Source organism: Hydrogenispora ethanolica (genome assembly GCF_004340685.1).
In the GTDB taxonomy this organism is placed as follows: domain Bacteria; phylum Bacillota; class UBA4882; order UBA8346; family UBA8346; genus Hydrogenispora; species Hydrogenispora ethanolica.
In genome coordinates this window covers 1-57671 of record NZ_SLUN01000011.1, presented here as the reverse complement: position 1 = coordinate 57671, position 57671 = coordinate 1, and the positions used below count along the sequence as shown (strand labels likewise).

Below are 57671 nucleotides of genomic sequence, written 5' to 3'. Positions count from 1 at the left end.
TGATTGCCAGGTTCGGGCCGATATCTGTGAGCGGCTGGCCCATCTGGGAGTCGATTTTGATTTCAAAAAGAACGAAGGGCTGCGCGGCAAAGAAGCTATTCTGAGCAAAGCGCGTTCCAAGGTCACGGTGATGCTGGTCCCCACCAACGAGGAACTCTTGATTGCTCAAGACTCTTACGAGCTTGTCAATTTATAATCAAAGCCATCGATAACACTTTTCAACGGAGATTCTCCAAAGACTACCATTTTGGTAGTCTTTTTTTATCGGCGTTCGAGGATAAACGACTCCCGTGCGCTGCTTCCGGAATGAAAATGCCGACTTTCCAATGAATAATCGCCGGATTCGAAAGGAAGAAAAAAAACGTCGTCGAAGTCATTCATAATCGACATGAATTGGTTACGGAAATGATCCATTTCCGTAATGATCGGACCCATTCGCCGGGTGATTGCAATTGAATGAAGGTAAGCGAGGCTCCCCAAGTGATAGTGATGTTTGTTTCCCGAATATGGGATAACCTGAGGCTCTCATACAGAGACTTGAAGATCAAGCACAAGTTCTTTGTGGTCCATTGTCTGATTGTCTTTATTGTCTGCTCCGTCAGCCTGGTTGCGCTGCAGGCGGCATTGCATATTTATGATGGGCTGCTGTATGACGAATCCGCCAAAGTGCTGAATCTATCGACGATCAATATTGAGAACGAATTGAAGCGGATCGAAAAACTATCCTACACGCTCGTATCCAACCGGGATATCCAAAATTATCTGGTGAACCTGAAATCTAGGCTCAGCAGTACCAAAATGGCGGAGATCGACTGGGACTTGACGGATATCTTATGGGAGTATGTTTTCGAAAGAAATGTGGCGTCGGTGAATCTCATTGACTCCCAGGGCACCCAATATTCCGGAGGTCCGCCCATTGACGAAGCAATGGTCCGTAAATTGGTACCTCTGGCTGCCGGGAAAGAGGGGGTTTTCTCGTTCGTTCCCGATCCCACGGGCGCCTTTCTGATCGGTTGCCGCCAAATCCGCCGGATTCATAATCTGAGTTTGGAACCTCTGGGGACGCTGATCATCCGCATCAAGATTGCCGAGTTGGTGAGTCAGAGTACGACCGGTGAGAACAATAAAGAGGTCATTCTATTGATTTTGGACGGGAAGAAGGAGATTTATCACTCCAACCGTCTGCCGGAACTGCTCGGCAAGAATTTTGTTTTCGCCAAAAATACCGCCTACAGTCTGCAAAAGGTCAATGGACGGCGTTTTTTTGAGTCCCATACGCGGTCGGACTTTACCGGTTGGACTTATTTCAACATCTTGCCCTATGAAACGGTTTTCAAACAGATCATCCTGATGCGCACCATTATCCTGCTCATTTTCGGCATTCTCTTTCTATGCACCATCTTCATCAGTTTGAGGCTGGCGCGCAATTTGACCCGACCCATCGAAAGTCTCACCCAGAAAATGAAAAAGGTCGAAAAAGGCGATTTCGCGCTCGAAAGCTTTAGCCCGGAAGAGGCGGCGCGCGCCGATGAAATCGGTGATCTGCAGCGGGACTTCGCAATCATGATCCGCCGCATCGACGCGTTGATCAAAGAGGATTACACCAAACAAATCGTGATCAAGGAAGCCCAGTTCCGGGCGCTCCAGGCGCAGATCAATCCCCATTTTCTCTATAATACGCTCGAATCCATCAATTGGCTGGCCAAAGTGAATCAGCAAAAAGAAATATCCCGAATGGTCGAATCCCTGGGCCATTTGTTCCGCAGCGCGATCAGCAGTAAGGAAGCAGTCATCTCGCTGGGCGAAGAATTACAATTGCTCGATGATTATATCACAATCCAGAAGATCCGCTTTGGCGAGCGCCTCGATTATCAGCCGCAGATCAACCCGGGCTGGCGCGAGCTTCGGATTCCCAAACTGACATTGCAGCCCCTTGTCGAGAACGCCATTCATTACGGGCTCGAAAAAATGCTGGGAGTGTGCAGAATCGCTGTCCAGACCCTGGAGCATGAAGATTGTCTGGAGATTTTGATTGCGGACGACGGGCCGGGCATTGACGAGGATATTCTAGAAAAGCTCAAGACGGGAGTGGTCAAACCGCAAGGGTTGGGAATCGGTCTGAATAATATCGATGATCGGATCAAAACGATTTTCGGCGAACGATTCGGCCTAACGGTCGTCAGTCGGCTGGAACAGGGGACCACGGTTTCCGTCCGAATTCCAAAGGCGGAGGGTGCAACGGATGTATAAAGTTTTGATCGTCGATGATGAGGCGATTATCCGGGACGGAATCGCCGCGGTCATCGATTGGGAACAATATGGCTTTACGCTCATCGGGGCTGCTCCAAACGGAGTGGAAGCCCTGGAGATGATTCAGGTGGAACCGCCCCATATTGTCATTACGGATCTGCGGATGCCCGTGCTCGACGGGTTGGAACTCATCGCCAGGGTAAAACAGACCTACCCGGGAATCGCCTTCGTAGTACTGTCCGGTTATGGGGAGTTTGAATCAGCCAAGACGGCGATGCATTATGGAGTCCGGCATTACCTGCTCAAACCCTGTAATGAAAATCAGATTATTCAGGTGTTGCTGGAACTCAAAGAGGAACTCCAAAGCAACGAGCAGAAAGAAGAGTTCATTCGAAAAAACCGCGAAAATCTGGAGAAAGTATTGCCGCTGGTGAAGGAGCAGTTTCTGCGGGATTTTATCGCCAACCGCAATTATGTTAAGGATGAATACCCCTATTACCGCCATTTGTTCGGGCTGGAAGACCTCTCTGTGCGGCTGGTATTGTACGAACCTGAGGCGGAAGCCGGTTTTGAGGAACTTTTCGGCCTGGTCCAGATCATTGAGGATTGTTTTGCAGAAACCAGCTTTTTGAACACGGTGATTAAAAACCAGGTTTTATCATTGGTGCAAATCGAGCAGGAAACCGCATTGGCCTCCGCGATCAACCGCGTTAAAAATACTTTCAAATACTATCATAACCTGGAGGTTACCGTAGCCTACAGCGAAGAGCGAACCTTCGAAGCCGCCCCGCTGTTATACAATGAGATGCGGGAGTGTTTGAAACATTCGATCTATGTCGGGGTCGGCAGCATCATCACCAAACGGGACATTGAATTGAGCGGCGCCGCCAAAGGCCCTCCCGAACTCTTCTTTGACTTTGATTCGGTCGCCGTGGCGGTGAAGAGCGGCAATCTCGAAACCGTTCACCGGACGATCGCCGATTTTTTCAAACAATTGCGGCAGCATAAATTTCCGGTGGAAGTGGTCAAAACCTATGCCACGCAATTATTGACGGTGTTGATTCGCCAATGCCGGACCGAAGAATTGAAAGACCAGCTCGATAAGGTGGTGGAACTGCAGCGGATCGAGACCGTGGAAGGGATCGAGTCCTTCATTCAAATTACCGGTTGGGAACGGACCAAAGATTTTCATTCCCGCATTCTCTCCAAACATAGCCGGCTCATTCAAACTTTGCTCCAATACGTCCAGGAGCACCTCGGCGATGAGAATCTTTCGTTGAAGCAGCTCGCCGCGGAAGTGGTCTTTATGAACGAGGATTATCTGAGCAAACTGTTTGTGAAGGAGACCGGCGAAAAATTCTCCAATTTTCTGATGAAACAGCGCATGGAGCGGGCGAAAGAATTGATCGGCCAGGCGAGCGCCGACCGGATTTATGAAATCGCCCAAAGCGTCGGGCTGGGAAATAACCCGCAATATTTCAGTCAGCTGTTTAAGAAATACACGGGGATGGCGCCCTCGGAGTACAAAAAAGCCAACTGAGAGTCGCTCTCTGACTGGGTATGGACTCGGCCACCAGGGGTGAATGCTCTGTGGATAAGGGGGAAAGACGTGTAACAACGGAAGGACACCCATGGAGGACGGGACCGGACTGTTGAGTTTATGACAGGATTTTAAACAAAAAAGACGGTTTTATGGATTAACAATTCGGACACAAAATTGTAACATCTTAATAGAAGTAGTTTTAGAAAAAAGAAAGGGAGTGTCGGAGTTTGAGAAAAGTTTTACTGGTGCTGTTCGTGTTGGTAATCGCCCTGTCGCTTACTGTAAGCGCCTTGGCGGCCCCGAAGGTTACCTTGCGGGTCGCCTGGTGGGGCAATCCGACCCGCGATGCCCGTACCCAGAAAGTCATTGAAATGTATATGGCCAAGAACCCCAACGTCACCATCGAGACCGAAACGACAGGCTGGGCCGGTTACTGGGACAAATTGGCCACGCAAGCCGCAGCCAACAATCTCCCGGACGTGATCCAGCAAGATTACGCCTATATCACGCAATATGCGCAGAAGAATCTGCTGTTGGATCTGACGCCCGCCATCAAATCGAAGAAGATTGATTTGACCGGGGTCTCCGAGAACTACCTCTCCGGCGGCAAGGTCAAGAGAAAATACTATGGCATCAACCTCGGTACCAACGCCTGGTGCATCGTTTACGACCCGGCGGTCCTCAAGAAAGCCGGCGTGGCTCCGCCCAGCCCCGATTGGACCTGGGCCGACTTTGAAGCCTTAGCCACCGAGATTTATAAGAAGACCGGCGTGCAGACCATGCCCTATTCGACGGTGGAGCCCAGAGTCTTGTTCCAAAACATGCTTCGCCAGACCGGTAAGCCGTTCTTCGGCGCCGACGTCACCAAACTCGGCTTTAACGACACCAAGGTGCTGATCCAGTTCTATGAATCCCAATTACGGCTCCTGAAATCCGGAGTCCTGATCAAGCCGGAGACGGCCTTCGTAACCACGACTCCGCAAGAATCGCCGTTCGCCAAAGGCCAATCCTGGTTGGAATTCGTCTGGAGCAACCAAGTGGTGGCGTTCCAGGCCGCGGCCAACCGTCCGGTCGCCTTGGCCCTGTGCCCCAAGATCGCCAATTCCAAACGGCCCGGGACCTTCTTCAAGCCGTCCATGTTCTTCTCGGTGACCCGTTCGTCCGCGAACAAAGAAGAAGCGATCAAATTCATCAACTACTTTATGAACGACATTGAGGCCAACAAAGTGTTACTAGCCGAACGGGGCATCCCGGTCGTTCCCAAAGTGCGCGAGGTTCTTCAAGACATGGTCGATCCCGTGAACAAACAGGTCTTTGAATACATCAGCATGGTCGGCAAAGGTCATGTGAGCCCGATCGACCCGCCCGATCCTCCGGGAGCCGGCGAGGTGCTCAAGGCTTTCCGCAACATCGACCAGGAAGTCCTGTATGGCACCATCTCCCCCAAAGATGCGGCCAAAAAGTTCCTGAAACAGGGGAATGAAATTTTAGCGAAAAATAAGAACGCTAAATAAAACATCCACCCGGTAAGTTGCATAAGCCAGCTATTCAGATTACTTTTCGAAATTACACCACGAATAGCTGGCTTATCATTAATCAAAACAGTTTGTGCCCCGGGAAAACCGGGGGTCCCCCGCATGATTGGGAGTTACCGATTCCATTCTTTTTACAACCCAATGTCTGAATGATAATATGGCGCAATATATTTCAATATCACCGATGGATGATTGCGGCATATCGAAGGAGGTTTGCCTACCTTGAACGCACCGAAACGCATTTTTAATCCGCTGGGTTTTCTCCAAAACAACCGATTCCGGGCGCTCCTGGCTTCGGATAACGTGACCGGTTATCTTTTTATCGGCCCGTTCGTCCTGGGTTTTCTGGCTTTTACTTTGATTCCGGTCCTGGCTTCGATCTATTTTTCATTCTCCAGATATGATTTGTTGTCGCCGCCCGTTTTTGACGGTCTGAGGAACTTCATTGCGATGTTCAGCGATGAAAACTTTTGGAAATCCCTGACGGTCACCCTGCATTATGCTTTTGTATCGGTGCCGTTACGGCTGGTCTTCGCACTTTTCGTGGCGATGTTGTTTAACCGCAAATCGAAGCTGGTCGGTTGCTATCGGACCATCTATTACCTGCCGTCCATCATCGGGGGCAGCATCGCGGTTTCGGTGATGTGGCGCCGCCTGTTCATGGCGGATGGCGCCGTCAATTCAGCGTTGGCGCTCATCGGCATCAAGTCGGATACCTCGTGGATCGGGAATCCGAAGACCGCCATCTGGACCTTGATTATCTTAGCGGCCTGGCAATTCGGCTCCTCCATGCTGATCTTCCTGGCGGGCTTGAAACAGATCCCGGGGAGTTTATATGAAGCGGCGGAGATCGACGGCGCCAACGCTTTTCAGAAGTTTTTCAAGATTACCATTCCGCATCTGACTCCGGTCATCTTTTTCAACCTGGTCATGCAGTTAATCAATGGTTTTACCGTCTTTACGCAAGCCTTTGTCATCTCGGGCGGCTCCGGAGACCCGATGAACAGTACGCTGGTGTACGCGCTGTATTTGTATCGTAAAGCGTTCGAATTCTACGACATGGGTTACGGTTGTGCCATGGCCTGGGTGTTAGTGCTCATTTTGGCGGTATTTACGGCGCTCATCTTCAAATCTTCGTCATTATGGGTTTACTACGAGACGAAGGAGGATTAATCATGAGAAGAACCCAACGTTGGCTGAACCTTGGAATTTATCATGTGTTTATCATCCTATTCGGAGTATTGATGGTTTATCCGGTTTTATGGATGGTGTTCAGTTCATTCAAGGAGAATACCGAGATCTTCGGCACGGCCTCATTGATACCCCGCCATTTCAAGCTGGATGCTTATGTCCGGGGCTGGCAGGGGGTTGGCGGAGTGCCGTTCGGCTTCTTTTTCCGGAATTCATTTTACTATGTGATCCTGGCCACGATCGGAACCGTCTTTTCATCGGCAGTGGTAGCCTACGGGTTTGCCCGAATTAAGTTTTTCGCCAAAAACTTCTGGTTCGTCTGCATGTTGCTGACAATGATGCTGCCTTATCAGGTAGTGATGATCCCCCAGTTTATTCTCTTTTTCAAGCTGGGCTGGGTAAACTCCTTTTTGCCGCTCATCGTGCCGATGTTCTGCGGTCAACCGTTTTTCGTCTTTTTAATGATCCAGTTTATTCGCGGGTTGCCGGTCGAATTGGATGAATCGGCGAAGATCGATGGCTGCGGTCGTTTCCGGATCTTTTCCAAGATCATCTTCCCGCTGATCTCTCCGGCGATCATTACGACGACGATCTTTCAGTTCTATTGGCGGTGGGATGATTTTCTCGGGCCGTTGCTTTACTTGAATAAGCCCAGGCTGTATACTGTATCGCTGGCGTTGCGGATGTTTGCCGATCCGGCCACCGCGACGGACTGGGGCGGCATGTTCGCCATGGGGACACTGTCGCTGGTGCCGATCTTCATTATTTTCATCAGCTTCCAGCGCTATCTGGTGGAAGGGATCAGCACGACCGGCTTGAAGGGTTGATTGCTCAAACTTTGAACGAAAGATGAGGGTTGTCAATTGAACGGTCCAATTATACAATATGATGAGCAGGAGTTGAAACAGGTGCTGGATCGCATCGTCAAACGGACGATGCAGATCGATTTTACTTGGGATTGGCCGTGCGGGGTCGCTTTTTACGGCATCTGCAAGGCCTGGGAGGTCACAGGGAACCAGGAGTATCTGGATTTCCTGGTACAATGGGTGGATGAATACCTGACGATCGGCTTGCCGCCACTGACGGTCAATGCGGTCTCCATGGGGCACACCTTGATCACGCTGCATGAGGCCACCGGCGACTCGATGTATCTGGATCTGGCCGTGCAAAAGGCCGAGTACCTGCGCCATCAAGCGGTGCGGTTCGGGGAGGGCGTATTTCAGCACACCGTCTCCCAAAACAATGACTTTCCGGAGCAGGCCTGGGCCGATACGCTGTTTATGGCCGCTTACTTTTTGCTACGGATGGGAGTCAAGTTGCAAAACGAGGAATATATCGCCGACGGCTTGAATCAGTATTACTGGCACGAGGAGTTCTTGCAGGACGAAACCACCAACCTTTATTACCATGGTTGGAACAACCTGCAGCAGAACCACATGTCCGGAGTGTTTTGGGCCAGGGCGAACGCTTGGGCGGCCTTGACCATGGCGGAGGCCTTGAAACTCATCAATTACCTGTATCCGATGTTCATGCGGATCGACGGTTCGCTCCGGGATCAGCTGAGCGCGTTGGTGAGGTTGCAATCCCCCGAAGGCATGTGGCATACAATTTTAACCGACGATTCCTCCTATCTTGAGACCTCGGCTTCGGCGGGCATCGCCGCCAGCCTGGCGATTTACGGGCATCCCTTGCATCAGAAGTACATCCAAAAAGCGTTACAAGGGATCATGGGTCAGATTGCGCCCGATGGCACCGTCAAAAATGTTTCTGCCGGAACCGCGGTTATGAAGGACCCGGAAGACTACAAGCAAGTGCCGCGCAAGCGGATTCAAGGCTGGGGGCAGGGATTGACCCTGGCGTTCCTGGCCGCCTTGCTTCAGTATAATCCACATTCTAACCGTTAAGGAGTGAAGCCGATGAACGGAACAACTGGTTCTAAAGTTTGGTACATCCCGGATGGCTATTATCCCAGCTTCAGTTCGGGGAAATTCCCCAGTCACGAGGCGATCTGTGTCTTAAACCCGGCTGCCGAAGATGCCAGCATATCGATTACGCTTTACTTTGAGGATCGCGACAAAATGGCCGGATTTAGCGTGGTTTGTCCGGCGGAGCGTACCCGGCATATCCGGATGGATCAATTAAAAAACGCCGCGGGGGAAGGAGTCCCGCAAGGAGTGGCGTATGCGATGATGGTCGAAAGCGACCGGCCGGTCATCGTTCAATACAGCCGGATGGATACCACCCAAGCGGAGATGGCTCTGATGACGACGATGGCTTACCCGGTCTAAGACGTCCAGGTGATTGCGGGTCTTCTTTCCGGCTGGATTCGCCCCGGTCTATAGACGATGCCGGCCTGGGAATTTGCTGCCGCGAGAGTTGACAATAATTTGTTTCGTGTTATAATTATTGAGCAATCATCTGTGAGGGGATTCATGTGGCGGAGAAAGAACGGAAAAACATCGCGGTGAACCGGAGCGCCCGGCATAACTACTTTATCGAAGAGACGTACGAGGCGGGGATCGCTTTGACCGGAACCGAGGTCAAGTCGTTGCGGCTGGGCAAAGGAAATCTGCAAGACAGTTTCGCCCGGATCGCCAATGGCGAGATCATGCTGGAAAACTGCCATATCAGCCCCTACGATTTCGGGAACCGTTTTAACCATGAACCGACCCGGCCGCGCAAGTTATTGATGCACCGGAAAGAGATTATCCGGTTGTTCAGTAAAGTCCGGGAGCAAGGCTTGACCCTGGTGCCATTGCAGATGTACTTCAACGAACAGGGCCGGGTCAAGGTGGAACTGGCCTTGGCTCGTGGCAAAAAACTCCACGACAAGCGGGACGATATCGCCAAGAAGGATGCCGCCCGCGAAGTGGACCGGGCCTTGCGGGATCGGCAACGCCGTTAAATAAGGAACCCGGAATGATTTGCGAAAATATGCTATAATATAAGTATCGAAGGAGATCGGTTGATCTCCGGCATGCCACGGGGGCGACCGGTTTCGACGGGGAGCGCGGTGGCAAAGGTAGCGGGTCGAGGTGCTGTGGCCTCGTTAAACTGCAGCAAGCACATTAAGTGCCAATAACAATTACGCTTTAGCTGCTTAATTTAAGTAGCCGTCCAAACCGAGCTTAACCTGGGAGGTCGGGGCGGGCGTCAAATAAACCAGGACGCTCTTCAGCCAATTCTCGGAGGCTGAGGCTAAGATCATCGAGATAGCCAAGGCTTAGTTCGTCCGTAGACGGAGCGGCGGCGAAATCTAAAATGCGGTCTGCACCCGGAGAAGCTTTTGTGATTGCCTTTTCGGACGGGGGTTCAACTCCCCCCGCCTCCACCAAACAAGTATTGTCCGGACACTCCGTACTTCAAAGGAAGCTTTGCGGTGACCGTGTTACGATAATTACCAAAAACGAGTCTTCAATCGCTCGTTTTTTCTTATTTATGGCTAGGTGAGAAAAGGATGTTTACAATGATGTCTTGTGGGCAGTGGGGCGAAATCTTTCGGTTTGGCTGTTCGCAGCACTTGCCGACAATTTGCCGCTTCCGTTCCTAACGGCCAATATGACTGCCATTAGGCGGACGAAAGTACCTGCCAAATGCAAGACAGGGTTTTTTCGACCCGGGACACGCTCCAATTCTTCACGTTACCCCCCGGACTTATAAATCATTCATCCCTGAGTTTTTCCGCCCTTAACGATCGATGTTAAGGGTTGTTTTTTCGAACGCAAGGAGTTTCCCCGGGACTCAGTACTGTTGCCTCGAGGCCGGTTCTACTTCCCCAACCCTTGGGGAAACTTCCCGAATCTTTGGGAAAGCTTCCCGAAGCTTCGTGGATGCTTCCCCAAGGATTGGTCCTCTTTCCCGAAGGATTCGTCCTGCATCCCCGAGCCTTGGTCCTTTATCCCGGAACCTTGGGAATGGTTCCCGAAGGCTTCGGGAAGGAAGGATGACCTTTGGGGAAGAAAGGATCAGAGGATCCTATGAAAGGATCATGGGATCCCTTACAAGGATGAAGACCATCCCTAACACGGATGGCGGCATACCTTACAAGGATCAAAGGATCCTTTGAAAGGATCGAAGCATCCCTTACAAGGATGGCTTTCATCCTAACAAGGATGAAGAATATCCTAGTTGGACGGAAGCTCATACCTTACATGAGAAGCGATCGAGTAATATATTAGGGGCCGGGATGGAACGGACGAAACACCATGAATTGATCTGGATCACGAATGGTGAGATAATATAAATAATTGCTTACAAGACTTTAGCTGAGTTTTCATTGGAGAGAATTGCTTTTCGTTCCACTTCAATTTCGTTTTCAAAATTCCGATGAGTCCACTGGAAATGGACCGGACGACGATAGGGAGATTATGATGATCAAAGTGCTCATTGCGGATGATGAGGAAAAGGTTTGTACGCTAATTTACAAATTGGTTAATTGGCAAGATTTTGATATGGAAGTCGTGGCAACGGTATACAACGGCATCGAGGCACTGGAGTGCATTAAAGCGCTGGAGTTGGATCTGGTGATCACCGATATCCGGATGCCGGGTTATGACGGGATCGAGCTCATCGCGAAGGCCAAGGAGATCAACGACCGTCTCGAGTTCATCATTATCAGCGGATACCGGCATTTCGAATATGCGCAAAGCGCCATTAAATACGGTGTCAGTGATTATCTGTTAAAGCCCATCAAAAAAGAGGAATTGATCGATACCCTGAAAAAGATTCGTTTGCACTGTCTTGAGCGGGCGGAACAGCTATCCGCGCAGGAACAGCTGCGTTTGCGCCTGCAGGACGATACCAGCAAACACCGGGAACAGCTGTTTGCGGATTTTTTATTCAGTTCTACCAAACTCATTGACAGGCTGGAGGAGCTGAATAAAACCTATTGTTTTCAGTTTGTCCCCGGAGTTTTTCAACTTACGGCCATTAAAATCGATTGCCCGTATGAGGATTTTAACGCAGACAGCATGAAAGTGTTATCGGAAAAAGTAAGTAAGATTTTGGACTCCGTTTTACGCGACAACTGCTACGAAATGGAGATGTATTACAGGGACAGCATCGTTTATACGCTGCTTAATTATTCGTTGGAAGATTCCCCGTCCGTGCGCCGCCAGTTGAAGGCGGTCATGGCGGAACTTTTGGTTCAGCAGACGGTGTTCGACAAGGTTTTTTTCACCCTCGGCGTGGGCAAGCCAACCGAGGACGTAGCCAAGCTCCCCCAATGTTTTAGCTCGGCCCAGAACGCCGTGTTCCAAAGGCTGGTGGACGGAACCGGAAAAATGATCGATGACGCGCCGGTTGCCGGATATGCGCCCATAAAACAGGACTTTCTGTTGGGAGATTTCAGGCGGATGATGTCGCAAGCCGTTGAGCTGCTGGATTTGCAGGCGGCGCAGGCGGCGGTCGGCGTTCTGGCGGATGCCGCGCCAATCAACGAAAAAACGGCGGGCAGTCAGGTTTATAAATTGGTTGTGGCGGCCGGCGAAATGTTCATGCTCATCATTAAAAACACGCAATACAATGTGGAAATCCCTCCGGAAATCTATGAAGAGTTTAAAACCCGGTTGTCGCTTTGCGGGAATGTGGAACAGCTGTTTGAAACGCTCAATTTATTGGTAAGAACCCAGATCGACTTCATTGTGCAAGAGAACCGGCAGGCCGACAACCGGCCGATCCGGATGGCCAAGGAGTATATCCAAAAAAATTACATGAATCCGATCGGGCTGGAAGAAATCAGCGAAATGTTAGGGTTTAACCTCTCTTATTTCAGCGCGCTTTTCAAAAAGGAAACCGGCAAAAACTTTTTGGAATATCTCACTGAGGTGCGCATTGCCAACGCCAAGGAGCTGCTGCGGGAAACCAACCTGAGCATCGCCGAAATTTGCAACCGCGTCGGCTATCTGGACCAAAAGCATTTTATCGCAACCTTTAAAAAATATGCCGGAATCAAACCCGGAGAATTCCGGAAACTTTATTCATAGGAGAAGCAGAGATTGGAACGAAAATACGGCCGTTATTTGTTTTACCGTTCTTTTCTAGCCAGCGCCGTCCTGGGTGTAACGGTAATCCTGTTGCTGGTCTTTTTGTTTATGGCAGCGGGCGAGGACACCTTTTTTCTTTGGGTTGCCTTGGGCGGAACCATAGCCTTCGCGGCGATACTTTATGGCATGTACTATACGATTCTTAAACCTTATGCCGAAACCAAAAAAATGCTGGATCTTTTTATCACCGGCTATACGGTTGAAGGTTTGTATAATATGCGATTTTCGTTTACCCCCGAAATGGAACAGGCGCTTTTAAAGCTGAAGGGTTTTATCAATACCAATGAGATTTTGCGGGTGAGCAAGCGCCAGGCCCAGTTTCTGGCATTGCAAAACCAGATTAACCCTCATTTTTTATATAACACCCTGGAAGGGATTCGCGGCGAAGCGCTCGGCGCGGGACTGGATAATGTGGCGGAAATGACCGAGGCTTTGGCCAGGTTCTTTCGCTACACCATTTCCAATCTGGATAATTTCGTTTTACTGGAAGATGAACTTGCCAATATTGAAAATTATTTTTTCATCCAGCAATACCGCTTCGGTTCACGCTTGAAACTGGTGATTGAGTATGACGACCCCCAGGACAGCAGCTCCATTTTAAGATACAAGCTGCCCAAGCTGACTTTGCAGCCGATCGTGGAAAACGCAATCATCCACGGAATTGAGCGCAAGGTGGGTGCCGGTACTGTGCGTATAAAACTGGAAAGGACGCAAACCCGGCTGTTAATCACCATATCCGACGACGGCGTGGGTATGGACGAGTTTCGCCTGCAGGAACTGAATGAAAAATTAAATAACTCATCCTTCGATTATATCAAGCCGGATTCGGAGCAAAAGGGCGGCATTGCCGTCGTCAATGTGAATCGAAGGATCCAACTGTTGTTCGGAGAGGAATACGGGATCTGCATTTATAGCACTCAAGGCGTGGGAACCGATGTGGAAATTACGCTTCCACTGTTGACTAACATACAGGAGCAGGCAATCCTTAAGGGATAAAGGTCTGGCGAAAAGATGCGGCAGGAAATTTTGCGCTTGGAGAAAATTGTAACGGCTGAAAACGGCGTAATGCTTTTGAACCATTTTAATCTCCATATTTTTCGCGGGGAGATTATGGGTTTGATCGCCATTAGCCGGCATGGACTGGAAAGCCTGATCGAATTAATTTGTCGTAATGTACCCTTATATTACGGCTCGGTTTATTTCGACGAAAAGCTGGTAAACAGCTATGCGTTAAGCCCGTTGACGCGCAACAAGGTCGCAGTGATCGAAAAGCAGTTCAGCCTCATTGAAAATCTAACGGTGGCGGACAATATCTATGTCATGCGCCGCGGTTTCAAAAAGTATATTATTCATTCCAAAACGTTGAATTCACAGTTTAAGATGTTCGCCATGGATGCCGGAGTTGATTTGCATGGCGAACAGCAGGTGCAAGGTTTAACCTATTATGAGAAATGTGTTGTGGAGCTTCTGAAAGCCATCATCGGCGGAGTGAAGTTGGTTATCATCCGGGATATCAGCAACTTTATCAGTACCACGGACCTTATCAAGTTTCATCAGCTTATGCAAACCTATACCGGGTCAGGCGTTTCGTTTTTGTACATCTGTAACCATCATCAAGAGGCCTATTCGATTTGTGACAAAATTTGTTTAATGGAAAACGGCAAGGCGCTTAAGGTTTTGGGAAAGGACGAATTTAAGGAAGAAAAAATCCTGCCTTTTACCAATGAATTCTATAAAAACTACCATGAACGGCAGGCCCTGCCGCAATGGATGAACGATTTTCCCTGGGTCTACCGGGGCAAAAAAGGCGAAGGTTTTGACAATGAAAAGCCGCAAACGCCCTTGAAAAACGGGCAGCGGGTGCTGGAGTTTTGTAATGTTTCCAGCGGGAACATCAATAAGCTCACCTTCGATGTCAAAGCGGGAGAATGCGTGGTGCTGTTGGACAAGAACAATACCGTGTACATCGATATCCTGGCGCTGATGAATTTTGAAAGGAAACCGCAACAGGGGCAGATTTTATTAAATGGGGAAGTACTCGCCAAAAAAGCCTTCCAAACCTTAGGCTTTATCCCGGAAAAACCGATCCGGAATTTGTTATTCAAAGAAATGAGCTACTTTGACAATATGTGTTTCACAGCGGATAAAAAGCTTAGGCCCTTCTGGATGCGCAGCGCAATCAGAAAGAGTATTGTCAAGGAGTATGAACCGATTATCGGTCCGGATATCCATGCGCGGGACATTACAAAGCTCTCGATACAATCCCTGTATAGTCTGGTGTATTATCGAATCCACTTGCAAAATCCAAAGGTTGTCATTTGTGTCAACCCGTTTTTCGAAGGGGATATGGCGATGCGCCTTCAAATCCGCAACTTAATCAAAATGCTATTGGACAAAAAAATGGCAGTGCTCATTCTGGCGGTAAATCTTTCCGACTCGCTTTTGATAGCAGACCGTCTGTTGGTCTTGGAAAAAGGAACGCTAATCAATGAACTTTACAGCGGCGAGTATCACAAGCTTACCGAAAATCCCCAGTGATCACCGGTTATACTGACTCCTATAAAATCCACCCTCATTTCTAAAAACTCCCCCATACCTCAAACATTTACGTCTTTGTTATAATTTAATTATCGATTTGAAAACGAATCAATTGATTAAGGACTAGGTGACTTAAGTGGCGGACTATATTGTTACAATGGAGCATATTTGCAAGTCATTTTCCGGAGTGAAAGCCTTAGACGATGTTTCGTTTTATTTACGCTCAGGCGAGGTGATGGCCCTTTTGGGGGAAAATGGCGCCGGCAAATCCACCTTGATGAAAATTTTATCCGGCGTATACACTCGTGACAGCGGAGAAATCACCATTTTCGGTAAAAAGGTGGGAGACATGACGCCCCATAAAGCGCAGGCCTTAGGCGTCGCCATCATCCACCAGGAACTCAACATGTGTTCCCATCTTACGGTCGCCGAGAACATTTTCCTCGGCAGAGAAAAGTGCCGCGGCGGAATTTTGACCGACAAAGAGATGAACGAGGAAGCGCGGAGACTGTTAAACCGGTTGAAAATCGATATCGATCCGCAGACCGTGGTAGGGGATTTATCCGTATCCAAGCAGCAGATGGTGGAGATTGCCAAGGCGCTTTCCACGGATGCCCGAGTGCTGATCATGGATGAGCCCACCAGTGCGCTGACCAGTAAAGAGATCGACGAACTTTTCGCCATCATCAGGGATTTGAAGAAGAACGGTTGCGGGATTGTTTATATTTCGCACCGCCTGGAAGAGCTGCAATATATCGTCGATAGAGTAACCATCATGCGCGACGGCAAGTTTATTACCAGTGCCGCTTTCAAAGAAATAACCATGCCCGAAATCATCACCAACATGGTGGGCCGGGAAATCAAAGAAAAATTCCCGCGCGTCAAAACGAAACGCGGCCAAAAGGTCTTCGAGGTAAAAAACATTAATGCCGGCAAAATGGTCAGAGACATCAGCTTTGAATTGTATGAGGGAGAGATTGTCGGAATCGCCGGTTTGATGGGCGCGGGACGGACCGAAACCACCCGGGCGATTTTTGGGGTTGATCCCAAGGATTCCGGAGAGATTTTCATCAATGGCGAACCGGTGACCATCAACTGTCCGATGGATGCCATTAAAGCCGGACTGGTGCTCGCGCCGGAGGATCGTAAGAAAGACGGGCTTTGCACCGGCTTGAGCATCAAGGAAAATATCGCGTTGCCAAACCTGGATATCCTCTGTAACGGCTTGGGCGTTGTCAACCAGAAAAAAGAGACGGAAATGATCGAAAAAGCTGTTACCAGCCTGAACATTAAATTATCGAATCCCGAAAATGATGCCGCCAGCCTGTCGGGCGGTAACCAGCAAAAGGTGGTTGTGGCCAAGTGGCTGGCCAGGAATTCCAAGGTGGTCATTTTTGATGAGCCGACCCGGGGGATCGACGTTGCCGCCAAGGTTGAAATATATAATATCATGAATGAGCTTAAGCAAGAAGGGATCGGCGTATTGTTCGTTTCGTCGGAAATGCCGGAGATTATGGGAATCAGTGACCGGATATTGGTGATGTGCGACGGAAGGATCACCGGAGAACTGGACCAGGAAAATGTAACACAAAATGCTATTTTAGAATATGCCACTCGCTTTGAAAGCAAAGTTGTGTAATTCGATAATTTGAAATCATTTTCTTAAAACTTATTTGATCCAAATCGAAACGGATATAAAAATGTAGGGGTAAAAATGATGGAAAATAACTTACTGAAGAAACTACTAAGCATTCGGGGAATGGGTCAGGTCATCACAGTAGGCATCGGTCTCATTATTATGTGTTTGGTTTTTGGAATCATTAACCCGCTGTTCTTCTCGCCTGTCAATATCGCCAATCTTTTGAGGCAAATTGCGCCGATTCTTTTGATAGGCATCGCCCAGTCCTTTGTACTGATTACCGGAAACATCGACCTTTCCATCGGTTCGGTGGTCGGCATGAGCTGTATGGTGTCCGCGACCTTGATGACCCGTGGCGTCGACCCATGGGTGGCAGCGGGAATTACCATGGTTATTTGTTTGTTTACCGGTGTTCTGAATGGTTTTTTGGTTTCCGGCTGCAAGCTTCCTTCGTTTATTGCGACCTTGGGCACGATGACCATCGCCCGTGGCGTGGCCCAAATTGTGAATAACAATTACAATACCAATCTGATCGGTGATGGCCCCGTTGCCAATGCCTTCCGTGACTTTTTTTACTATGGAAAAACTTTTGGGATTTTTAACGGAATCATTATCGCGGTGGTTTTATGGTTCATTTTTAACTTCTTGCTCAGCAAAACCCGCACGGGACGGCATATTTACGCGACCGGCAGCAATTTGGAAGCGGCACGCCTTTCCGGAGTCAACACTTTGCATACGGTAATCAAGGCCTATGTGGTAAGTGCATTTTGTTCGGGGATTGTCGGACTTATCACGTGTGCGACCACGGGGATGGGTACCATGGATGCGGGTAACTCTTACGAATTATATGCTGTTGCGGCGGCCGTTATCGGTGGAGTGAGTACTCTCGGAGGACAGGGGATCCTGCTGGGTACCGTTGTCGGCGCATGTATCTGGGGCGCTTTGGCAAACGGTCTGCAATTTGCAGGCGCGCCTGTGGCGATCCGCAATATCGTTATCGGCATCATTGTGGTATTATCCGTATTCATGGACGTCATTGTACGAACCAGGAGAACCGATAAAACCAAGTCCAAGACAACGATGAAGCCGACGATGGTAAAAGCCAGTTAATAAAAGCCAAAAAGGCTTTTATATAAAAGGGAGGAGAAAGATTAATGAAAAAACTGTTCCGATGCACGCTTTTGGTACTGGTCCTCGCGTTATGTTTTTCGGCGGTATCTATCAATGCCGCGCCCCAATCATTTAAAATTTTCCTGATTACCATGGATCAAATGGACCAGTATTGGGCGGGAATTGATCAAGGTTGTAAAAAGGCAGCTGCCGAGCTCGGTAATGTTGATTACAAATGGACTGCTCCGGACGTAAAAGACGATGCCAAGCAAATCGAGATGATCAATAACGCCGTAGCCAACGGCGCCAACGCGATTTTGCTTGCCGCGAACGGCCCGGATGCTGTAACTTCCGCATTGAAAGAAGCACAAGCGAAAAAGGTCCAAATTATTTACGTTGACTCTCCCGCCAAATTCCCGGCAGTTGCCACGTATGCAACCAATAACGAAGGCGCAGGCAAAACAGCCGGTAATGAAATGCTCAAGAACCTGGCCAAAGCGGGCATTAAAAAAGGGAAAATCGGTATTATCAGTGTTAACGCGGCAACGGCCTCGACCGTCGCTCGTGAAAAGGGCTTCCGCGCGGCTTTACGCGGCAAGGGCTATACATTGCTGGCGACCCAATACTGCGACGGTGATGCCGCAAAAGCAAAAGATATCGCCACCAACTATATTACCCAGGGCTGCGTCGGCATCTTTGGCGCTAATGAGGGTTCCGCGGTTGGTACCGGCAATGCCATCAAAGAGTCAGGCCAATCGGTTATCGGTATTGGCTTCGATTCGTCCGACGCAATTAAAAGTTTGATTAAAAACGGATTTTTAAAGGCGACCATGGTCCAAAATCCGTCGGTGATGGGTTATGAAGGCTTAAAAACGGCGGTTAGCGTTTTAACCGGCAAAGTTAAGGCCGATGGTAAAGTCGTCGATACAGGTGTGTCGGTAGTTACCAAGTAATCTGGTACTCCACTAAACCTTAAGCGTAATAATCCCTAAACTGGCGTTTAATTGATAGCCAGAGTCGTAAAACCCCGGATATTCAAAGTATCCGGGGGTTTTAGTATGCGCCCGGCATCGGAATCCTTCAAGGGAAGCTGACTTCAGCCATGGCCCAATTTCCTCCGAATCGCCAAAGAGGTTCCTTCTTCAGACTTTGCAGCGGGCGTAGCAGGTAGGGCTGCCCTCGGGCGGCCTTCCGTTCCAGTCATGCAAGTTTTGGGCGGAGATTTTCTTGAGTCAGAAAATCCCCGCCAGGTTAAGAATGAGAAGAGGTACTGTCAAAAGTTGCTCAGGAGTCCGAAATGGATGCCTCCGGCGTTCATAATGAGTTACGAAAGAAACCGGAATCGTGGTTTTGGGCTGATTTTGATCCCATCAGTATTTACCGAACTCCGCTGAACTCTGAGGAGCGAACGGCTGGACGGCCGCTGCCACTTGCCGCAAGCTGCAATCCAAGCCGTTGACTTCCAGGGCCGGTTTGGTGAAGGAATTGGCATCGCCGGGCATTCGTTGGGCGTTCCGTTGTTTTCTCAGCTTAAATCTCTGAACCATGCTCTTTAAAAGATCGGCCTGACTGGACAGCTCTTCACTGGCTGAGGCGCACTGTTCGGCCGTGGCGGTATTGGTCTGAGTAACTTGGGCTACTTGGGAGATGCCTTGATCAACTTGGGTGATGCCCGAAGCCTGTTCGTTGGAGGAGGTAGCGATATTTCCGATTAGCGAAGCAGCCTCGGTAATACCGTCCACGATTCGGTTTAGAGCTTCTGCGGTATGATTGGCAATTAGAGTGCCGGATTCCACCTTTTGAATGGAGCCTTCGATCAAAGCAGTGGTTTCTTTGGCTGCGTCAGCGCTGCGTGCCGCCAGGTTTCGGACTTCCTCGGCCACCACGGCGAAACCCCGGCCGTGTTGCCCAGCCCGGGCCGCCTCGACGGCGGCATTCAGAGCCAGAATATTGGTCTGAAAAGCAATCTCGTCGATTACCTTGATAATCTTGGAGATGTTCCCCGAGGCCTCGTTAATGGACTCCATCGAATTGAGCATGACCCCCATCTGTTGATCGCCTTCGATCGCATACCCCTTGGCGGCGACTGCCAGTTCGCTGGCCTGGTTGGCATTGACGGCATTCTGCTTGGTTTGGGCGGCAATCTCGGTCATGGACGCGGTAATCTCCTGAACCGTACTCGCTTGTTCCGTGGCGGCCTGGGATAATATCTGGCTGGAATCGGAGACATGCTTGGCTCCTGAGGCTACCTGATCGGCAGCATGATAAAACTCGCCTAAGATCTCGTTGAACGAATCGATGATGCGGTTTAAAGAGTCTTTGATCTGAACGAAATCGCCCCGATAATCACTTTGGATCGCCACATTCAGATCTCCGCCGGCCATCGCGGTCAAAACCGCGGAGATTTCTGCGATATAATTCCGGATCGAGAGGATGGTATGGTTCAGAGCATCTTTGATGACTGCATGATCGCCTTGATAGTCTCCATTCATGGCGGTTTGCAGATTTCCCTGGGCCATCTCCTGCAACACCTGAGAGGCTTCTTGGACCGGCTGAACCATGGCATCCAGTGTATGATTGAATCCTTCAATGATCTTACGGAAATCTCCCTGGTGTTTGACGGCGTCGGCCCGGGTGCTTAGCATTCCTTGTTTGGCGGCTTCGACCAATTCAGTGGCATCCTTCAGCATATTCCGGATGCTTTCCGTCATGGTTTTCATCGCGACGAGGACCAATCCGGGTTCATCTTTTCGTTGAACTTCAATGGTGAAGGAGATATCACCCTGGGCAACCTTCTCCGCCACATCGACGCATTCTTTCAGCGGCCCGGTGATACTGCGGGTCATCAGCAGAGTGATACCGCAGGCCAGAATCAAACAGATCACCGAGATAAGAATCAGGAAAAAGGTAGTGCGCTGGATGAGCTGGTATGCTTGTTGACCGCTCTCGGACATTAGGGCGGTTTGGAAAGTGACGAGATCGCTTAATGTTTGGAGATAAGCGTTCTGTTTTTGGCGCATTTCGGTAAAGAGCAAGGCGATAGCCTCGGCTTTTTTGCCTTCATGGATCCGTTGGCGGAGATGGGCCAATGCCGGATTATATTCATTGTAGGCAGCCAATACCTTTTGAAGCACTTTTTTCCCTTCGTCGGAATGGATGGTTTGCTCCAATTTTTTCAATTGGCGTTCGATTTTCGCTGTGGAGTCCACGATTCTTTTTTCTTCTTCCGTCACTTTGGACGGGTCATTCCACAGCAACATATTACGGAGGGCCCGGGCGACTACATTGGTGTTCTCGCTAATCTCATTGGCCCAAATGGTTTTGGGCATCCGATCCTCCACTACTTTTTTGATGCCTTGATCGATCTGAACCAGACCGAAGATTGAATAAACCGCCATCATAATGATGAGTAACCCTACGATTCCGAACCCTAGTGCCAATTTTTTGCCGACTTCCATGTCTTTAAGCATTATTATCACCCTTCTTTTAATCCTCTAATTTTCATTCGTGACATTGCGAAGGAAATTGTTAAATCTTGACGGCTTTAATTTTTTATCTTTTTTTCATTATCCTACACCACCTTTGGTAAAAAACTAGCAATTGAAATTGAAAAAAACGCCATGGATGAGGTTTCTTTATTTTCTTTACTAAATGGTCAGTCATAATATATTTTCGTACACATATAAAAAAACTAAAGCACTTTCTGGTTGAAATTTTTAGAAATATTAATAATTATAGACTTGAGCCTTATAATCGACAAAACTGGAAAAATTCATATTATAACTAATCATATTTAAATACTGGACAATTTTTGTAAAAAAATCTCCGAAAACCGTACCGGGTTTAGTGATTTTTATCCGCATTTCGGTGATACCGTTTTTTTAAGCCATGCATGACGGCTATTTTTCGGCTTGTAATGAACGGAAAACATATCCAGGCAATCAATGAAATGGGCTTTTCCTTTAAGTGGGCATATTTTACAATGGACTATAAGTTCTACTGGAGCGTATAAAATGGAAAAGGAGGCAAAAAGGTGAGTTATCGAGTGGCTATAGCGAGTAGCGATGGGAAATATGTCAATCAGCATTTCGGGCGGGCGACCCAGTTTCTTATCTTTGACCGGAACGAGCAAAATGAATTTGAATTTATTGGGTTGCGCGCCAATTGTCCTTCCTGCAACTGGGAAAAAGCGGATGAATCCAGACATCAACGCACCATTGAGACTTTGGCTGATTGCCAGGCGGTGATCGTCAGCCGGATTGGACCCGGTGCTGTCGAGAAATTGGCGGCCTGTGGAATAAGAGCCTTGGAGATTCCAGACTTCATTGACGAGGCCTTACGTCAATTGTCCGACGCCACCGAGGTCCTTTAGATTAGTCAGTACTTACGCGTATGAGATTGAGATTCTTTTCCGTTTGCTTATTGACAATTTTGAAATGAAGGGTTATTATGGAATTAAACATAGTAAATCACTAGGAATAAAAGGAATTATTTTGGAGGGATGAAAGTGTCGACCAAAATCGTCAAAAGTTTAGTGGATTTAATCGGGAATACGCCGCTGCTGGAATTATCCAATTATAACAAGGCGCAAGGCTTGGAAGCGCGGCTCATTGCAAAGCTGGAGTATTTTAACCCTGCCGGCAGCGTGAAAGACCGGATCGGCTATGCGATGATTAAAGACGCTGAGGAAAAGGGTCTGCTCACCAAAGATTCCGTGATCATCGAACCGACCAGCGGCAATACCGGTATCGCGCTGGCTTTCGTGGCGGCCGCGCGTGGTTACAGATTAATTTTAACGATGCCTGAGACTTTCAGCATCGAGCGACGGAATCTTTTAAAAGCGCTGGGGGCGGAATTGGTACTGACGCCGGGCGCCGAAGGCATGAAAGGCGCGATTCGCAGGGCGGAGGAGTTGGCCGCGGCGACACCGAACTCCTTCATTCCGCAACAATTCAAGAACCCGGCCAATCCGGCGATTCACCGGCAGACGACCGCCGAGGAGATCTGGCGGGATACCGACGGTCAGGTCGACATCTTTGTGGGCGGCGCGGGAACCGGCGGAACCATCACCGGAGTGGGCGAGGTGTTGAAACAACGGAAACCTTCCGTTCAAATCGTCGTGGTTGAGCCGTTTGATTCCCCGGTCATTTCGGGCGGCAATCCGGGCCCGCACAAAATTCAAGGGATCGGCCCCGGCTTTGTGCCCGATATCTTAAACCGCGCGGTTCTCGACGAAATCTTTAAGGTGAAGAATGAGGAAGCTTTTGAAACCACCCGCAAACTGGCCAAGTCCGAAGGTCTGCTGGTCGGGATCTCCTCCGGGGCAGCTGCCTTTGCCGCCACTCAAATCGCGAAGCGGCCTGAAAACAAAGGAAAGACAATTGTCGTATTGCTGCCGGATACCGGAGAACGCTATTTGTCCACACCGGTATTTCAGGAAGCTTAACTCGAATTTTTTATTATTTGAATTCTGCGTAATCTGATAAGAAATGTCTGGAAGACGAAGACCAAGTTTTCGTCAGAATGAGTGCGAAAACTTGGTCTTCAAAGTATTTGTTAGCTGCTGCAACAAATGATACTGGACAAACTTAATTCCTAGCATTATTATAAGAATAATTATATAGATTTTTACTTAAAAGGAGCGTCCATCATGAAAAATTTCAGGTTCATCCTGGCCATGGCCTTAATTGGTATCATTCTGGCCGGCAGTGCCTTCGCGGCGTCCCCGTCAAAGAAGACCATTTTGGTTGGAACCGAGGGAGTTTACGCACCCTTTACATATGTCGATGATAAAGGCAATTTAACCGGTTACGATGTAGAAGTTGTCAGAGCCATCGCCAAAAAAGCGAACTTGGACGTGAAGTTCCTTCCGACTCCTTGGGACAGCATGTTCCTGGGGTTGGAGACCAAAAAGTTTGATGTGATTGCCAATCAGATCAGCAAGAATCCGGAACGGGAAAAGAAGTATATCTTCTCCGACAGCTATCTCATTTCCGGTGCCCAGATCATTGTCAGGGGCGATCGGACCGGCGCCATCAATAGCCTGGCCGATCTGAAGGGTTTCAAGGTCGGAACCGGCGTTGGCAGCAATTATACGAAAATATTGGAAGATTACAACAATGCGAAAAAAGAATTCGAGATCAAATACTATGACGGCAATCTGACCACCGTATTACAGGATATCGTCGCCGGACGGCTGGATGCGACCTTGAATGAACGGCTGACGGTCGGCTATAATGTTAAGCAGCTAGGCCTCAATGTCAAGCTGGTCGGCAAACCGCTTGCGCTGGTTCCCAGTCATTTTGTCTTCCGTAAAGACAAAGCGGGCCAGGAATTGAAGGCCAAATTCGATAAAGCGTTGGCGGAACTCAAGAAAGAAGGCGTCTTGGTAAAGCTGTCCCAGGAATGGTTCAGCGCTGATTTCACCAAATAATGGACTTGAGAAAAGGGCGCCAATTTGTGATAAGCCGGCTCTGAAGAGCAAGGAACCTACTACCCCCTCCATCCCTCTGAGGATCCAGGGGGTAGTAGATTTTGGAGACTTGGAGCGGGGTTGATGAAGGAATCCTCCCGACTATAAATTGAAAAAATTTGAGAAACGGAAGCGTGCCATGAAACCATTGTTTGATTTTCAGTTCATGATTGCAATCATTCCGGATGTCCTGCAGGTGGTGCCGGTCACCCTGAATATCACGGCGGTCTCCATGGTGTTAGCCCTGTTCGTCGGATTGACCACGGCGTTGGTCCGGATCTACCGGGTGCCGCTAGCGAAGCAATTGGCTGCTCTGTATATCTCTTTTACCCGGGGAACTCCGCTATTGGTCCAGATCTATCTGGCCTATTACGGGATCCCCAAAGTCCTCGAATATCTGCAGCTGAACTATGGCTGGAATCTCAATGTGAACGGCATCCCGGCCATCGTCTTCATCTATTTCGCATTCACCTTGAATGTCGGAGCGTATCTATCGGAGACCATCCGCGCCTCCATCGAGGCCATTGACAAAGGCCAGATGGAAGCGGCGCTATCGATTGGAATGACCCGGCTGCAGGGAATGCGGCGCATTATTCTGCCGCAAGCGGTGGCCATCGCCCTGCCGAGCTTCGGCAATACCTTCATCAGCCTCATCAAAGATACTTCGCTGGCATTTATGATCTCGGTGGTGGAGATGATGGGCCAGGCGAAGATCCTTGGGGCGCGGGGATTGCAATTTTTTGAAGTATATATCGTGGTCGCGCTGATATACTGGGGGATCTGCATCTTGGTCGAGCGGGTCGTGGCAGTATTGGAAACCCGGGCCAAACGGTTTGAGGGGGCAAAAACGGCATGATCGAGTTGCAAAATATCCATAAATCGTTCGGCCGGACCGAAGTATTGCATGGGATCGATCTGGCGGTGAAACAGGGGGAGGTCGTGGTAATCCTGGGCCCCAGCGGTTCCGGCAAGTCGACATTGCTCCGGTGCATTAACTTCCTGGAGAAGCCGGATCAGGGAACGGTGCGCATCGGCGAGATGACGGTGAGCGCCGCTCATGCCAGCCGCGCGGCCATCCTGGCCCTGCGCCAGAAGACGGCCATGGTTTTCCAGCATTATCACCTGTTCCGGAACAAAACCGCGCTGGAGAATGTGATGGAAGGCCTGGTCACCGTCAAGCGCCTGCCCAAACGGGAAGCCGAGGCCAAGAGCCTGCATTTCCTGGAGAAAGTGGGGCTTCAGGATCGCTTGCATTTTTACCCGGCCCAGCTTTCCGGAGGGCAGCAACAGCGGGTGGGGATCGCCCGGGCCTTGGCTTTGGAGCCGCAAGCCATCCTGTTCGACGAGCCGACCTCGGCACTCGATCCGGAGCTGGTGGGCGAAGTGCTGGAAGTCATGAAAGCGCTGGCCCGGGAAGGGATGACGATGCTGGTAGTGACCCACGAGATGAACTTCGCCCAGGAAGTCGCCAGCCATGTCGTATTCATGGATAACGGAGTCATCGTCGAGGAAGGCAATGCGGCCACGTTCTTTCACCAGACGCATTCGGAACGGACCAAACAGTTTTTGCAACGGGTGCGGGTTTCGTAAGAGGCCCGTTTTTTTATCAAGAAGAAGCCTGGAGAGGTGAGTGAGGATGATAACGTTATATCCGGAGTTCTTTAATGACGTATTCGGGCCGGTGATGCAGCCCGGTTCCAGCTCCCACCTGGCGGGGCCCTGCCGCTTGGGATGGCTGGCCCGTTCCCTGCTCGGCGAAGAGCTGGCCGAAGCGGAATTCGTCATGGATCCGCAGGGTTCTTTCGCGGGGACGTTTGGCCTGATGAGTGAGGATGTCGGAATGCTGGGCGGCGCTTTGGGCATGCTTCCCCACGATCCGCGGCTCTTTGAGGCGCGGCGGATTGCCGACGCTTCGGGAGTGAAATACCGCTTCCGGCAGGAGACGTTGCCGGAGAGCTCCCATCCCAATGCGCTCAAAATCATCCTGACCGGCAGGAGCGGTCTGACGGTGAGCCTGGTGGGCGATTCCATCGGCGGCGGGATGGTGATTACCCGCCGGGTGGAAGGGTTTCCCTTGGAGACGCGGGGGGACGCTCATGTGTTGCTGATATTCGACCCTGAACGGCGCATCGGCGGCGAAACGCTTCAGTCGATCTCCGACGGACTGTCCGGGAAGGTAGACCAGGGCCAACTGGCCAGTGACGAATCGGGCCTGTTATATTATTACCGGCTTTCGGCATGGCCCGACCTGCCGGCGCTGCAACGCCTGCTCCCCGGAATCCGGATCGCATGGATGCAGGCGATCCTTCCGGTGGTGACGAGCGCTGCCAAGCGGCCGCAACTTTTCGATACGATGACGGGCTGGCGGGAAGTTGCGGCGGAGCGGGGCTGGAGCCTGGCCGAAGCCGCGATCCAGTACGAGATGGCCGCGTCCGGCTGGGGACGCGAGGATGTGATCGCCTATATGAAAGAGCTGGAACGAAAGATGTACCGCCAAACCCACGCGGTTTATCAGGAACCCGAGCAGCCGGATCAATCGCCTTTCACCCGGCGGGACGACCGGATCTGGCCTCGCTATCAGGAGCGAAACACGCTGGCCGGACCGGTGCTTGCCGAAGCGGTCCGGCTGGCCCTGGGCGTCAACCGCAAGCAGCCCGGGGTGGAGATCGTGCCCGGTCCGATGGGGACCGGCGGCGGTTATCTCTATGCGGCGTTGTGCGCGGTTCGGGAAGCGCATGGCTTCGGAGACGAGGACCTGTTGCGGGGGTTGTTCGTCGCGGCCGGAGTGGGCGCGATCGCTTATACCCGTACTGCGCCGACGGGAGAAGTGATCGGATGCGCCGGAGAATGCGGCGTCTGCGGCGCGATGGCCGCCGCGGCCATCACCGAGATGGCTGGCGGGACTCCGCTCCAGGTGGAGCAGGCGGCTTCCTTGATGATCCAAGCGATGATGGGCTTGCCGTGCGATCCGATTCCGGGCGGTTTTGAACAGCCCTGTCTCAGCCGGATTTTGAGCGCGGTCTGCATGGCCATTGTCTATGCGGATCTGGCGCTGGCGGGGGGCGATGCGGTGCTGCCGTTCCACGAAGCGCTGGATGCTGCCGACCGGGTCGGCCGGTCCTTGGCGCCGGAATTACGTTGCACCTCGACCGGAGGTTGCTGCGCCACGCCCACCGGCCAAAGGCAGATCACGGCGTTTCACCGTTGGTTTAAAAGCGTTGTGATAAACCCTGTCCGAAGGCCAGGGTGAACACAAAAGCTCAGAGAAGCAAGTGATAAAGTCGTTTTGAAATCCTCTTGCCAGTCGAATCGTTTGGAAAGAGACTTTATCACATGGCTTTTAAAACGGCCCATTCGGGCCCGGACATCAAATAACCCGGGCCGATTGGGAGCCCGGGCACGGTTTCATGGTTGCGATACGCCGCGGATATGTAACGTTATCGAGATGTTTCCCACCCGGGGAACCCGAAGGTCCGGCTTTTACCGGGAGAATTTCCGTCATGCCAGAATTATAAGGAAGACCATTTGATCTGAAATTTGATCGCCCCGATAAATTTGTACTTCATGTCGTCCAGCAGCGGCTGAATATATTTGGCGTCGACCGGGAAACTGCGTTCGTAACCGCTGTTGGGGTTGGTGAAGATCTTGGCTTCGGCAACGATCCGTACGTTCCGGTTGACCTGGACGATATTGAGCGTAATCCGGCCTTCCGGCGTGCCGTTGAGCTTGGGATCGAACAGCATGGCTTTGGGAACGTTGAACAAGTCGCGTTTGAATGATATCTGGTACTCATTGACGCTGACCACGGAGAAGCCCCGGTTCACCATGTCGCTGATGGTGGCGTCGATGATCAACTTTTTGTCGGCATTGGGTATCTCAGTGCTGGCGACGGTATTCATTGCCAGGCATTGGATCTGAAATAGCAAAGCGATCAATGCAATGCAGATAAGTATGAAAAATTTCTTCATATTTACCTCCTAAAAACAGACTGAACTCATCACAATTCCCGAAGAAACGGCTGGACCCCCCGGTCATCGGAAAACAACTTCTTTTCCTTTTAAATTATATCCGTTCGGGATTTATTTTCAATAAAGAAATGATGCTTTTTCGCTTCTTTTTTCTTTAATTTAACATATTTGGCCGCTGGTTTCAATCCGGCCGGAAAATTTCGCCCCGCTCGAATCAACGTCAGCCCCGCCGGTCAGACTCGAGTGGCTGGAGGGTGCGGCAGATCCGCTACGCTTTCCGGACGCTTTTCCATGAGCTTTGGCGGGATTGGTAAAACCTGTAGCGCCACTGCCGAAGCCTTTGGAAGGTTCGCGGTTGCTTTCGGAGCTTCCTCCGAAAGCTGCGGCGGATCCGCCGTGGGCTTCGGAAGGTCTGCCGGAGGCCGGGGAAGCCCTCCCGCCGCCCCCGGGGGCAATTGCCCGTGCTCCGGACGGGATGGTTCCCCTTTAAGGGTGGGTCTGTGGGGCAGTACCGAGCTTGATGCGCTAAGGAAGCTTTTTTTGGGGATTTTGCCAAATTCTTTCGGATAGGGGAAAGGAAATCCGGGATATCTTCCGAATAATATTTTGAGATTCATGACCCCAAGATCTTCAAAAAGCAGGTCGGAACGATGCAGTAATGTCTGATTTAAAAAAATCGAGGAGGTTTAAACCATGATGAACATTCCCCAAGTGAAGCTGGGCATTGTGGCGGTGAGCCGGGACTGTTTCCCGGTGGAGCTCAGTGCCGAGCGCAGGAAAGCGGTTGTCCAAACTTGTACGGACAAGAAGCTCCGGATCACCGAAGTGCAGACGACGGTCGAAAATGAGAAGGATGTCCTCAAGGCTTTGGCGGAGTTGAAGGATGCCGGCGTGAATGCCTTGGTGGTATATCTCGGAAATTTCGGTCCCGAAGGCCCCGAGACGCTGCTGGCCCAGAAATTTGACGGCCCGGCCATGTTTGTGGCGGCGGCCGAGGAGACCGAGACCAATCTGGTCGGCGGCCGCGGCGACGCCTATTGCGGCATGCTGAACGCCTCCTACAACCTGGGGCTGCGAGGGTTGAATCCCTACATTCCCGAATATCCGGTCGGAACTCCCGATGAGATCGCGGCGCTGATCGCTGATTTTGAGGCTATCGCCCGGGTTATCCTGGGTCTCGCGAAGTTGAAGATTTTCAGCTTCGGCCCGCGGCCGCAGGACTTTTTGGCGTGCAATGCTCCGATCAAGCCCCTGTACGATCTGGGGGTCGAGATTATGGAAAATTCGGAGCTGGATCTATTTGAAGCTTACAACAACCATGCCGGGGACGAGCGGATCGCCGGGGTGATCGCCGAGATGGAGGCGGAGCTGGGGGCGGCCGGCAACGGCTATCCGGGGATTCTGCCGCGCCTGGCCCAATATGAACTGACCTTGAAAGATTGGCTGGCCGATCATCTGGGCGCCTCGGAGTATGCGGTCTTTGCCAACAAATGCTGGCCCGCCTTCCAGACGCAGTTTAAATTCGTTCCCTGCTACGTCAATTCCAGGTTTGCCTCCCGGGGGATCCCGGTATCCTGTGAGACCGATATCTACGGCGCGTTGAGCGAGTACATCATCACCTGCGCCACGGAGAAGCCGGCCACCTTGTTGGACATCAACAATACCGTGCCCCGCGACATGGTGCAGAATAATCCCGCCGCTTTTCAGGGCTACCGCAACGACGATCTTTTCATGGGCTTCCATTGCGGCAATACCCCGAGCAGCTGCATGAAGAACGCCGCCATGAAGTATCAGCTGATCATGCACCGTTTGCTGGAGTCCGGCAAGGAGCCTGACATTACCCGCGGTACGCTGGAAGGGACCATCCGGCCCGGCGCGGTGACCCTCTTTAGGCTCCAAAGCACCGCCGACTGTACCCTGCGCAGCTATGTCGCGGAAGGCGAAGTCATCGACGCCGATCCGAAGTCGTTCGGCGGCATCGGGATCTTCGCCATCAAGGAAATGGCCCGTTTTTACCGGCATGTGCTCATCGCCAAACGCTACCCGCACCATGCCGGCGTGGCTTTTGATCATGCCGGAAAGGTCCTGTTCGCCGCCATGAAGATGCTGGGCGTCGCCGATGTCGCTTTCAATCAGCCGGCGGGAATGCTATACCGGGATGAGAATCCGTTTCGCTAAAAGCCATGTGATAAAGTCTCTTTCCAAACGATTCGACTGGCAAAAGGATTTCAAAACGACTTTATCACTTGCTTTTCTGAGCTTTTGTGTTCACCCTGGCCTTCGGACAGGGTTTATCACAACGCTTCTAAAAGCCATGTGATAAAGTCTTTCGAAACGGAAATCAGCCTTTCAGTGGACTAAAAAACGACTTTATCACTTGCTTTTCCGAGCTTTTGTGTTCACCCTGGCCTTCGGGCAGGGTTTATCACAACGCTTCGAAAAAGCTTGAGTGAAAGTTTTGGTTTCGGCCATCCCCATCCCGAAGCGGGGTGGGGATGGCGGCGGATCTCGGGCGCCGTTTCGAAAACGTGATCAGGCGGCGCCTTCATCGGCTTCGCAAAATTGGATGGAAGGGAGAGTGAGTGGGTGGAAAACTTTATCTTTCAAAATCCAACCAAGATCCTTTTCGGGAAGGGCATGGAAGAACAAGCGGGGACCGAGGTCCGCGCTTATGGAGATAAGGTGCTGCTGCATTACGGCGGCGGCTCGATTCGCCGGACCGGGTTATATGATCGGATCGTCGCCTCCTTGCGGCGGGCCGGGGTGGACATCGTCGAGCTGGCCGGGGTTCAGCCGAATCCGCGGCTGAGCCTGGTCCGGCAAGGCATTCAGCTCTGCCGGGAGCGGGGGATCGGCTTTATCCTGGCGGCCGGCGGCGGCAGCGTCATCGATTCGGCCAAAGCGATCGCCATGGGCGTCCCTTATGCCGGGGATGTCTGGGATTTCTTCAGCGGCAAGGCGGAATTGAAGGAGGCGCTCCAGGTGGGGACGGTCCTGACAATTCCGGCCGCCGGCAGCGAAGCCAGCACCGCCAGTGTCATCACCAACGAGGATGGTTGGTACAAGCGGGGCTTCAATTCGGAGCTGATCTATCCCCGTTTCTCGATCCTCAATCCGGAATTGGCATTCACGCTGCCCAAATACCAGATGGCTTGCGGCGCTTCGGATATCATGGCCCATATCATGGAGCGCTATTTTACCAACACCCGGGAGGTGGACTTTACCGACCGGCTCTGCGAGGCCACGCTGAAAACCATCATTCAAAATGCGCCGTTATTGGCGGCGGAGCCGGATCATTACGCGGCCTGGGCCGAGGTGATGTGGGCCGGAACCGTGGCCCATAATAACCTCCTGAATACCGGGAGGACCGGCGATTGGGGTTCCCATGATATCGAGCATGAGCTCAGCGCAGCCTACGATGTCGCCCATGGCGCCGGCCTGGCGGTAATCTTTCCGGCCTGGATGAAGTATGTTTACCGCCACGATTTGGCTCGTTTCGCACAGTACGCGGTACGGGTCTGGAATGTCGATTGCAGTTTCGGTTCGCCGGAGCGGACGGCCCTGGAAGGAATCAAGCGCTTGGAATCCTTCTACCGCTCGTTGGGTCTGCCGACGAGACTGAATGAGCTACAGATCCCCGAGGAAAAGCTGGAAGAGATGGCCGACAAATGTACGGCCGGCGATCGCCAGACGATCGGCAACTTCGTGAAGTTGCGGCGGGCGGACGTTTTAGCTATCTACCGGCTGGCCCTGAAGTAAACGATTCGAAAATCAAAAACCAGGCTACCCGGTATGGCTCAGGGTAGCCTGGTTTCGTCTTCAGTCAGATAGGGGATTGGAATGGCGGAACGCTATTTTTCCGCGGTCTTCTGGCCATAGTAGGCATTGGGTCCGTGTTTGCGCAAGAAATGCTTGTCGAGCAGATACTGGGAGACCGGTTCGGCCGCCGGGTTCAACTGCAGCGTATGGAGGGACATCTTGGCGATCTCCTCCAGAACCACGCTGTTGTGGACCGCATCCAGCGCATTTTTGCCCCAAGTGAAGGGTCCGTGTCCGGCCGCCAGAACTCCCGGGACGAATTGATAGTTCAGATCTTGAAAACGCTCTACGATCACTTTGGCGGTATTGAGTTCATACTCGCTCTCAATCTCGGTTCGGGAGAGCGGCCGGGTACAGGGAATCGTGCCGTAAAAATAATCGGCGTGAGTCGTCCCGTAGCAAGGAATTCCCACCCGGGCCTGCGCCCAGGAAGTGGCATACGGGGAATGGGTATGGACCACGCCGCCGATGGTGGGAAAACTGCGGTACAGTTCCAGGTGGGTCGGGGTATCCGAGGAGGGGTTCAGCGTTCCCTCGACGATCCGGCCGTCCAGAGTCAATACGACCATGGCATCCGCCCGAAGTTCCTCGTAAGGGACTCCGCTCGGTTTAATGACAACGAACCCTTTTTCCCGGTCGATCCCGCTGACATTGCCCCAAGTATAGATCACCAAGTTCCTGCGGTTTAGCTCCAGATTCGCTTCAAGTACCTGCTCTTTTAGGGATTCAAGCATGATCCGACACCTCTTTGCGACGAGATTCTCATGATCCAAAACTTATAAAGCCTGTAAAGTCTTTTCCAAAGATTTGCCGACCGAGAGATAGCATTGATAGCTGCTCTGATACCGCAGGGCATTCTCGGGGATCGGCACGTACGTCTTGCTAAAACCGCCGTTCAGTTTGGCCTGGGCGTCATGGATGGTGGCAAAAAGCCCGCCGGCCACCGCTCCGAACATGCTGGCGCCGAGTGCGCAGGCTTGCTCGGATTCGGCGACTTTGATCGGCATATTCAACACGTCGGCGGTGATCTGCATTACGAAATCGCTCTTTTTGGCGATGCCGCCAATGGCGATGACTTGGTCGATTTGGACGCCCTCTTCCTGGAAGCGTTCCACGATCGCCTTGGCGCCATAGGCGGTAGCCTCAACCAAAGCCCGGAAGAGTTTCGGAGCGGTAGTTCCCAATGTTAAGCCGAGCACCGCGCCTTTCAGCGTTTGATCGGCAAAAGGCGTCCGGCGGCCGTTTAACCAATCCAGAGCCAGCAGACTGGTCTCTTCGGGGCCCAATTGTGCGGCTTCGGCGGTGAGTTTCAACAGAATTTTGGATTCGATTTCCGCGCGCAGTTTTTCAGCGGTGGCACTGTCAATTAAGGAAGTTTCCGGCAGGATCGCCTGGAGCGGCCAAGCGATCAACCGGCGGAACCAGGCATACACATCGCCGAATGCCGATTGTCCGGCTTCCAAGCCGATCATTCCGGGAATGACCGAACCGTCCACCTGGCCGCAGATTCCCGAAACTAATTTCGTGCCGATTACCTCCGGCGCGGCTATCATGACATCGCAGGTGGAAGTCCCCATGATCTTCACCAGGGTCGCCTCGGTGATCTCGGCGCCGACCGCGCCCATGTGGCAATCGAAGGCGCCCACCGCCACCGCGGTGCCCGGCTTCATTCCCAAACGCTCGGCCCATTCCGGGGTTAATCCGCCGACTTTGACATCGGAAGTGACGGTCTCAGTGAATAACCGTCCCTTCAGTCCGGCCAATAAGGGATCGAGCCGGGTCAGAAACGCCTCATCCGGCAGGCCGCCCCATTCCTGGTGCCACATTGCCTTATGCCCCGCGGCACAACGGCTCCGTTTCATGGAGAGGGGATCCACCATCCCGGTCAGCAATGCTGGAATCCAATCGCAATGTTCGACCCAGGAGAACGCCGCCTCCCGAATCGCCTTATCTTCCCGTAAAACATGCAAGATCTTCGCCCAAAACCACTCCGACGAATAAACGCCACCTTCATATTTGGTAAAATCGGTCCCGCCCCAGGACTTGGCAATTTCATTAATTTCTTGAGCTTCGCGGATGGCGGTATGATCTTTCCAGAGGATGAACATGGCGTTGGGGTTGTCAGAAAATTCGGGCCGGAGGGCCAAAGGCAGCCCCGCTTGGTCGATGGCGCAAGGAGTGGACCCTGTGGTGTCGATGCCGATGCCGACGATGGCTTCGCCGGAGCCGGCTGGCATTTTCGCCAAAGCTTCTCGAATAGCCGATTCCAAGCTCTCCACATAATCAAGAGGGTGTTGCCGGAATTGGAACTTATCCGGATCGCAATACTTTCCTTTCGCCCAACGCGGGTAGTAAGCGACTGCACTGGCTTCTTCCTTTCCGTTGGAGGCGTTGACGACTAGGGCGCGCACCGAATCGGTCCCAAAATCCAATCCCAGAACCAAGGGGTCTGTCTTCATTTTACCTACGCTCCTTTTTTTGCTTTATTTATTTTGGTAATTTGATATATCGGATGCAATACTTGTACGTACAACCATTATAATGGATTCGCCGGCCCCCGTCAAACTCCTTGGCGATGATTCTAACGGATATTCGGAAAAGGATGGATGATCGCATTTCAAAGAGTTCGACAGGAAGAACGGATGATTAACTCCGGAGGATAGGTGAGACTTGGTTTCGCGATCCGGCCATTCAGCATATCGATGACAAATCGGGCTGCCTGACGGCCCATTTCTGCTTTCGGATGCTTAAAAGTAGTCAGCTTTACCTCGGAGGCGGAGGCTAGCAGTGAATCGTCATAGCCGATTAATGAAATATCCTGAGGAACCTTGAGGCCCGCATGACGGATCGCTTCCAACACTTCCAAAGCGATCTGGTCGTTGTAACAGACGATTGCGGTAGGACGCGGATCTTGCGTAAGTAAACTCCGACTGAACTCAAAAGGGTAGGAGTGGATTTGCCCGGTTTTATAGCTGCCAATCCAGTTCGGGTTGGGTAAAAGTTGATATTCAGCGAGTGCCGCCAGAAAACCTTGGCGGCGTTGAACTCCTTGCATATCGTCGCTTTTGAAAATTCCGGCGATTCGCCGATGGCCAAGCTGCAAAAGATACTGAGTGGCCAGATAGCCGCCGCGTTCATCGTCCATGACAAGGTAGGCCGGGTCCAACTCGGGATAGCAGGCATGAATCATTACATAAGGGATGCCTCTGGTTTCAAGCTTGTGGAAATAATCAAGATTGGAACTGGGCTGCGCGCTTTGGGTCGGCTCTACAATCAGAGCGACAATGTCCTGGCTGATCAGGTTTTCCAGACATTGGGCCTCTTTCACCGGATCATTGTTGGTACTGGCCAGGATCAGATTATATCCCTCGGAACTGAATACTTCTTCGATCCCTTTGATAATCGCAGGAAAGATATAGTCCGAAATATAGGTGGTCAGTACCGCGATGTTAGGGCGGACGGTTTTCGGATTTTGCCGGCAAAACGTTCCGCGGCCTTGTTCGCGGTAGATAAAACCTTCGTTTTCGAGTTCCCCTAAAGCTTGCCGAACCGTATGACGGCTCAGTTTGAAACGCCGGGCCAGATCATTTTCGGAAGGCAGTTTTTCGCCGGGCGAAAGTTCGCCGTCGCGAATCAATTCTTTGAGATGCTCTTTTAACTGACTATATTTTGGGGACGGATTACTCGGGTCTAACATCCGCTTCACCAACTCATATATTTGGGTAAATGCCGCAGAGCTACAGTCTATAGATAGAATAAGCGTAGCATCACGTAAAGTCAACCGTTATTTCGGGGAAGGCGGCGAAACGGCCGGTTCGGGAGAAAAGATATTCTATAATAATTGAAAAATTTCTATTCAAAGCCGGGTGAGGATTTCCTATACTAATAATGTAAAAATAAAGTTACACAATGGCAAATTTTTTGTTTTATTATCTGGCTGGTCACAATATCGCTTTTGTTGGAAGGAGGGGTGTCAGGAAACATTCAGCTCGGCTTGTCTTCGGTTCGCTTGAAAAAGAAGAAGGAGGGTTTCATTGTGAAGAGAGGTAAGTTGTATTTCGCGGTTGCAACAGTATGTTGTTTGGTAATATTGTTAAGCCTGGGCGTCGTTGGCGCCGCCAAAAAGATTGTGGTCGGTTTTTCGCAGGTGGGCGCGGAGAGCGCTTGGCGGACGGCCAATACCGAATCGATTATTTCCGAGGCTAAGAAACGTGGCATAGAATTGAAGTTCTCCGACGCGCAACAAAAACAAGAGAACCAGATTAAAGCCATCCGTTCCTTCATCGCGCAAAAAGTGGATGTGATCGGTTTTTCGCCGGTTGTCGAGACTGGTTGGGAACCGGTTTTGAGAGAAGCCAAACGGGCGAAGATTCCGGTAATCCTAAGCGACCGTGCCGTAGACAGCAAAGATACTTCTTTGTGGGTAACCTTCATGGGTTCTGACTTTGTAGAAGAAGGCCGGCGCGCCGGCAAATGGCTCGCTGAAAAGATGAAAGGCAAAGCCAACATCGTTGAGCTGCAAGGCACCGTCGGTTCCGCTCCCGCCATTGATCGTAAAGAAGGTTTTGAAGAGATTATCAAAAGTTACCCGAACATGAAAGTCATCAAATCCCAGAGTGGCGATTTTACCCGTTCCAAGGGCAAGGAAGTCATGGAGGCTTTCTTAAAGGCTGAGGGCAAAAATATCGATGCTTTGTTCGCCCATAATGACGATATGGCCATCGGTGCCATCCAGGCCATTGAAGAGTACGGTTTAAAACCCGGCAAAGACATCATTATCGTTTCCATTGACGCTGTGCGCGGCGCTTTTGAGGCGATGATCGAGGGCAAATTGAATTGCACGGTTGAATGCAGCCCGTTGCTGGGACCGCAATTCTTTGATGCCGTGGAAGCGATTATGGCCAAAAAACCGCTTCCGAAACGAATCGTAACCAAAGAAGGCATCTTCCCGCAAGAAGTTGCGAAAGAGGTTTTGCCGACTCGGAAATATTAATCACTCCTCCCCATCGGTCATGAATTGCAGGAGTTTCCCACTCTCTGGGAAACTCCTGCAGAATAAAGTATGTTATTCATTTCATGTTTTTGGCGAATTATTCAATCAGAGGTGGTACTAGGATGCCTGGACTATCGAAAGACCAAAGCAGTGTCGCGGGAAATTTCGAACGTCCCGCTTCTCCGGCCTTGCTGGAAATGAGCCATATCAACATCAGTTTTCCGGGTGTGAAAGCGCTAACCAACGTCGATTTTACGGTGAGTTCGGGCGAGATCCATGCACTGATGGGGCAGAACGGCGCCGGGAAATCGACCTTAATAAAAGTACTGACCGGAGTTCACCGCCGGGAGAGTGGAAAAGTACTGTTTGAGGGGAAAGAGATTGACCCTCACTCGCCGCATGAAGCGCAATTGCTGGGAATCAGCACGGTTTATCAGGAAGTAAATCTGGTGCCTTACCTTTCTGTTGCCGAGAATATATACCTTGGGCGTCAACCGATGCGTTTCGGACAGATCGATTGGAAAGAAATAAACCGGCGCGCGGAATCGGCTTTGGCCCGGCTTAACATTCAATTGGATGTTACCGAGCCGTTATCGGCTTATTCCATTGCGATCCAACAGATGGTCGCAATTGCCCGGGCCGTCGATATCTCAGCCCGGCTTTTAATTTTGGACGAACCGACTTCCAGCCTGGATGAGAATGAAGTCAAACAACTCTTTGAAATCATGCGTAAACTAAAAAATGAAGGCATGGGGATTATCTTTATTACGCATTTTTTGAATCAGGTCTATGAAATCAGCGATCGAATCACCGTATTGCGTAACGGGAATCTGGTTGGAAGTTACGAGACTGCCAAATTCCCAAGGCTGGAATTGATTACGGCCATGGTCGGCAAGGAGCTGGCCGATTTGGAGAAAGCTTCTTCAACCAAGACTGCCCGGCATCAAAATGTTGAGGAGAAAGAGGCTTTCTTGAAAGTAAACGGCATAGGGCGGAAAGGTTCGATTCATCCCTTGGATTTGGTATTCTCATTGGGAGAGGTCGTCGGTTTAGCGGGACTGTTGGGTTCGGGCCGTACCGAGCTGGCAAAACTGATTTTTGGGATTGACCGCTCTGATAAAGGGCAGGCTCTATTGGATGGAAAACCGGTATCGTTAGATTCTCCACAACGTGCCATCAGTTGCGGATTTGGCTATTGCCCTGAAGATCGTAAAAGAGAAGGCATTATTTCCAACTTGACAGTGCGGGAAAATATTATTTTGGCGCTGCAAACCAGGCAGGGTTGGTTTCGTTTTTTATCGCGAAAAAAACAGTTGGAGATCGTAGAGAAATTTATCCGGGACTTAAATATAATTACTCCAAGCACGGAACAGCCGGTAAAAAATTTGAGCGGCGGCAACCAGCAAAAAGTAATTTTGGCCCGCTGGCTGGCTTCAAATCCCCGTTTTTTAATTTTGGATGAACCCACGCGCGGTATCGATGTGGAAGCCAAGACGGAAATTCAGAAGTTGATCATGGAACTTTGCAATGAAGGAATGTCGATTTTGTTTATCTCTTCCGAACTTGAAGAAGTGGTGCGCTGCAGTCATCGGGTCACGGTTCTGCGGGACCGGGTAAAAATTGCGGAGCTGCTTGGCGAAAATATCAATGAAGAAAAAATCATTCATACCATCGCGGAAGGAGGCTTAAAACATTAAATGAAATCACAGAATTTTTTCGCGAATCAATCGTTTCGAGCGTTATTCTGGCCGTTGATGGCTTTGATTATAATACTCCTTTTTAATATCTTTTTTACCAAAGGTTTTATCAATGTCGAAATTCGCGATGGTCATCTCTTTGGGAGCATGATCGATATTCTTAACCGTGCGGCGCCGGTTTTAATATTAGCCATTGGAATGACGCTGGTCATTGGGACCGGGGGAATCGATCTTTCGGTAGGCGCGGTAATCGCAATCTCCGGAGCAGTTGCAGCCTTGATGATCCGGCCGGAATATTTAAAGGGGGTATTAGAGTACTCTCAAGCGCCGCCATTATACATGATTGTAGGGACCGCTTTGTTTGTGTCACTGATAGCGGGGCTTTGGAATGGCTTTGTGGTCTCCTATTTGGATATTCAACCGATGGTGGGCACGTTAATTTTGATGGTTGCGGGTCGGGGAATCGCTCAATTGATTACACAAGGACAGATTTTAATCTTTGTCAATAAAGATTTCCAATTTATAGGCAGCGGTTTCTTCCTGGGGTTACCGTTTAGCCTGACGATAGTGGCGTTTTTATTGATCGTAACGTACTTATTGACACGGAAGACGGCAATAGGCCTTTATATCGAGTCGGTGGGGGATAATCCAACCGCCAGCCGCTATGCGGGAATCAATGCCAGAATGGTCAAGTTGCTGGTTTACACCTTTAGCGGTTTGTGCGCGGGAATTGCCGGATTGATTATTACGTCCGATATTAAAGGGGCCGACGCCAATAACGCGGGGCTCAACATGGAATTAGATGCCATTCTATCGGTGGTCATGGGCGGTACTTCGATGAACGGCGGCCGAATTTATTTACTGGGCTCGGTAATCGGTGCTTTATTTATTCAGACACTGACCACGACTATTCTTACCCGGGGCGTTAACCCGGAACTTACCTTGGTCGTTAAGGCGGTTGTCGTGATCATCGTTTGTTTGTTGCAATCGGATAAATTCAGGGAAATCGCTACTGTAAAGGCGAGGAGGGTTGCTGCATGAAAATCACTCTGAAGCAGAATCAAATTCCTCTGGTGGCAACAATCGCGGTCTGGATATTACTTTATATTATCGCGTCGCTCCGGTTCCCGGGCATGTTATCCGTGAATGTCCTGCTTAACTTATTTACCGACAATTCTTTCCTGGGAATTTGCGCGATTGGAATTACTTTTGTAATTCTCTCGGCTGGTATTGATTTATCAGTTGGCGCAATGGTCGGCTGTACCAGCATTATTATCGCGGTCTTGGTACGGGATCTTCATTTACATCCCGGGATGGCCATCTTGATCGTCTTGAGCTTTGGAATCATTTATGGTGGAATCGTGGGTTCGTTGATTCATTTTTTTGATCTCCCGCCTTTCATGGTGACCTTGGCGGGAATGTTTTTCGCCAGAGGCATGGGTTTTGTTATCAGTGTTAACTCAATCCCGCTGAACCATCCGTTTTATGATACCTTATCCAACTTTGGAATCCCAATCGGAGACGGTACGTTAACCTTCGTAGCCTTGACTTTTATTCTTATAACGCTGCTGGGAATTTTCTTAGCACATCGGACTCGTTTTGGGCGGAATGCCTATGCAATCGGCGGGAATGAGACTTCAGCCCGGTTAATGGGGCTTGAGGTTGGCAGTACAAAGATCGCAATTTATGCTTTCAGTGGATTATGTTCGGCATTGGCTGGTGCGGTTTACTCATTATACACGTATTCCGGGAACGCTTGGGCAGGGAATGGTATGGAGATGGATGCAATCGCCGCCGCGGTCATCGGCGGAACTTTATTAACCGGGGGAGTAGGTTATGTCTTCGGAACGTTAATCGGGGTCTTGATTCTGGGAGTCATTCAAACTTATATTACTTTTGATGGGACGCTGAGTTCTTGGTGGACGAAGATCGCCATTGGCATCTTGTTATTTATTTTCATTGCTCTGCAACGGTTTATGTCCCAAGCGTCGGTATTGCAGAAACCGAAAACTGCAACCGTCACAAAAGGGGTTAAAACCACGGCCTAATCTTTTAGGAGAACTTATCGGATTGAACAGGGACCGGATAGTAACTAGCCGGTTCTTTTAAATATTAGCAACCGCTCTCTGCCAAAGAGGACTCGTACTTTGCATTTTAGAAATCATGAATGAAAATTACGTTATGTTTATGTTACGAAATATGATAAAATAAATTATAAAAATGGGTGTTGAGCATGAATTTGCCAGAAGTGTTAATAAACGTTTTTCCTTGTGCTGAATTGGTTAAAACTTTGACCGGCAGGTACGAGGAAAGGGTGGGAAACGGTCTTGAATAGTCTTGGTTATCACTTTACAACAGGTTCAATCCGAAAAAAACTGATCGGTTTTTTTCTAGTGACTTCGTTGCTTCCGACCTTGGTTATCGGCTTGTTGTCATATGCCAGTTACCGAACGGCAATCACCCGCAAAATCGCTGATTATTCACTGGCGCAATTAACCCAGGCAGTTGCGAATATTCAGTTGAAGTTGGCCGAATTTGAAAACATTTCGGTACGTTTATTTATCAATAAAGAGTTTAACAATACTTTGACGGAGTTTGTCAACGCCAAGGATCCTATCCAAATAGCGACTGCGAAAAAAGATGTGGAAGCCCATTTTAACGAATATATGATTAGCAATCCCGATATATTTGCTTTTATGTTCTTTAACGATCGCTCGGATGAGCAATCCATCATTATTACCAAGGACTTTCCCGGAGAATTCCGTTCCTTAATCAAACATTTCAAGGGACTAAGCGCTTACCAGGGAATTCTGCGGGGAGGGGGAGGTATTGTCTGGTCGGCGGCGATCAAAGTAAAACGAAGCCATTTTGTCTTGTTGGGAAGGCAAATCAAAGAAATGGCAACCGGCAAACCTTTAGGAGTTTTGGCAATCATCATTGATGAAGAAATGATCGATCTGTTGGCCAACATGACCATTTATAACCGCCTCAATATTTCTTTCAATGAGATCGACAATTATTCTCTAGTCATCAACAATAACGGCGAGATCGTCTCCTCTCCTTTTAAAAACGATATTGGCAAGAACATAACAAAGGTAATGAAAGATACCCAGCCGTTGCAAAAGCTTTTTAGCCCCGTATCAAACCGAGATTACGGTAGTGATGTCAATCAAGGCAGCTTTTTGACTGAGATTAACCATAGGCAAAATTTGGTTACTTATAAAACAATTAGTAGCAAAATAGGGATCGGCGGCCGAAGCGGCTGGCATTTACTGAGTTTGACCCCAACGTCATATCTTTACCAAGAGGTTTCGACCATCGGTTTTCATACAATACTATTGGGTCTGGCGTTTGCAATCTGTGCTGTAGTCATTTCCTTGTATTTGTCGGCGGTCATTAGCAGCAAAAAAGAGAGTTGACTGAGGTCGGAAAAGTTCCGCCGGAGACGGAAGTAACCGTTGGGAGACGGAAATTTGATGGACTCTGGAACAAGTTTGGATAGATTCTGGAATGAATCAAGGAGTCGAAGACAAGCAAGGGGGTAGTCTCGATTGAAAAAGAGCCAGTGGCAACGGCTATTTTTTATGATAGGACTTGCAACGACCGCTCTTTTTTTAATGCTTACGTTGCCGACGATGGCAATAAAAAAGGAAACTAGGAAAATTCCGGGATTGGCCAACGGAGAGGCACGTTCGCGGCCGTTGGTTATTGCCATATCACCAAAATCGCTCGATAACCCGTTATTTGTGGAAGCCAAGGAAGCGGCTGAACTGACTGCCAGACAGTGCAATGTAGTTTTGGAATGGGTGGCGCCTTTTAAAGTGGATCCGGCGACTCAAGCCCGGATCATTGAAGGCTTAATCCGCCGCAAAGTCGATGGGATCGCCGTCAGTTGCAGCGACCCGCAATGGATACGTGGGGTGCTTGATAAAGCGGTGGCGGCTGGAATCAAGGTGGCTACTATTGATGCGGACTGCCCCGGCAGCAAGCGGTTGTTTTATTGCGGTACCAACAACTACCGTGCCGGTTGGGCTTGCGGCCAGGCTATGGTGAGGCTCGTTACCGCTAGAGGTTTGGCCGGAAAGAAATTAACGACCGCGATTCTAACCGGCGGTCTCCAAGCTTATAATCTGAACGAGCGGATCCGCGGCTTCAAAGAAGCGACTGACGGGAAGATCCAATTGGATTATACCGCTTTGCTATCCTGCGATGACGATACGGCCTTAGGTGCGAAAGTCGTTGAGGCCTATATCAAAAATCACCCGGAAACCGATGTCTTTTTCTTCGCGGGCGGTTGGGCTTTTTTCGGACCTACGGAGTCTATGCCATTCTATCAGGAATGGTGTAACCGGGGAGGCATCGCAGTATCGATGGATACCTCATATCCGGTGCTGCAGGCTGCCAAAAAAGGCTTCGCCCAGGCTCTGGTCGGACAGGATTTTCGGGAGATGGGCGAGCTGACCGTGAGTTATTTAGTATGTGCTATAAAAGGGTTGCCTATACCCTCTCAGTTCATTGAGACCCAACTGGAGTTTGCCACTCGAGCGGATTTTGACCGTTTATTAAAGATCAAAAAGCCTTTGGAGATGAAGTAACTGAGTACACCGCAACTTTTTCGTTTGCAACCGCGTTTTCCAAAGCTGGGGTCGATACGGTCCAAGTTTATTCTCTCGCTCGCTTTTTTAAGCGTGGTGCCTCTCGTCCTGTTGACTTTCGTTTCATATCGTCTCTACCTTGAGATCCTGGAGCAGAATGTCCGTTCCTATACCCGTGAAGTTATTGACCGAATCGACCGGAATCTGACGATTTACCTGAGTGATCAGGAACGGATGCTGGACTTGCGAAGCGACTACTATGTCCTACAATTTGTCAAGCTTAGCGTGGCTGGGGATATTGAAGGGAATCGTAAATATACCCTGCGTTTATGGGAGAATTTCAATAATATCAAAACCATCAAAACCGATCTGCGGGATGTGGCAATCACCACTTTAAACGGGGTACGAATCGGTTGTTATGGGACGACTCACATCGATCTAACTCAGGATCAATTATTTCAGACGCTCGCCAACCGTAGTGTCGTTGGCGATACGACCGCCTTCTGGGGGCCGCATTCCGATTGGCTAGGCGGTAGCGTTTTTTCGATCGGACGGGCAATCCGGGGCGATTATGAAAATTTTTTAGGCATGATGAGCGTGGATGTGGATGTGGAGCTTTTAGACAATATCTGCCGGGATATACGGCTTGGAAAGACCGGTTATGTAATGCTGGTGGATGAGAACGGCCAAATTATTTACCATCCAAATCCGGAATTAACCGGAAAGTCGGTCAGTTTGTTACTGGGAAATTCCGCATACGAACGGGGAAAGACGGGTTCACTATTGCCGGAATTCAGCCACGGGAATCAAGTGGTGACCATTAAAACATTTACGCCTGCCAATTGGAGAATTATCGGCATTTCCAATCAAGCGGAATTAATGCAGGAGATGCACCGGATTACAGGTGTTTCGCTCCTTTTAATCTGTGGATCCATACTGGCTGTGATCGGGGTGGCGATTTTTCTGGCGCGGCGTCTGACCCGGCCGATTATGGAGTTGCGACATACGATGCGGTTGGCGGCCGAGGATTTGAATACCAATGTCACCATCCGGACCGGTGACGAGATTGGGCAATTGGGAGAGGCTTTCAATCAGATGCTGGCCAGAATTCGCCAGTTGATGGAGCAAAGCGTTCAAGAGCAGAAAAAGCTGCGCCGGACCGAGATGATCGCTTTACAAGAGCAGATCAAACCACATTTCATTTACAATACACTGGATCTGATCATCGGTCTGCTGGAAACCAAGCAGAATGAGGACGTAATCAATATGGTCGAAGCACTGGGGGCTTTTTTTCGAATTAGCCTGAGTCACGGCCAGGAGTTTATTACGATTCGCGAAGAAACGGAGCATGTCCGGAATTACCTGTATATTCAACGGTTCCGCCACGGCGATAAGTATAATTACCGATTCGAGCTTGATGAACGAATCCTGCCTTATAAAACCATCAAGCTGATTCTTCAGCCCTTGGTTGAAAACGCGATTTATCATGGCGTCCGGGAGTTGGAGGAGCCCGGGGTAGGAATGATTATCATCCGGGGTTATTTTTTAGAGGACGCGGCGAAGATATGCCTCGAGGTGATCGATAACGGAGTGGGGATCCCGTCCCTGGAGCTTGCCGAGATCAACGAGTGCTTGCGGGAGCCCGGAACCGATGAAGATTATTTTGGATTGTGTAACGTAAAGGAGCGGTTGGTGCTGGCTTTCGGCTCCGAGTATGGGTTGGAATTATTTCCAACCCCCGGAGGAGGAGTCACCGTGCGGGTACTGCTGCCCGTGATACAAACAGTGCAAAAAGGTAGTGACGATAGTGGCCGGATTATTACTGGTTGAGGATGAAGAGGCGATCAAACAGAAGCTGTTGAATAACGTTTCCTGGGGGAAGTACGGCTTTGACCCCGTAGTAAGCGCCGGCAATGGACTGGAAGCTTTGGCTATGCTCGAACGTTATCCAATCGAAATCATGGTTACGGACGTCCAAATGCCTAAGATGAATGGGATTGAGTTGATTAAAGAGATTAAACGGCGGAATTACCGGATGAAGATCATTGTCATTTCCGGATTTGCCGAATTCGAATACGCTCAGGAATCCATCAAACTGAATGTCTCGGATTATCTGTTGAAACCTTTTGCCAGCCGCCGGCTGCTCGAAGTGGTGCTGCGCTACAAGGACGAACTTGAGAGAGAACAGGCCGACCGATCCGAGCTGAACAACCTTCGGGAACAACTGCAAAAAAACATGGCGGCATTGCAGGAAAAATTAATCCTCGATCTGCTGAATGGGAACCGTCCGGCAGGTAATATCGGCGCTCAGCTTGAGTTTCTGGGGCTGGCCACCCTGGAAAACCATCGCTTTCAAGTAGCGGTCCTGGAGATTCCCGAGCATCAACTCTCAGTGCTCACCGAGGAAGAAAAGTATCTGTTGAACATGCAATTTTTCGAACAAGTCCGACGGTTATTTGATGAAGAGGACGCGATAGCCGGCTGGCATTGGATTGTGAATTGCCGCAGGAACCGGGTGGCAATGATCGTGCTCGACCCCGATCCTGATCTGCCGAGCCGGTTGGAGGAAAAACTGGAACAGCTGCGAACCGTATTAAATCGCTCATTGGCCTGCGGCGTCGGACATCCCTATCATGAATTGGCCGATCTCTCCGTTTCGTATAAGGAGGCTTGTTCCGCGCTGCAATACCGTTACCTTTACGGGATGAACCAGGTTTTCTCCATTAACGATCTCAATTTGGATAATCCTTCTTACCACAAATTGTTCTATTATTTACACCAGAACTCGATATTTGACAACTTGAAAATTGGGGCCGATGCCGCGATTCAAAAGGATTTAAAATCTTTCATCCACGAGATGCGTCAGGCCCGATTGAGCCCCGAACTGTCAAAGATCGTGGTCAGCAATCTGCTGCTGTTGACTTCCGCTACTTTAAACGAGTTAGGGTATAATGCGATCGAAGTCTTCGGCTCTGGTATGTCGTCTTTGACGATGGTGAACCAAGCGGAAAGTCTTGAGGAATTAGAGGGGATCCTAGAGAGCCTTTTCAAACACATCCAAGAGTTTATCAATCGAAAAAGAACTTCCTACAATCATCAATTGGTTGAAGAAATTCGGCAGTATCTTGACGATCATTTTGAAACGGATATTACGCTGTCGGCGATGGCGACTCGTTACAAGATTAGCCCCAGCTACTTAAGCTTGTTGTTTTCGGAGCGTACCGGCAAGAATTTCAGTGATTATTTGACGGAGCGCCGAATAAAAAAGGCCAAAGAACTCCTGAAACATTCGGATCTCAAAATCTATGAGATCTCCAATGCAGTCGGGTATAACGACTCCTTTTACTTTAGTAACTGTTTTAAAAAGTTGATGGGCGTTTCCCCCACCGAGTATCGGGAGAATACCCGGACGCTGAAGTAGGGACGGAAAGTTTGGGACTTTCTCATAAAATACTTCTTCATTTGTGATTCTCATGATATATTATTGCTAGAGGAAGTTGTACGGACAAGTTTCGGATCGCCGATTGATACTCCAATTCTATGATAAGAGAGAGGGGATAATCATGATTCAATTAAAAGCAAAAGAAGTATGGTTTGTCACCGGCAGCCAGCATCTCTACGGCGAAGATACCCTGCAAAAAGTGGCGGAACATTCGCAGATCATGGCGAAGGCGCTGGATGAGAAAGCGGAAATTCCCGCAAAAATCGTTTTTAAACCGGTTTTGACAACGCCCGATGCCATCCTGCAGTTGTGTATCGAAGCGAATAGCGCGCCGGACTGCATTGGCTTGATCACTTGGATGCATACTTTTTCCCCGGCCAAGATGTGGATCGCCGGACTCAATATTTTGAACAAACCGCTGGCCCATCTGCATACTCAGTTCAACCGCGATATTCCATGGTCCGAGATGGACATGGATTTTATGAACCTGAACCAATCGGCGCACGGTGATCGCGAGTTCGGCTTCATCGGCGCGCGAATGAGAAAAGCCCGGAAGGTGATTGTCGGGTTTTGGCAGGATGATGAAGTCATTCAGAAGTTGGCGACCTGGATCCGGGCGGCACTGGCTTGGAGCGACATGCAAGGCGCCAAATTTGCCCGGTTCGGTGACAACATGCGCGAAGTGGCGGTGACCGAAGGAGATAAAGTGGAAGCCCAAATTCGCTTGGGCTATTCCGTGAACGGGTATGGCCTGGGAAACCTGGTTGGTGTCGTCAATGAGATCAGCGCCGGGGAAATAAAAAGCTTGATCCGGGAATACGAACAACAGTATTCGCTCCAAAAAGAGCTCCTTCAGGACGGCCCTTTCCGGGCTTCGCTGGAGGAGGCAGCCCGAATTGAGCTGGGGCTAAAGCGGTTCTTGGAAGACGGCGGGTTTAAGGGTTTTACCACCACCTTCGAGGATCTGCACGGCCTGGCGCAACTGCCGGGATTGGCGGTGCAACGGTTGATGGCGGCCGGTTACGGTTTTGGAGCGGAAGGCGACTGGAAGACTGCCGCTCTGGTCAGAGCCTTAAAGGTGATGGGGCATGGCCTCCCGGGTGGCACCTCTTTTATGGAGGACTATACGTATCATCTGGAAAATGGTAAAATGAAAGTGTTAGGTGCGCATATGCTGGAGGTCTGCGAGTCGGTCGCCGCCGCAAAGCCGTCGTTGGAGATCCACCCGCTGTCGATCGGTGGCAAGGCCGATCCGGTCCGGCTTGTCTTCAATGTTCCGGCGGGGCGGGGTTTGAATGCTTCGATTCTGGATATGGGAAACCGTTTCCGGCTTTTGGTCAATGAGGTTCAAGTGGTCACCCCTGACGAAGCATTGCCGAAACTGCCGGTCGCCCGGGCGCTCTGGATCCCCTTGCCCGATCTCAAGGTAGCGGCCGAGGCCTGGATCCTGGCGGGAGGGGCTCACCATACCGCGTTCAGCCAAGCGGTCACCGCGGAACAGCTGGAGGATTTCGCCGAAATCGCCGGGATTGAATACCTGTTGATCGGCGAAGACACCCACATCAGCGACTTCAAACGGGAGCTCCGCTGGAACGAACTCTATTACCATTTGGCGAAAGGAATTTAATTCAAAGGCAGACAGATTTGAAGGAGCTATTCGTGGAAACTTTGATTCAGACAATTGTCGAATGTGGCGCGCTGCGGAAACTCCCGGGCGTGCTGGCCGGACATACGGGCGAGATCTTATTGGTCGCCGACGACCGTACTCACGGAGTCGCGGGCGAACAAGTTTTAGCCAAATTAAAAGCGGTCGGTTTTACGGTCCGCGAATGCGTTCTGCGGCGCGAAACCAGTTTGGTCCCGGACGAGAACGCGCTGGCGGAAATTACCCAGAAGGTGGGAGCGGATACCGGGCTCTTGATTGCGCTGGGAGCGGGCACCATCACCGATCTGACCCGTTTTGTAAGTTCCAGGGCAGGGAAGCCTTTTGTGGCGATCCCCACCGCGCCGTCGATGGATGGCTATGCTTCGCCCGTCGCGGTATTGACGCTCAACGGCTTCAAGCAAACGCTGCCCGCCGCTCCCCCTATCGCCATCGTCGCCGATCCGGAGATCATGGCCACGGCGCCGGCCATCATGATTCAGGCGGGCTTCGGCGATCTGCTTGGCAAATATACCGCCCTGGCCGATTGGAAACTGGACCAGCTGGTGAATGGCGAAGCATTCTCCGATGAGATCGAGGCCATCGTCAGGACGGCGATTGATAAGGCGGTGGAAAGCTTCGAGGGGGAATCCGCGCCGCTTACCCGCATCCGGAATCTGACCGAGGCCCTGATCATATCGGGCATCGCCATGTTGAAATGGGGCGATTCCCGGCCCGCTTCTGGAGCGGAGCATCATTTGTCACACTTTTGGGAGATGCAAGACGCCTTGCAGGGAGCGGAAGGCCATCTGCACGGGACGAAGGTCGGGATCGCCACCATCTTGGTCTGCCGGTATTATCAGCAATTATTCGCCCTATCCCAGGCCGCGGTCGCCGAACGGATCGCAGCGCGTCAAAATGAACCGGAACCGGTTTACCGGCAGAGAATCGCCGCGGTCTTCGGACCGCTCGCTCCGTCGGTGCTCCATGATTTAAAGGATTTTTACCGCGATTCCGAAAAGCGCTCGGCCCGGCAGCGCCGGTTGCTAGACCATTGGCCGACGCTGCAGGATTGGGTCGGCCGGAATGTCGCTCCGCCGGAACGGATCATCAGCCTCCTGAATCAAGCGGGAGCTCCAACCGCGATCGAATTCCTCGAAGTGACTCAGGAAGGCTTGCGGACAGCGCTCGAAAATGCCAAAGAGGTGCGGTTACGGTACACCGTCTTTCGTCTGGCCGAAGATATTGGCTGGCAGATAGGCTAGATTTACCGGTTCGAAACGCTAGGAGTTTCAAGACTGATTAAGAGCTCGCTAAATTTTCAAAGAACAGCATCGCCTCGATGGCTGTTCTTTTTTATTATAAAAAGATTATCCGATGAGAACATGAAATCGAAAATTTGATAAAAAGTCGAGAATTAATTCTTTTGCACCTTTACAAATGGAAATTGGATGGTGGCAAATTCAATTTGACAGCCTGAGAATTGAAGTTTCGGGGTGACAAAAATCAATTGGACGATCCCAATGAAAGTTGCGGGGCCAATCGCCAAAGGTATGAAATTGAGGGCTGTCTTGGCCTCAGGAAGGCCCTTTTGCGCTTGACTCCCGATGAATGGAACGGATGCCGCCCGTTTTGAAACCTCAAAAAACCCGCTGCAGATTCTTGACTTTGGGGAAAGAGCGGTTTAAAGTAAAAGATAATCAAATATTGCAAAAAAAGCAGAAAAAAGAAAATGAGGGATTGACATTGTTTGCAGCCGCCCGGCAGCAGCAGATTAAGGAACTGCTTCTCAAACACAAGCAGATCGACATTGCCACCCTCGCCGCCACCCTGGGAGTTACGGAAGTGACCGCGCGGCGGGATCTGGATAAGCTTGAAAGGGAAGGGTTTGCCACCAAAACCCACGGCGGCGTCGTATTGAACGAAACCATCCTGGATCCGGCTCATGATAACCTGGCAAGCGAAGTGATCCCGCCGGAGATCAAAGAAATCGGAGAGACCGCCGCCCTTTTGGTGCGGGACCGGGAAGCGATTTTTTTGGGAGGCGGCGCAACCTGCCTCCAGGTCGCCATCAACCTGAAGAATAAACAACGACTCACCGTCATGACCAACGATCTCAAAGTGGCCCAGGAATTATCCAATACCGCCGGCGTGATCAGTGTCGTCACCGGCGGCAATGTCCTGCCCGGTTCCACGGCCGTAGCCGGCGAACTGGCCCTCCGCTCGCTGGAACGGATTCATTTCACCAAGGCTATCCTGAGCATCAGCGGCGCCAGTTTTACCCATGGTTTCACCAGTGCCACGGTGGAAGAGGCGTTGCTCTATAAACAGCTCTTCGCCATCAGCGATGAGACGATCATTGTCGCCAATGCGGCCAAGTTCGGCCAGATTGGGTTCGCCTTTTTGTGCCAGCTGACCGAGGTCCAAAAGATCGTCACCAATAAAGAACTGGATGACCCCTATAAGGAGTTCTTTTTTAACCGGAATATCAAACTCTACACTCCGTACGAGGTGGAGGAGATCACCGCCCTCCCTTGATTTTTTGGCAATCGACAATCACGGCGCATCGGCCGTTCCCGCCATTGACATTCTCCAAAGTATTCGGTAATCCAAGCAGAGAGGAATATGAGGAGCGATGCAAAACACCCTTCTCGCGATGGTCAATATCTGGAAAACCTATCCGAACGGCCCGGTTTTGAAAGGGGTCGATTTTACAGTCCGAACCGGGGAGATCCATGGATTGCTCGGTAAGAACGGCGCCGGGAAATCGATGCTGATGAAAGTATTGAGCGGGATCGTTCCCCTTGATTCCGGTTCCATCTATTGGCGCGGCGAGGCCATGGCGATCACTTCGGTCAAACAAGCCATGGATCTCGGCATCAGCGCGGTTCATCAGGAGCTCTGCTTGTTTCCCGAACTCAGCGTGGCCGAGAATATCATGGTCGAGCAATATCAGCAGCGTGGGCTGGTAAAGCACGGGATCATTGAGAGGGAGCGCGTTTATCACGAAGCGCAAAGCATTTTGGATGAATTGCATTTTGAGATCGACGCCCATGGCAGGGTGGCCGACCTGAGCTTTGCGCAACAACAGATGGTGGAGATCGCCAGAGCCTTATCGCGCAACGCGGAATTGCTGATTCTCGACGAGCCGACCACGGCCTTGAACGAGCGGGAAGTCAGCTATTTTTTCAAAGTTTTGCATAAGATCCGGCAGCGCGGCGTGGCGATCGTTTACATTACTCATCGTTTGAAAGAGATCCGTCAGATTGCCGACAGAATTACGATTCTGCGGGATGGCGTCAATGTCGGAACGCTGCCTGTAGAATCGCTCGAAGGCGCGGAGATCATCCGGCTGATGGTGGGAGAGGAAGCGCTGGGCCGCTACCCGAAGCTCGGTTTGCCCACCCGGAACGAGCTGCTCCGCGTCGAACATCTATCCATGGGGAATGTACTGAGTGACATCAGCTTTACGCTTCGTGAAGGAGAAATGCTGGGAATCGCCGGTTTGGCCGGTTCCGGAAGAACCGCTCTGGTCAATTCGATCTTTGGGATGGCTTCGATGGTGACCGGGAAAATGTTCCTGCGCGGTCGCGAGGTCCGATTGCGCTCTCCGCAGCAGGCGATCAAACTCGGCTTGGCGTACCTGGCGGAGGACCGGGTTCGCGCCGGCCTCTTTAATAACCTATCCGTGAAAGACAACATTTCCGCCACCAACCTGAAACGGGTAACCGCGAAAGGAGTCATCGACATTAAAAAAGAGACCCTGATCGCCCGCGGCCTCACCAGGAGGCTCGGAATCGGCCTGGCGGATCTGCAGCAACGGGTCGCTCATTTAAGCGGCGGGAATCAACAGAAGACGATGGTGGCCAAATGGCTTTTCAGCGGCGGTTTTATCTATTTGCTCGATGAACCCACCTGTGGCCTGGATATCGCCTCGAAAGTCGATCTGTACAATATTCTCAATAGTTTCATTTGCGGAGGCTCCGGCGTCATCATCATCTCCTCCGATCTGTCGGAGTTGATCGGAATGTGCCATCGGGTGCTTGTCATCTATCAGGGAAGAATCGCCGGTGAGCTTGAGGGGAACGAAATCTCGGAAGAAAAGATCCTCAAATTGGCTTCCGGACGGGAATAGGGATAGCGGGAAGTCCCGAGTTATCACCATGGATCGGTCCAGTACAGTTAAACCGGGTTTCGTCGATCCCGGTTTTTCATTGCGGAGTGGACTTGGACGAGAATGATCAAAATAATAAAAAAAGCAAAGGTGAATTTTTATAAAAAAATATACGACTCTCATCGCAATGTCTTTGGGGTGCGGGGAAAGCTCTCCGAAGTCGATTGTAATCGTTCGGCAATTTTTTCTCAAAATAAATAAATAACAAATATAATAAAAATTAGTTAAAATTAGTTAAAAACATGAAAGGGATTAGAAACTCCACGTTGAAAGATCTCTCCTATAAAATGTCTACGATGCCAAGGGGGATCGCTATGGAACGCGAAGTTCTGCTTTCGATTCAAGGGATAACCAAGACATTCCCCGGAGTAAAGGCTTTAGACGGCGTCGACCTGGAGGTGACCCAAGGAGAGATCCATGGCTTGGTCGGCGAAAATGGCGCGGGAAAATCGACGCTGCTGAACATCATCTCCGGCGTGTTCCGACCCGATCAGGGGGGAATGTGGCTATGCGGTCAACCCTTTGCTCCGGCCAACCCGCGCCAGGCGCAAGACCGCGGGATCGGGTTCGTGCATCAGGAGACGGCGTTATGTCCGCATCTATCCATTGCTGAAAATATATTTTTGGGGAGAGCGCCGGAGCGGTCTTTGTCATTGATTGATTTCAAACAAGCGGAGGATTTGACCGCCAAGCTCCTGCGAGAATTTCACCTGGACATCGATCCCAACCTGCGGGTCAATGAGCTGAATATCGCAGCCCAGCAAGTGGTGGAGGTCCTCAAGGCGCTTTCGTCGGAGTGCCGGCTGTTGATCCTGGATGAACCGACTTCATCGCTTACGGAGAGTGAAACCGAAACGCTTTTTATGATGCTGAAGAAGCTGAGTACCAAGGGAATCGGCGTTCTGTACATCAGCCATCGTCTGGCGGAAGTCTTCCGGATTTGCGATCGGGTCTCGGTTTTTCGGGATGGCCGTTACATTCATACCAAGAAAGTTACAGAAACCAACCCGGATGAGATGATTACGATGATGGTCGGCAGGAGCATTGATAATCTGTATCCGCCCAAGTCCGCCGTCAAAGGGGAGCCGCTCCTGAGGGTCGAATCGCTTGAACGGCAGGGAAAATTCCACGATATCTCATTCACGGTTTATCAAGGAGAAATTTTGGGTTTGGCCGGTCTGGTGGGGGCCGGCCGAACCGAAGTGGCCCGCGCGGTATGCGGAATCGACCGGTGTGACCGTGGCGAGGTTTATCTGGAGGGCGGCCAGTCAATTTCCACAGCTATGCCCAGTCCATCGCCGCCAAAGTGGTCTATGTGACCGAAGACCGGAAATCCCAAGGATTGTTTTTACAGATGCCTGTCACCCGCAACATTTCCGCCGCCATCATTGACCGGATCACCGCGCATTTTTTGGTCAATCATCAAAAAGAGGTACGGATGGCGGAGGACTTTGTTGGGCGATTACACATTAAAACGCCGGGCGTTCGGCAATTGGTGGTCAACTTGAGCGGCGGCAATCAACAAAAAGTGATGCTCGGCAAGTGGCTGGCCACCCATCCCAAGGTCGTATTCATGGATGAGCCGACCCGCGGCATCGATGTCGGAGCCAAGGCGGAGCTCCACTCCTTATTGCGGGATTTGAGCAAACAGGGCATCGGAGTGGTCCTCATCTCCTCGGAGCTGCCCGAGATCATCGGCATGTGCGACCGGGTCTTGGTAATGCGGGAAGGCAGGATAAATGGCGAGTTGACCGGGGATTCGATTACCGAAGAAAACATCATGCGCTACGCGGCGTTCCGCCATGACAGCCTCGCCGTCTGAGCGGCAAAATCCGCCTGCTGAATCCGGACTCATTTTCTCTTGAATGCTGTGCATTTTCCTTGGTCCATCGTATCCAACGAGCGCAATGGAGGTAGTTGAATGAAGACAGAAATAGAGAATAGCGTTTTCGTTTCAGGGAGAAACAGGCCGAGTAATGTTATTTTAAAACGACTTTTTGCCATCCGGGAATTCACTTTGGTGTTGATTATTGCCGGTTTTGGAGTCGTTTTATCCTTTTTGTCCCCGAACTTCTTTTCGGTCGCCAACATCAGCACGACGGCGGTCGGAATGTCTTGTGACGGCATCATCGCGGTAGGCATGACGGTTGCGTTGGTGCTGGGAGGATTCGACCTTTCCGTGGGTTCGGTAATGGCTTTGAGCGGAGTGATCGCCGGGGCTTTGTATCTGGCGGGCATCAATATTTGGCTGGCGGTTTTGATCGCCTTGGCCGCCGGGATGCTCTGCGGTTTGATCAACGGATATTTCATCGGGAAAATTGGGTTGAATCCCTTCATTACCACACTGGGCATGATGAGCATCGCCCGCGGCGGAGCCTACGTGTTGACCCAAGGGTCGCCACTCTCCCTTTCCGGTCTCGATAAATCCTTTACTTTTTGGGGAAGCGGCCGTCTCGGAGCTTTTCCAGTCATGGTGCTCGTCTTTTTATTGATTGCGTTCTTCATGGATTTTGCCTTGCGGCGGTCGGCTCCCTTGCGCCAGGTTTTCTATGTCGGCAGCAGCGAAAAGGCGGCGGCGCTTTCCGGAATTAATGTTTCCCGCGTAAAGATCGGCGTGTACTTTTTGACAAGCCTCTTAGCCACGGTGGCTGGCATTCTGACCTTAGCGCGATTTACCGTCGCCGCCCCCAATGCCGGAGGCTCTGCCGAGATGAGAGCCATTGCCGCCTGCGTTATCGGCGGCGCCAGCCTTTCGGGCGGCGAAGGGACGATTATGGGAGCGATACTCGGCGTCGCCTTGTTGGCATTATTAAATAATGCGCTTATTCTGCTCAACGTATCTGTGTATTGGCAAGATCTGATTACTGGCACTATCCTGATCGGAGCGGTATTGGTGGATTTCTTTACCCACCGGTCCAAGAAGCCGTTTGACAATCTATTCAAAAAAATAGTGAAAGAAGGATCCTCTCTACATTCCAATCATTGATGGGGCCAGACCAACACGAAAAATTGCTGCTATATAGGATGAAATAAATTTTTTCACGAAGAATTGCATTCCTAATGCCTCAACTATTTCAAAAAAGATGGAGGGGTTTTCATGAAGAAAGTGCTCTCAATCGTGTGCTTGATTCTGGTCTTGGCAACCACTGTCGTATCCGCCGCTGCGAAAAACGTATTTGCCGGCAACCCCAAGGAAGAATATTATATGGTTACCTTTGCCTCCGGTATTGAATATTGGCGAGGCTGCTTTAAAGGAATGCAGGATGCGGCCAAGCTTTTTGGAGTACGGGCGATCTACACTGGAGCGCCGCAGGCTGATGTGAATCAGGAAGTCACGGTCTTGGAGCAAGTGATTGCCAAAAAACCGGCGGGCATCGCGATCACCTGCGCCAATCCCGACGGATTGAGAGCTCCGATTAATAAGGCGATTGCCGCCGGGATTCCAGTAGTGACTTTTGATGCGGACTCGCCCAACAGTAACCGTTACTGCTACCTGGGAACCAGCAATTATAATGCGGGTGCTGCGGCCGCGCGCTATATCGCCAAATTACTCGGCGGACAAGGCGAAGTGGCGGTTTCGACTGTAACCGGACAGTTAAATCATGAAGAAAGAAAATCCGGTTTTGTGGATACCTTGGCCAAATCTTTCCCCAATATGAAGGTGGTAGCCGTGGGTAACGATAATAATGACCAAACGAAAGCCGCCACGGTCATTGCCGGTTTTCTTCAGGCCCGTCCGAATTTAAAAGGCGTCTTTTGTACGGATGCGTTGGGCGGAGTGGGTGCGGCGGCCGCAATTCGTGAGGCCAATGCCATCGGCAAGGTCAAGATCGTCAGCTTTGATACGGATAAAGGAACCTTGGATCTGATTAAAGAAGGGGTTATCAGCGCGTCGATCGCTCAAGGAACCTGGAGCATGGGTTATTGGTCGATGACTTTCCTTTATAATATTAAACATAATCTCGTCAAACCGGTCGACGGCTGGCGGAGCAAGGATATTAATCCCTTGCCCGGAGTGGTCGATACTGGAACCAACGTGGTTACCAAATCGAATGTCGATGCCTTTTATTCAAAATAAATTCCTTTCTCGAGAGATAGTTGGTCGAATACCCTCTTAACCTTATAAGGGGGTATTTTATTAGCTGTTAAATTCTGAGCTTAACTGAGTTGAGCGAATGCCCCACAACTATGACTTTCTTTCACTATGACTCGGCCGGTATGATGAACAATCGAAGAGATTCATTTTGAACGCGAAGCTCTCTCTTCAGTAACCGAAGAAGCATATTCAGTAACCGCGCAAGCCCATTCAGTAACTGAATAAGCTCATTCAGTAACTAAATATGGACATTCAGTAACAGAACATGTTCATTTACTTACTGAATATGTTCATTTAGTTACAGAACAAGCTCATTCAGTAACTAAATCAGCTCATACACTAACCGAACATCATCATTCAGTAACTAAATCAGCATATTCAGTAACCGAATAACCTAATTCACCAACCGAAACAGCAAATCGTAAAAAACACCTTGACGAAAACCCCACTCCATGATAAACTAAGCTTCCGCCCGAGAAAGCGGAACCAACCAAACCCGCAGCTCAAAGAAGAAAAAGTAGTTGTCAACCCAAAGCGGGACCATGATAAGATAAGCATCCGCGCCACGGGAAAGACCAAAGCGCGGCAAGCGAAAAAAGCGGATTGACAAAGGCCGGGAAACATGATAGGATAATTCCTGCCGTGGAAAACAAATCCGCAGGTAAACGAAAAAAAGAGGTTGACAAACCGCCCGGGACATGCTAAGATAAGAGTCCACTCGCCAAACGGCGAGCCAAAAAAAGCGGTTGACAAACCGAAGAACCAGTGCTAAAATACATATTTGTCACGGGTCACCAAGCACAAACAACCAGAAGTGGCAAATCTTATCTGAACCTTGAAAACTGAACAGTAGAAAAAGAGAAATGACTGGATGAGGTTATTTTTCGAATTAAGAGTAGGGAATGGATTAACACCATTCCGTA

44 protein-coding genes and 1 other RNA gene (1 of these 45 running past the window's edge) are annotated in these 57671 nt (G+C 50.5%); 40 read left to right on the top strand and 5 right to left on the bottom strand.

Features of this window, described 5'->3' with window-relative positions:
- The 16 genes from EDC14_RS10520 to EDC14_RS10445 form a co-directional block, all read left to right on the top strand.
- Positions 1 to 196: the 3' portion of an acetate kinase gene (locus EDC14_RS10520; protein WP_165907934.1), read on the top strand. It extends 1007 nt beyond the left edge of the window; only the last 196 of its 1203 coding nucleotides appear in the window; the start codon falls outside the window, past its left edge; it ends in the stop codon at positions 194 to 196.
- A 341-nt stretch (positions 197 to 537) separates the two neighbouring features.
- Complete coding sequence (locus tag EDC14_RS10515) at positions 538 to 2250, top strand: cache domain-containing sensor histidine kinase (RefSeq protein WP_165907933.1); 1713 nt, start codon at positions 538 to 540, stop codon at positions 2248 to 2250.
- The gene (locus tag EDC14_RS27550) at positions 2243 to 3790 is read left to right on the top strand and encodes a response regulator transcription factor (RefSeq protein ID WP_132014248.1); all 1548 of its coding nucleotides are present in this window, start codon (positions 2243 to 2245) and stop codon (positions 3788 to 3790) included. Before EDC14_RS10515 ends, EDC14_RS27550 begins: the two co-directional genes overlap by 8 nt.
- 230 nt (positions 3791 to 4020) lie before the next feature.
- Entirely contained in the window at positions 4021 to 5307 is a 1287-nt protein-coding gene (locus EDC14_RS10505; protein ID WP_243662888.1) for an ABC transporter substrate-binding protein, read from the top strand.
- 273 nt (positions 5308 to 5580) lie between these two features.
- A complete protein-coding gene (locus EDC14_RS10500; protein ID WP_132014323.1) occupies positions 5581 to 6501 on the top strand; it encodes a carbohydrate ABC transporter permease in 921 nt (306 codons plus the stop codon).
- A gap of 2 nt (positions 6502 to 6503) precedes the next feature.
- Complete coding sequence (locus EDC14_RS10495) at positions 6504 to 7346, top strand: carbohydrate ABC transporter permease (protein WP_132014247.1); 843 nt, start codon at positions 6504 to 6506, stop codon at positions 7344 to 7346.
- Between the two features lie 36 nt (positions 7347 to 7382).
- The gene (locus EDC14_RS10490) at positions 7383 to 8423 is read left to right on the top strand and encodes a glycoside hydrolase family 88/105 protein (protein ID WP_243662887.1); all 1041 of its coding nucleotides are present in this window, start codon (positions 7383 to 7385) and stop codon (positions 8421 to 8423) included.
- Positions 8424 to 8435: 12 nt separating this feature from the next.
- Complete coding sequence (locus tag EDC14_RS10485) at positions 8436 to 8807, top strand: sensory rhodopsin transducer (protein WP_132014246.1); 372 nt, start codon at positions 8436 to 8438, stop codon at positions 8805 to 8807.
- 146 nt (positions 8808 to 8953) lie between these two features.
- Complete coding sequence (smpB, locus tag EDC14_RS10480; protein WP_243662886.1) at positions 8954 to 9424, top strand: SsrA-binding protein SmpB; 471 nt, start codon at positions 8954 to 8956, stop codon at positions 9422 to 9424.
- Between the two features lie 79 nt (positions 9425 to 9503).
- Positions 9504 to 9853: a transfer-messenger RNA gene (gene ssrA, locus EDC14_RS10475) on the top strand.
- 1036 nt (positions 9854 to 10889) lie between these two features.
- Positions 10890 to 12503 carry a response regulator gene (locus EDC14_RS10470; protein WP_165907932.1) on the top strand — a complete coding sequence of 538 codons (1614 nt, stop codon included), beginning with the start codon at positions 10890 to 10892 and terminating at the stop codon, positions 12501 to 12503.
- A gap of 12 nt (positions 12504 to 12515) precedes the next feature.
- Entirely contained in the window at positions 12516 to 13559 is a 1044-nt protein-coding gene (locus EDC14_RS10465; RefSeq protein WP_132014243.1) for a sensor histidine kinase, read from the top strand.
- Positions 13560 to 13595: 36 nt separating this feature from the next.
- Complete coding sequence (locus EDC14_RS10460) at positions 13596 to 15101, top strand: ATP-binding cassette domain-containing protein (protein ID WP_132014242.1); 1506 nt, start codon at positions 13596 to 13598, stop codon at positions 15099 to 15101.
- 157 nt (positions 15102 to 15258) lie between these two features.
- A complete protein-coding gene (locus EDC14_RS10455) occupies positions 15259 to 16740 on the top strand; it encodes a sugar ABC transporter ATP-binding protein (RefSeq protein WP_207930736.1) in 1482 nt (493 codons plus the stop codon).
- Positions 16741 to 16818: 78 nt separating this feature from the next.
- Positions 16819 to 17850, top strand: coding sequence for an ABC transporter permease (locus EDC14_RS10450; protein ID WP_243662885.1), 1032 nt, complete (start codon positions 16819 to 16821; stop codon positions 17848 to 17850).
- Positions 17851 to 17894: 44 nt separating this feature from the next.
- Positions 17895 to 18803, top strand: a complete 909-nt coding sequence (locus EDC14_RS10445) for a substrate-binding domain-containing protein (protein WP_132014239.1) — start codon at positions 17895 to 17897, stop codon at positions 18801 to 18803.
- Positions 18804 to 19220: 417 nt separating this feature from the next.
- On the opposite strand, the gene EDC14_RS10440 is transcribed toward EDC14_RS10445, so the two are convergent.
- Positions 19221 to 21320 carry a methyl-accepting chemotaxis protein gene (locus EDC14_RS10440; RefSeq protein WP_132014238.1) on the bottom strand — a complete coding sequence of 700 codons (2100 nt, stop codon included), beginning with the start codon at positions 21318 to 21320 and terminating at the stop codon, positions 19221 to 19223.
- 563 nt (positions 21321 to 21883) lie between these two features.
- On the opposite strand from EDC14_RS10440, the gene EDC14_RS10435 reads away from it, so the two are divergent.
- From EDC14_RS10435 to EDC14_RS10410, 6 genes are all read left to right on the top strand, one after another.
- Positions 21884 to 22222 (top strand): NifB/NifX family molybdenum-iron cluster-binding protein, encoded by a 339-nt coding sequence (locus tag EDC14_RS10435; protein WP_132014237.1) that lies wholly within the window; start codon positions 21884 to 21886, stop codon positions 22220 to 22222.
- 135 nt (positions 22223 to 22357) lie between these two features.
- Entirely contained in the window at positions 22358 to 23296 is a 939-nt protein-coding gene (cysK, locus tag EDC14_RS10430; protein WP_279388744.1) for a cysteine synthase A, read from the top strand.
- 204 nt (positions 23297 to 23500) lie between these two features.
- Positions 23501 to 24283, top strand: coding sequence for a transporter substrate-binding domain-containing protein (locus EDC14_RS10425; protein WP_132014235.1), 783 nt, complete (start codon positions 23501 to 23503; stop codon positions 24281 to 24283).
- A gap of 178 nt (positions 24284 to 24461) precedes the next feature.
- A complete protein-coding gene (locus tag EDC14_RS10420; RefSeq protein ID WP_132014234.1) occupies positions 24462 to 25178 on the top strand; it encodes an amino acid ABC transporter permease in 717 nt (238 codons plus the stop codon).
- Positions 25175 to 25912 carry an amino acid ABC transporter ATP-binding protein gene (locus EDC14_RS10415; protein WP_132014233.1) on the top strand — a complete coding sequence of 246 codons (738 nt, stop codon included), beginning with the start codon at positions 25175 to 25177 and terminating at the stop codon, positions 25910 to 25912. Before EDC14_RS10420 ends, EDC14_RS10415 begins: the two co-directional genes overlap by 4 nt.
- Before the next feature lie 46 nt (positions 25913 to 25958).
- Positions 25959 to 27572: an L-serine ammonia-lyase, iron-sulfur-dependent, subunit alpha gene (locus tag EDC14_RS10410; RefSeq protein WP_132014232.1), complete on the top strand. Its 1614-nt coding sequence runs from the start codon at positions 25959 to 25961 to the stop codon at positions 27570 to 27572.
- Positions 27573 to 27831: 259 nt separating this feature from the next.
- Here EDC14_RS10410 and EDC14_RS10405 read toward each other — a convergent pair whose 3' ends face one another.
- The gene (locus tag EDC14_RS10405) at positions 27832 to 28290 is read right to left on the bottom strand and encodes a hypothetical protein (protein ID WP_132014231.1); all 459 of its coding nucleotides are present in this window, start codon (positions 28288 to 28290) and stop codon (positions 27832 to 27834) included.
- Positions 28291 to 28983: 693 nt separating this feature from the next.
- Between EDC14_RS10405 and EDC14_RS10400 the strand changes: the two genes are divergently transcribed.
- Entirely contained in the window at positions 28984 to 30468 is a 1485-nt protein-coding gene (locus EDC14_RS10400) for an L-fucose/L-arabinose isomerase family protein (RefSeq protein ID WP_132014230.1), read from the top strand.
- 408 nt (positions 30469 to 30876) lie between these two features.
- Positions 30877 to 32049, top strand: a complete 1173-nt coding sequence (locus EDC14_RS10395) for an iron-containing alcohol dehydrogenase (protein ID WP_132014229.1) — start codon at positions 30877 to 30879, stop codon at positions 32047 to 32049.
- Positions 32050 to 32141: 92 nt separating this feature from the next.
- On the opposite strand, the gene EDC14_RS10390 is transcribed toward EDC14_RS10395, so the two are convergent.
- The 3 genes from EDC14_RS10390 to EDC14_RS10380 all read right to left on the bottom strand — a co-directional run bounded on the left by EDC14_RS10390 (position 32142) and on the right by EDC14_RS10380 (position 35890).
- Positions 32142 to 32843, bottom strand: a complete 702-nt coding sequence (locus tag EDC14_RS10390) for an L-ribulose-5-phosphate 4-epimerase (protein WP_132014228.1) — start codon at positions 32841 to 32843, stop codon at positions 32142 to 32144.
- A 42-nt stretch (positions 32844 to 32885) separates the two neighbouring features.
- Positions 32886 to 34568, bottom strand: a complete 1683-nt coding sequence (locus EDC14_RS10385) for a ribulokinase (protein ID WP_132014227.1) — start codon at positions 34566 to 34568, stop codon at positions 32886 to 32888.
- Positions 34569 to 34726: 158 nt separating this feature from the next.
- The gene (locus EDC14_RS10380) at positions 34727 to 35890 is read right to left on the bottom strand and encodes a GntR family transcriptional regulator (RefSeq protein ID WP_243662884.1); all 1164 of its coding nucleotides are present in this window, start codon (positions 35888 to 35890) and stop codon (positions 34727 to 34729) included.
- A gap of 255 nt (positions 35891 to 36145) precedes the next feature.
- Here EDC14_RS10380 and EDC14_RS10375 point away from each other — a divergent pair, with 255 nt between their 5' ends.
- From EDC14_RS10375 to EDC14_RS10305, 16 genes are all read left to right on the top strand, one after another.
- Positions 36146 to 37102 carry an ABC transporter substrate-binding protein gene (locus EDC14_RS10375; RefSeq protein WP_132014226.1) on the top strand — a complete coding sequence of 319 codons (957 nt, stop codon included), beginning with the start codon at positions 36146 to 36148 and terminating at the stop codon, positions 37100 to 37102.
- A gap of 197 nt (positions 37103 to 37299) precedes the next feature.
- Positions 37300 to 38799: a sugar ABC transporter ATP-binding protein gene (locus EDC14_RS10370; protein ID WP_243662893.1), complete on the top strand. Its 1500-nt coding sequence runs from the start codon at positions 37300 to 37302 to the stop codon at positions 38797 to 38799.
- Positions 38800 to 39840: an ABC transporter permease gene (locus tag EDC14_RS10365; protein ID WP_132014225.1), complete on the top strand. Its 1041-nt coding sequence runs from the start codon at positions 38800 to 38802 to the stop codon at positions 39838 to 39840.
- Between the two features lie 8 nt (positions 39841 to 39848).
- On the top strand, positions 39849 to 40847 hold the full coding sequence (gene yjfF, locus EDC14_RS10360; RefSeq protein WP_424337409.1) for a galactofuranose ABC transporter, permease protein YjfF: 999 nt from the start codon (positions 39849 to 39851) through the stop codon (positions 40845 to 40847).
- 279 nt (positions 40848 to 41126) lie between these two features.
- On the top strand, positions 41127 to 42218 hold the full coding sequence (locus tag EDC14_RS10355) for a cache domain-containing protein (protein WP_132014223.1): 1092 nt from the start codon (positions 41127 to 41129) through the stop codon (positions 42216 to 42218).
- Between the two features lie 132 nt (positions 42219 to 42350).
- Positions 42351 to 43394: a substrate-binding domain-containing protein gene (locus EDC14_RS10350; RefSeq protein WP_132014222.1), complete on the top strand. Its 1044-nt coding sequence runs from the start codon at positions 42351 to 42353 to the stop codon at positions 43392 to 43394.
- 111 nt (positions 43395 to 43505) lie between these two features.
- Positions 43506 to 45224 (top strand): cache domain-containing sensor histidine kinase, encoded by a 1719-nt coding sequence (locus tag EDC14_RS10345; RefSeq protein ID WP_132014221.1) that lies wholly within the window; start codon positions 43506 to 43508, stop codon positions 45222 to 45224.
- Entirely contained in the window at positions 45202 to 46815 is a 1614-nt protein-coding gene (locus tag EDC14_RS10340; protein WP_165907931.1) for a response regulator, read from the top strand. The genes EDC14_RS10345 and EDC14_RS10340 overlap by 23 nt, the downstream gene beginning before the upstream one ends.
- Positions 46816 to 46957: 142 nt before the next feature.
- Positions 46958 to 48463 carry an L-arabinose isomerase gene (gene araA / locus EDC14_RS10335; protein ID WP_132014219.1) on the top strand — a complete coding sequence of 502 codons (1506 nt, stop codon included), beginning with the start codon at positions 46958 to 46960 and terminating at the stop codon, positions 48461 to 48463.
- 32 nt (positions 48464 to 48495) lie between these two features.
- Positions 48496 to 49743 carry a sn-glycerol-1-phosphate dehydrogenase gene (locus EDC14_RS10330; RefSeq protein WP_165907930.1) on the top strand — a complete coding sequence of 416 codons (1248 nt, stop codon included), beginning with the start codon at positions 48496 to 48498 and terminating at the stop codon, positions 49741 to 49743.
- A gap of 481 nt (positions 49744 to 50224) precedes the next feature.
- The gene (locus EDC14_RS10325) at positions 50225 to 51016 is read left to right on the top strand and encodes a DeoR/GlpR family DNA-binding transcription regulator (RefSeq protein ID WP_165907929.1); all 792 of its coding nucleotides are present in this window, start codon (positions 50225 to 50227) and stop codon (positions 51014 to 51016) included.
- Between the two features lie 97 nt (positions 51017 to 51113).
- A complete protein-coding gene (locus tag EDC14_RS10320) occupies positions 51114 to 52613 on the top strand; it encodes a sugar ABC transporter ATP-binding protein (protein WP_132014216.1) in 1500 nt (499 codons plus the stop codon).
- Positions 52614 to 52966: 353 nt separating this feature from the next.
- Entirely contained in the window at positions 52967 to 53971 is a 1005-nt protein-coding gene (locus EDC14_RS10315; RefSeq protein WP_279388743.1) for a sugar ABC transporter ATP-binding protein, read from the top strand.
- Positions 53959 to 54474, top strand: coding sequence for an ATP-binding cassette domain-containing protein (locus EDC14_RS27545; protein ID WP_341540154.1), 516 nt, complete (start codon positions 53959 to 53961; stop codon positions 54472 to 54474). The genes EDC14_RS10315 and EDC14_RS27545 overlap by 13 nt, the downstream gene beginning before the upstream one ends.
- Positions 54475 to 54573: 99 nt before the next feature.
- On the top strand, positions 54574 to 55638 hold the full coding sequence (locus tag EDC14_RS10310) for an ABC transporter permease (protein ID WP_132014215.1): 1065 nt from the start codon (positions 54574 to 54576) through the stop codon (positions 55636 to 55638).
- 111 nt (positions 55639 to 55749) lie between these two features.
- Positions 55750 to 56730: a substrate-binding domain-containing protein gene (locus EDC14_RS10305; RefSeq protein ID WP_132014214.1), complete on the top strand. Its 981-nt coding sequence runs from the start codon at positions 55750 to 55752 to the stop codon at positions 56728 to 56730.
- Positions 56731 to 57671: the final 941 nt, after the last annotated feature.

What these genes read in the sequence shown, in the direction of transcription:
- EDC14_RS10385 (WP_132014227.1), bottom strand. Translation starts at nt 34,568, where the DNA reads ATGAAGACAGACCCCTTGGTTCTGGGATTGGATTTTGGGACCGATTCG.
- EDC14_RS10370 (WP_243662893.1), top strand. Translation starts at nt 37,300, where the DNA reads ATGAGCCATATCAACATCAGTTTTCCGGGTGTGAAAGCGCTAACCAAC.
- EDC14_RS10400 (WP_132014230.1), top strand. Translation starts at nt 28,984, where the DNA reads ATGATGAACATTCCCCAAGTGAAGCTGGGCATTGTGGCGGTGAGCCGG.
- EDC14_RS10415 (WP_132014233.1), top strand. Translation starts at nt 25,175, where the DNA reads ATGATCGAGTTGCAAAATATCCATAAATCGTTCGGCCGGACCGAAGTA.
- EDC14_RS10305 (WP_132014214.1), top strand. Translation starts at nt 55,750, where the DNA reads ATGAAGAAAGTGCTCTCAATCGTGTGCTTGATTCTGGTCTTGGCAACC.
- EDC14_RS10390 (WP_132014228.1), bottom strand. Translation starts at nt 32,843, where the DNA reads ATGCTTGAATCCCTAAAAGAGCAGGTACTTGAAGCGAATCTGGAGCTA.
- EDC14_RS10425 (WP_132014235.1), top strand. Translation starts at nt 23,501, where the DNA reads ATGAAAAATTTCAGGTTCATCCTGGCCATGGCCTTAATTGGTATCATT.
- EDC14_RS10495 (WP_132014247.1), top strand. Translation starts at nt 6,504, where the DNA reads ATGAGAAGAACCCAACGTTGGCTGAACCTTGGAATTTATCATGTGTTT.
- EDC14_RS10410 (WP_132014232.1), top strand. Translation starts at nt 25,959, where the DNA reads ATGATAACGTTATATCCGGAGTTCTTTAATGACGTATTCGGGCCGGTG.
- EDC14_RS10315 (WP_279388743.1), top strand. Translation starts at nt 52,967, where the DNA reads ATGGAACGCGAAGTTCTGCTTTCGATTCAAGGGATAACCAAGACATTC.
- EDC14_RS10405 (WP_132014231.1), bottom strand. Translation starts at nt 28,290, where the DNA reads ATGAAGAAATTTTTCATACTTATCTGCATTGCATTGATCGCTTTGCTA.
- EDC14_RS10440 (WP_132014238.1), bottom strand. Translation starts at nt 21,320, where the DNA reads ATGCTTAAAGACATGGAAGTCGGCAAAAAATTGGCACTAGGGTTCGGA.
- EDC14_RS10485 (WP_132014246.1), top strand. Translation starts at nt 8,436, where the DNA reads ATGAACGGAACAACTGGTTCTAAAGTTTGGTACATCCCGGATGGCTAT.
- EDC14_RS10455 (WP_207930736.1), top strand. Translation starts at nt 15,259, where the DNA reads ATGGAGCATATTTGCAAGTCATTTTCCGGAGTGAAAGCCTTAGACGAT.
- EDC14_RS10320 (WP_132014216.1), top strand. Translation starts at nt 51,114, where the DNA reads ATGCAAAACACCCTTCTCGCGATGGTCAATATCTGGAAAACCTATCCG.
- EDC14_RS10420 (WP_132014234.1), top strand. Translation starts at nt 24,462, where the DNA reads ATGAAACCATTGTTTGATTTTCAGTTCATGATTGCAATCATTCCGGAT.
- EDC14_RS10470 (WP_165907932.1), top strand. Translation starts at nt 10,890, where the DNA reads ATGATCAAAGTGCTCATTGCGGATGATGAGGAAAAGGTTTGTACGCTA.
- EDC14_RS10450 (WP_243662885.1), top strand. Translation starts at nt 16,819, where the DNA reads ATGGAAAATAACTTACTGAAGAAACTACTAAGCATTCGGGGAATGGGT.
- EDC14_RS10365 (WP_132014225.1), top strand. Translation starts at nt 38,800, where the DNA reads ATGAAATCACAGAATTTTTTCGCGAATCAATCGTTTCGAGCGTTATTC.
- EDC14_RS10445 (WP_132014239.1), top strand. Translation starts at nt 17,895, where the DNA reads ATGAAAAAACTGTTCCGATGCACGCTTTTGGTACTGGTCCTCGCGTTA.
- EDC14_RS10310 (WP_132014215.1), top strand. Translation starts at nt 54,574, where the DNA reads ATGAAGACAGAAATAGAGAATAGCGTTTTCGTTTCAGGGAGAAACAGG.
- araA (WP_132014219.1), top strand. Translation starts at nt 46,958, where the DNA reads ATGATTCAATTAAAAGCAAAAGAAGTATGGTTTGTCACCGGCAGCCAG.
- EDC14_RS27550 (WP_132014248.1), top strand. Translation starts at nt 2,243, where the DNA reads ATGTATAAAGTTTTGATCGTCGATGATGAGGCGATTATCCGGGACGGA.